Annotated in this window: 36 protein-coding genes and 4 pseudogenes; 25 read left to right on the top strand and 15 right to left on the bottom strand. The window is 58.6% G+C overall.

Annotated elements, in window-relative coordinates; genetic code table 11:
• Positions 1-136: 136 nt before the first annotated feature.
• From hpnI to BBA01S_RS44500, 7 genes are all read right to left on the bottom strand, one after another.
• Positions 137-1,282 carry a bacteriohopanetetrol glucosamine biosynthesis glycosyltransferase HpnI gene (gene hpnI, locus BBA01S_RS36850; protein WP_027820783.1) on the bottom strand — a complete coding sequence of 382 codons (1,146 nt, stop codon included), beginning with the start codon at positions 1,280-1,282 and terminating at the stop codon, positions 137-139.
• A 264-nt stretch (positions 1,283-1,546) separates the two neighbouring features.
• Positions 1,547-1,894: a hypothetical protein gene (locus BBA01S_RS47380; RefSeq protein WP_156966235.1), complete on the bottom strand. Its 348-nt coding sequence runs from the start codon at positions 1,892-1,894 to the stop codon at positions 1,547-1,549.
• Between the two features lie 440 nt (positions 1,895-2,334).
• Positions 2,335-2,580 (bottom strand): hypothetical protein, encoded by a 246-nt coding sequence (locus tag BBA01S_RS47375; protein ID WP_156966234.1) that lies wholly within the window; start codon positions 2,578-2,580, stop codon positions 2,335-2,337.
• A gap of 222 nt (positions 2,581-2,802) precedes the next feature.
• Entirely contained in the window at positions 2,803-3,468 is a 666-nt protein-coding gene (locus BBA01S_RS36835; protein ID WP_281177034.1) for a class I SAM-dependent methyltransferase, read from the bottom strand.
• 1,244 nt (positions 3,469-4,712) lie between these two features.
• The gene (locus BBA01S_RS47365) at positions 4,713-5,249 is read right to left on the bottom strand and encodes a hypothetical protein (protein ID WP_156966232.1); all 537 of its coding nucleotides are present in this window, start codon (positions 5,247-5,249) and stop codon (positions 4,713-4,715) included.
• 153 nt (positions 5,250-5,402) lie between these two features.
• Complete coding sequence (locus BBA01S_RS44505) at positions 5,403-5,723, bottom strand: hypothetical protein (protein WP_042298497.1); 321 nt, start codon at positions 5,721-5,723, stop codon at positions 5,403-5,405.
• Positions 5,724-5,734: 11 nt separating this feature from the next.
• On the bottom strand, positions 5,735-6,025 hold the full coding sequence (locus BBA01S_RS44500) for a winged helix-turn-helix domain-containing protein (protein ID WP_052392061.1): 291 nt from the start codon (positions 6,023-6,025) through the stop codon (positions 5,735-5,737).
• Between the two features lie 160 nt (positions 6,026-6,185).
• On the opposite strand from BBA01S_RS44500, the gene BBA01S_RS36805 reads away from it, so the two are divergent.
• Positions 6,186-7,321 (top strand): IS3 family transposase gene (locus BBA01S_RS36805; RefSeq protein WP_156966230.1). Its coding sequence is split into 2 segments (ribosomal slippage): positions 6,186-6,450 and positions 6,450-7,321, totalling 1,137 coding nucleotides; the frame shifts between segments, so codons are not numbered across the junction.
• An 18-nt stretch (positions 7,322-7,339) separates the two neighbouring features.
• Here BBA01S_RS36805 and BBA01S_RS44495 read toward each other — a convergent pair.
• Positions 7,340-7,684, bottom strand: coding sequence for a response regulator (locus BBA01S_RS44495; protein ID WP_052392060.1), 345 nt, complete (start codon positions 7,682-7,684; stop codon positions 7,340-7,342).
• A 463-nt stretch (positions 7,685-8,147) separates the two neighbouring features.
• Positions 8,148-9,176, bottom strand: coding sequence for a phosphate ABC transporter substrate-binding protein PstS (gene pstS / locus BBA01S_RS36795; RefSeq protein WP_027820777.1), 1,029 nt, complete (start codon positions 9,174-9,176; stop codon positions 8,148-8,150).
• Between the two features lie 394 nt (positions 9,177-9,570).
• On the opposite strand from pstS, the gene BBA01S_RS36790 reads away from it, so the two are divergent.
• The 4 genes from BBA01S_RS36790 (at position 9,571) to BBA01S_RS44490 (ending at position 12,440) form a co-directional block, all read left to right on the top strand.
• Positions 9,571-9,894 carry a DUF4148 domain-containing protein gene (locus BBA01S_RS36790; RefSeq protein WP_027820776.1) on the top strand — a complete coding sequence of 108 codons (324 nt, stop codon included), beginning with the start codon at positions 9,571-9,573 and terminating at the stop codon, positions 9,892-9,894.
• A 148-nt stretch (positions 9,895-10,042) separates the two neighbouring features.
• Complete coding sequence (locus BBA01S_RS46395) at positions 10,043-10,357, top strand: DUF4148 domain-containing protein (protein ID WP_084162771.1); 315 nt, start codon at positions 10,043-10,045, stop codon at positions 10,355-10,357.
• A gap of 23 nt (positions 10,358-10,380) precedes the next feature.
• Positions 10,381-11,043 (top strand): response regulator, encoded by a 663-nt coding sequence (locus BBA01S_RS36785; RefSeq protein ID WP_027820775.1) that lies wholly within the window; start codon positions 10,381-10,383, stop codon positions 11,041-11,043.
• Positions 11,040-12,440 carry a sensor histidine kinase gene (locus BBA01S_RS44490; RefSeq protein ID WP_084162770.1) on the top strand — a complete coding sequence of 467 codons (1,401 nt, stop codon included), beginning with the start codon at positions 11,040-11,042 and terminating at the stop codon, positions 12,438-12,440. Before BBA01S_RS36785 ends, BBA01S_RS44490 begins: the two co-directional genes overlap by 4 nt.
• Positions 12,441-12,970: 530 nt before the next feature.
• Here BBA01S_RS44490 and BBA01S_RS47930 read toward each other — a convergent pair.
• A complete protein-coding gene (locus BBA01S_RS47930) occupies positions 12,971-13,216 on the bottom strand; it encodes a Na+/H+ antiporter NhaA (RefSeq protein ID WP_027820774.1) in 246 nt (81 codons plus the stop codon).
• Positions 13,217-13,995: 779 nt separating this feature from the next.
• Between BBA01S_RS47930 and BBA01S_RS36770 the strand changes: the two genes are divergently transcribed.
• Both BBA01S_RS36770 and BBA01S_RS36765 read left to right on the top strand, forming a co-directional pair.
• Positions 13,996-16,191, top strand: a complete 2,196-nt coding sequence (locus tag BBA01S_RS36770; RefSeq protein WP_084162769.1) for an ATP-binding protein — start codon at positions 13,996-13,998, stop codon at positions 16,189-16,191.
• A 211-nt stretch (positions 16,192-16,402) separates the two neighbouring features.
• Positions 16,403-17,977, top strand: a complete 1,575-nt coding sequence (locus BBA01S_RS36765; protein ID WP_027820772.1) for a methyl-accepting chemotaxis protein — start codon at positions 16,403-16,405, stop codon at positions 17,975-17,977.
• Positions 17,978-18,099: 122 nt separating this feature from the next.
• Here BBA01S_RS36765 and BBA01S_RS46390 read toward each other — a convergent pair whose 3' ends face one another.
• Positions 18,100-18,423, bottom strand: a complete 324-nt coding sequence (locus BBA01S_RS46390) for an H-NS histone family protein (protein WP_084162768.1) — start codon at positions 18,421-18,423, stop codon at positions 18,100-18,102.
• A 348-nt stretch (positions 18,424-18,771) separates the two neighbouring features.
• Between BBA01S_RS46390 and BBA01S_RS44480 the strand changes: the two are divergent.
• From BBA01S_RS44480 to BBA01S_RS44470, 5 genes and pseudogenes are all read left to right on the top strand, one after another.
• Positions 18,772-19,490, top strand: a pseudogene (locus BBA01S_RS44480) (IS6 family transposase).
• A gap of 670 nt (positions 19,491-20,160) precedes the next feature.
• Complete coding sequence (locus BBA01S_RS36755; protein WP_084162767.1) at positions 20,161-20,580, top strand: MarR family winged helix-turn-helix transcriptional regulator; 420 nt, start codon at positions 20,161-20,163, stop codon at positions 20,578-20,580.
• Between the two features lie 71 nt (positions 20,581-20,651).
• Positions 20,652-22,253, top strand: a complete 1,602-nt coding sequence (locus BBA01S_RS36750) for an APC family permease (protein WP_027820770.1) — start codon at positions 20,652-20,654, stop codon at positions 22,251-22,253.
• A 43-nt stretch (positions 22,254-22,296) separates the two neighbouring features.
• Complete coding sequence (locus BBA01S_RS44475) at positions 22,297-24,270, top strand: chloride channel protein (RefSeq protein WP_084162766.1); 1,974 nt, start codon at positions 22,297-22,299, stop codon at positions 24,268-24,270.
• A complete protein-coding gene (locus BBA01S_RS44470) occupies positions 24,254-24,502 on the top strand; it encodes a hypothetical protein (RefSeq protein ID WP_042298495.1) in 249 nt (82 codons plus the stop codon). The genes BBA01S_RS44475 and BBA01S_RS44470 overlap by 17 nt, the downstream gene beginning before the upstream one ends.
• A 47-nt stretch (positions 24,503-24,549) precedes the next feature.
• On the opposite strand, the gene pal is transcribed toward BBA01S_RS44470, so the two are convergent.
• Positions 24,550-25,056 carry a peptidoglycan-associated lipoprotein Pal gene (pal, locus tag BBA01S_RS36735; protein ID WP_027820769.1) on the bottom strand — a complete coding sequence of 169 codons (507 nt, stop codon included), beginning with the start codon at positions 25,054-25,056 and terminating at the stop codon, positions 24,550-24,552.
• Between the two features lie 397 nt (positions 25,057-25,453).
• On the opposite strand from pal, the pseudogene BBA01S_RS46385 reads away from it, so the two are divergent.
• The 8 genes and pseudogenes from BBA01S_RS46385 to BBA01S_RS36680 form a co-directional block, all read left to right on the top strand.
• A pseudogene (locus tag BBA01S_RS46385) lies at positions 25,454-25,972 on the top strand (MFS transporter); the annotation flags it as partial.
• A 50-nt stretch (positions 25,973-26,022) separates the two neighbouring features.
• The gene (locus BBA01S_RS36720) at positions 26,023-27,327 is read left to right on the top strand and encodes a chloride channel protein (RefSeq protein ID WP_407668370.1); all 1,305 of its coding nucleotides are present in this window, start codon (positions 26,023-26,025) and stop codon (positions 27,325-27,327) included.
• Between the two features lie 46 nt (positions 27,328-27,373).
• The gene (locus BBA01S_RS36715) at positions 27,374-28,036 is read left to right on the top strand and encodes a hypothetical protein (protein ID WP_027820766.1); all 663 of its coding nucleotides are present in this window, start codon (positions 27,374-27,376) and stop codon (positions 28,034-28,036) included.
• 1,071 nt (positions 28,037-29,107) lie between these two features.
• Positions 29,108-29,527, top strand: coding sequence for a MarR family winged helix-turn-helix transcriptional regulator (locus BBA01S_RS36705; protein WP_027820765.1), 420 nt, complete (start codon positions 29,108-29,110; stop codon positions 29,525-29,527).
• 66 nt (positions 29,528-29,593) lie between these two features.
• Positions 29,594-30,904 (top strand): chloride channel protein, encoded by a 1,311-nt coding sequence (locus BBA01S_RS36700; RefSeq protein ID WP_042298494.1) that lies wholly within the window; start codon positions 29,594-29,596, stop codon positions 30,902-30,904.
• A 938-nt stretch (positions 30,905-31,842) separates the two neighbouring features.
• Positions 31,843-33,039: an MFS transporter gene (locus BBA01S_RS36690; protein ID WP_042298493.1), complete on the top strand. Its 1,197-nt coding sequence runs from the start codon at positions 31,843-31,845 to the stop codon at positions 33,037-33,039.
• A gap of 154 nt (positions 33,040-33,193) precedes the next feature.
• The gene (locus tag BBA01S_RS36685) at positions 33,194-33,523 is read left to right on the top strand and encodes a hypothetical protein (protein WP_027820761.1); all 330 of its coding nucleotides are present in this window, start codon (positions 33,194-33,196) and stop codon (positions 33,521-33,523) included.
• Positions 33,524-33,619: 96 nt separating this feature from the next.
• Complete coding sequence (locus BBA01S_RS36680; RefSeq protein ID WP_027820760.1) at positions 33,620-35,350, top strand: peptidoglycan D,D-transpeptidase FtsI family protein; 1,731 nt, start codon at positions 33,620-33,622, stop codon at positions 35,348-35,350.
• A gap of 444 nt (positions 35,351-35,794) precedes the next feature.
• Here BBA01S_RS36680 and BBA01S_RS47360 read toward each other — a convergent pair whose 3' ends face one another.
• Positions 35,795-35,944 carry a hypothetical protein gene (locus BBA01S_RS47360; protein ID WP_156966229.1) on the bottom strand — a complete coding sequence of 50 codons (150 nt, stop codon included), beginning with the start codon at positions 35,942-35,944 and terminating at the stop codon, positions 35,795-35,797.
• 20 nt (positions 35,945-35,964) lie between these two features.
• Entirely contained in the window at positions 35,965-37,314 is a 1,350-nt protein-coding gene (gene nhaA / locus BBA01S_RS36670) for a Na+/H+ antiporter NhaA (RefSeq protein ID WP_027820759.1), read from the bottom strand.
• A 564-nt stretch (positions 37,315-37,878) separates the two neighbouring features.
• Here nhaA and BBA01S_RS44455 point away from each other — a divergent pair.
• From BBA01S_RS44455 to petA, 5 genes and pseudogenes are all read left to right on the top strand, one after another.
• Positions 37,879-38,529 (top strand): bestrophin-like domain, encoded by a 651-nt coding sequence (locus BBA01S_RS44455; protein ID WP_156966228.1) that lies wholly within the window; start codon positions 37,879-37,881, stop codon positions 38,527-38,529.
• A 1,297-nt stretch (positions 38,530-39,826) separates the two neighbouring features.
• Positions 39,827-41,428: an APC family permease gene (locus BBA01S_RS36660; RefSeq protein ID WP_027820758.1), complete on the top strand. Its 1,602-nt coding sequence runs from the start codon at positions 39,827-39,829 to the stop codon at positions 41,426-41,428.
• Positions 41,429-41,624: 196 nt separating this feature from the next.
• Positions 41,625-42,053, top strand: coding sequence for a PDZ domain-containing protein (locus BBA01S_RS47355; protein ID WP_156966227.1), 429 nt, complete (start codon positions 41,625-41,627; stop codon positions 42,051-42,053).
• On the top strand, positions 42,050-42,241 hold the full coding sequence (locus BBA01S_RS47350) for a hypothetical protein (protein WP_027820756.1): 192 nt from the start codon (positions 42,050-42,052) through the stop codon (positions 42,239-42,241). Before BBA01S_RS47355 ends, BBA01S_RS47350 begins: the two co-directional genes overlap by 4 nt.
• Positions 42,242-42,315: 74 nt before the next feature.
• Positions 42,316-42,850 (top strand): annotated as a pseudogene (petA, locus tag BBA01S_RS48315) (ubiquinol-cytochrome c reductase iron-sulfur subunit); the annotation flags it as partial.
• A gap of 665 nt (positions 42,851-43,515) precedes the next feature.
• On the opposite strand, the pseudogene BBA01S_RS44445 reads toward petA, so the two are convergent.
• Positions 43,516-43,972, bottom strand: a pseudogene (locus tag BBA01S_RS44445) (peptidoglycan-associated lipoprotein).
• Between the last annotated feature and the right edge of the window lie 209 nt (positions 43,973-44,181).

Genomic DNA, 44,181 nt, shown 5'->3' with positions numbered 1-44,181 from the left:
GACCTCGCCGCGAGTCCGGCCTTCTCGATTGAAGTACGGAACTCCCAGCGCGGTGTCGGCAGGGACAGCCAGGGAGCCATGCCAGAACGCCAGCGCGGCTTGCCTGGCTATGCCCAGAGCGTCCGAATGCCCTGACTCATCTTTCCCGATCGGGTGAAAGCATGCCACTACGGTCAACACGGAAACGCGTTCCGCGCCAGACCACAGAGGATGAACAGAAACTCGCAATGTAGATCACAAACTGTAGAACGTCCCATAGAGGAAGCCAGAGTAATCCTTTCGACCTCTGACACGTCACCCGGTCGATTGTGTAGACCAACGCGACACGCGCTCCAAGCGACGCACAGAGCGCGATCCACGATATATCTGCGCCCTGCGAAAATATAGTGGTCAGGATTGCCAGTGGAAGTGGATGCATCAGTATGGCGCCAGCATGCCCCCAGCGATCAGCTGCGCGTATCGTGCGACTCCAACGCAATTCGTGTCGGAACATACCGAGGAAAGTTCCATAGGTACAGGCATGCAGGACAACTTTCGGCAAAACCGTCACACGCTTGCCGGCACGTCGTACAGCTTCTCCAATTGCATGGTCCTCAGCGAGATGGTGGGCAAATTGGACGAGCCCCCCGATCTCCGCGAGCGTCCCCCGCATCATCGCGATAGACTGTCCGAAACAGGGCCGGGCGCGACCAAGAGCCAGTCCCGTGATTACGCCAGGCAGAAAGTGATAATCGGTCAGCGCGCCAGCCACGTGCGCCCAGAAGTCTACGGAGCAACGACCTCGGTAGACCGTCGTAACCAGACCAACTCCCGGCACCTGAAGTTCGCTGACGATTGCACGCAAATAGTCGGGAGTAACAAGAACATCACTGTCAGCGAAACACAAAACATCACTGGTTGCGTGCTCAAGCATATTAACGAGATTCGCTATCTTCCGGTTGGGCCCATATAACCGGGTATCAATCACAACCGATATCTGCTTACCCGGATAGCGATGGCGAAGAAGCTCTAATGTAGCGAGTGCCTTATCCTCCCCGTCATGCACACCGAATATGTACTGCACCTTCCCGGGATAGTCCTGCTCGATAAACGACTCAAGATGCGCCGCGAGCTGCCATTCGTCTCCGTGCAACGGTTTCAAAATCGTGACATCAGGGAAGCAGTTTGCCACCACGGGTGCCTGGGAAAAAAACTGGACAATCCGCGAAGTCGCAAAAATGGTGTAACTGAGTGCACCAACGACGCCGATTCCGGACGCGATTGCAAGAAAATTCAATAACATGCTACTGAAGTCTGGCGTCTCGTTTTTTTTCGCGCACAGCAGGACCAGACCCAGTGCGGTAAGCAGAACAAGGGATAGAACGACACGGCGCCCCGGTGCGACGGTGGACAAGACCCGCCTGCGGCATCTCCAGCCCCAGTTGGAAAGACTTTCTCGAAGAGATCCAGAAGATTTGGCCAATGAGTCCGCCCCGTAGTTTTCATACACGGTTCAAGAACCACGTTCAGAGCATGGCTGGACGCGATCATGCAAACGCGGTCAGGATCAGACAACAGCTCCGTAGCGCCGGCGATTCAGTCGCATATGAAGCAGAACAAGTTGTGCATAAGGGCACACATCTGAAATCGCAATGAGATTGTGCCCCGTCGCATCCAACGACAAATGCCCTCGGCGATGAGCGCCTCGAAAGGCAGCCGCAGCAACATAACGCACTGCCACCACACCAGCAACTACGATACAAATGGAGGCAGCGCGAAAGACCGATGAGGTAAACCAGGCTTCTGGCATTTCGAGAACAAGCATGCCACCTATAACCAGTCCCTGGAGAATCGTTGCAATCAGCGAAGCAACAAGAAGATGCGTGCGAAATTCAACGATAGCAGTGGCGTTCATCACTAGCCCCCTCTATGTCGCGGGTTCTTGATCCCGGTGCGTACCGGGAAAGTGTGGACGAACATACGCAGAGCATGCGCACAAGAAACGCGTTTTATCGGACACATCATACCCTGTGAAGCTGAAGAAAGACTGAGGGTATTTTCGATCGATGCCCGGCGCATAAAAATGCATAACGGCCGCATGAATTGCGGTTACCTCGATAAAACTACCGTCAAGATACGAACGTGAAGCCAGCGCAAAAACTCGGGGAGATTGATCTCCACCGCGCATGTAACGTTCGGCCATTGCTCGCAGGTTGAAGTCAGATCGACCCAATCATCAAATTTGAAAATCCATACCTATAACTTTCAACGCATATACAAAAAAAGTGAAGGTTTCCTTAAGCAATTGTCATTCTTCATGTTATCGGATATTTTTTGTTCTTCATCAAAAATCAATCATGGAAAAAGTAAACTCAAGTAGCTAAAAGAATTGTCGATAACGCGAGTGGGCATAACGTTGTGCTCATCTTCTCGAAGGAAAAAATTATGACGATCTCGTCCATCGGCAACACTAGCGTTGCGCCACAGTACCACCAGACGCAGAATATCTCGAAAGGCGGCGAAGCCGGCGAGGTAGGGCCCGATATGGACGGCGACGCTGATGACGGCGGCTCGAGCGCATCCCCCCAGCTTCGACGCCAACTGTTAACTCCAGCGGCCAGTTAATCGGCCAATTGATCAACATTAGAGCGTAATGTTATACAGCACCTGATTACCATTGACCGTGCCGCGGCTCCTCGAAGCACTGCCGCGAACACGGTCGACGCTGACAGGACTACTCCGACAAGCGCGGTTCAATATAGGGCCATGGCTCGTGGCAAGCCACATACGACGGCGCCCCTCACTCCACAGCAAGTGTTCGAGTCATGGCTTCCGTGCCGTCAAATAGGCGATTCGTGCCGCTCCCATCTGTTTGCCGCTCTCGAAGATCGCGCGCATTCGGATTTCGAGATAATTACGCTCATCGCGGGTGAACTGGTTTTGAAAGATATCCTCCAGCGTCGGTGCAAGTGGATGAGGAGACGTGCGTACAAACGTCTCCCATGGAAGGGACGCTTCGGTTTGCACATCAATGTGCAATTCAAGATGAATATCTGTAAACCCGGCGTCAATCGCGAATCTGACGAGATCGCGCTCGCCGTAGTTTGTAATCGGCGATGACTTCAGCCCGGCCTCTGTGTCCGGGAATTGTGCGGATCGACAGCGAAGAAGAAGTGGAAAGAATGGATCGTCTGTATTGATTGAATGCGAATCGATCAGTTGCCTGAGCATACAGACTTCGAGTGCTTCATCGCGCAGAATGGGCTCTGCCACGGCAAACCGGCCGCCGCATTTGAGTACGCGATAGATTTCCCTCATTGCCTGTGGCTTGTCATCTACATATGCCAATACAGCCCGCATCGTCAATGCGTCGATTGTTTCGTTACCGATACCGTCCAGATGTTCTGCATTGCCGCGCAAAAAAAGAACACTGGCTTTCGACGCCCAAGGTCTTCGCCACTTCTTTTGTGTGCCCGAGCAAAGCTGCAGACAGATCGGTCATGATCACGCGGACCGTTGCACCCGCCCGCTCGATTGCCCTGAATCCTACAAGGCCGCTACCCGTCCCGACATCGGCTAGCGTCATGCCGGGCGATAAGTTTACGAAGTCAAGAATGTGGTCTGCATACTGCGTAATTTCTGAATGAACATTATTCTCATACGTTGGATCACCACCATGACGGCGATCGAGTATCCATGTGGACCATTCATCATGGGCGGAATCGGGATATATTTTCGACGACATGAAGCACCCAGGCCATTGTAAACGACCGTATCCTACGCTCTCAGGCTGAAGGCTTTCTTAGCACCGCGACCAGCTGACTAATTCAGAAGCACGGCCAATCTAATAGGTAACAATTTATGTATATGTAGTATGTGCTGCGGACGCCAGCGTTGCAAAGTTTCGGACAACGCAATTTGACGCTTACGCAGTGCCGATTCTTTTCATTACGCATACTTGTGGCACAACACAAACCTGGAACGATGAGAAAGTGTGCATTGGCGCGCGGCCAGCTCCATAACCCTCAATCTAGAGCGTGGCTGCCAGCAATCAATGTTGTCTACGCAGACCTACCGCTTGGCTGAGGCCATCGACCAGATTATTGATCTGGCGTCAGAGCATTTAAGCGCCTGCCGGTGTCACGGCACGACTCGCCATAACGCACTGCCCAAGTAGTCCGCCAAGAGAAGCGCGCCCGTAGCGTTCAATGCGACACCAACTGGTCGCACGAATGCATGTCTGCTTTATCAAAGACTCGCTTAAAAATGCCACTGGTTTGCCCAAAGGCTGACCACGACAGAATGATACGAAGACCACCGGTATCGAGTCCGCAGAGTCCGACTCCATCAGCCATGCTGGCCGACGAATGCGCCTCCCTCCATAAGCGTGATGTGGGAATAGCGATTTGTCGAACGGAATCCCATCCAGTGAAACGCTATGTGCAAATTTCAACGTGGCAAGCGCCCAAACGGTGCGTTGCCGGGCCGCATCACCTGCTTTCATTGGGATCGCAAAACCATAAGGATCCGATACGTTCAGCCGCGTAGAAAGCCCGACTGATCAAAGCGCTCGAGGCTCAACGCAAACTTCACAAGTTCAAACCATGAATCCCATGCAAACGAAGAGTCAACCATGCTCCCATCATCAGCGGATCTCGAGATAACGCCGCGACACAAACTGATAGGCATGCCAGATAAACTGAACACAATTTCACCGGCATCGATTCCTGCTTTTATTTCCTCGAGCTGACGTTAAATGTTGCACGCATTGCATCGCGAAAATGTCCTGGCTCGTTACAGAATGCGACATAGCGGCCTGGCCTGAGTACAAGCCGGGTCGTGACGGTCTCGCGGGGGTTGAGGTCTTCCACCCCTTGCAGTTCGCTCAGGCGATTCTCGTTAACCTGTTGTGTCTTTTGATCGTACGGTAATGCACTGCTATCAGTGGACCAGGGCAAAATCAGGAATTCGTGCTTCAAAGCACGCGACTCGTTCGTGATCGTAAATTCAACTGGCCCTGCTGGTACGGTCGACGGCACCACGGTCAGGGACATCCCGGTACTGCCACCGTCTGAAAGGCGGACCGTTACCGCGGTTGGCTCAACCGGCAGCGCTGACTGCATAAACGAGAAAAGACCAGCAGTCAATAGCACCTGAAACACGTTTCTTCTCAGCATCGAAAGCCTCCCGTTCGATAGCGATTCGTAGCCCCTCCAGGCAGTTTGCCAGCGTTGCCGATCCTGCAGGTCACCGTTGACGCGTTGCGTCATACGTTCCCTCACTGTTGATGCCACGAGGGAACGCCCGTCCCACATTCAATCTGCAACGTTTGATCAACTGACTTCCCCGGTGGGGCGAAAGACAATGTACCGCTACCTGACTTAAGGCTGGCTTATGACTGTGACCGCCTTGCATATACCGCGCTACCTGAAGAAAGCGCCGGCCCACCGCAACGACAACTCGTCAATCGCACTGAATGAGGACCACCTGCCAAGGTCGATCACAGCTCGCGTGGTACTTGCCGCCCAGCCGACTGAAATACCATGAAATTTGTCGTTTTCCTGATTGTTCCCCGCTGGCTCTTTGGCAGCCTGGCTGCTAAAAATCATCGCAAAGTGTGTAATCGATATCGGCGTCTTTGCTGTCATGCGGGCAATTGACCTGCCAGCGTCAGAATCGATGGAGCCGGAAATATTCCTTTTTTCAAACTCGACACGCCGCACCGTGCGATTCAGTTCCCGCATACCGGAAGTTCTCACTGCCACCCAGAATGGCACATCCGGTAGCCGACACCCCTGATTGTCAGGATCGCCTGCACACCAAGCTTGTCGCGCAGACCATGTACGATGAGATCGACTGCGCGCTCCGCCACGGCGCGTCTGCTTCCGTAAAGCTGAGAAGCAAGCTCGGTGCGTGTGAAAATCCGCGTTGGGTCGTTGGCAAGTGCAATCAGTAGCCGGTATTCATTGCGTCTCAGCGTCACAGGCATGCCGTCGTGCGTCACGAGATGCTTGGCCGAGTTGATAACTAGCTTGCCTATCGACATCGCTCCACGATCATGAAGATGGCGCAACATCGACTGGCGCACTGATTTGCGAAGATCATGCGGCGCAATCGGCAGAAGTGGCCCCGCAAATTCGAACAGTCGGATAAGTGGAGCGCTCGGGGCCTGAGCCGGCGATAATGCCGGTAAAGGAACCTTGAAGATGACGAAGAGAACCCGACGGACGCACTCAGCCGCGTTCAAAGCGAAAGTGGCGATTGCTGCTGTCAAGGGTGAGCGGACGCTAGCCGAACTGGCGCAGCAGTTCGATGTGCACCCGAACCAGATCACCGAATGGAAGCGGCAATTGCAGGAACGTGCCGCCGACGTGTTTGGCGCAGGCGGTACGGCAGCGAGCGAGCCGCAGGTCGATTTGAAGGAGCTACATGCGAAGATCGGCCAGCTCACGCTGGAGAACGATTTTTTAAGCGGCGCGCTCAACAAAGCGGGATTGCTGAGCGCAAAGAGATGATCGATCGTACGCACGCATTGCCGGTCTCGCAGCAGGCACGACTCGTTGGTATCGCAAGATCGAGCGTGTACTACCGGGCGCAACCGGTGAGCGAGCCAAACCAGTTGCTGATGCGCCGGATCGATGAACTGCACATGGAGTTTCCGTTTGCGGGAGCGCGGATGCTGGCGCGCCTGCTGCATCGCGAGGGACATGAGATTGGCCGCAGGCGCGTGCGCACGCTGATGAAGCGCATGGGTATCGAGGCGCTGTACTGCAAGCCGAACACGAGCCGACGCAATGCGCAGCACAAGATCTGGCCGTATCTGCTGCGGGGCATGACGATCAATCGGGCAAACCAGGTCTGGGCACTGGATACGAGTTATATCCCGATGGCGCGCGGCTTTGTGTATCTGAGCGCCGTGGTGGACTGGGCCAGCCGGAAGGTACTGGCCCACCGCGTAGCGATCACGATGGAGGCGATGCACGCTGTCGATGCGTTGGAAGAAGCGTTCGCGAAGTACGGGCAACCTGAGATCGTCAATACCGACCAAGGCAGCCAGTTCACCGCGACAGTGTTCACCGAGGCCGTACTCAGCCGGGGCATCAGCTTGTCCATGGACGGCAAAGGTACCTGGCGAGACAACGTGTTCGTCGAGCGCGTGTGGCGAAGCGTGAAATATGAAGAGGTGTATCTGAAGGCCTATGAATCGGTCGGCCACGCCCGGCGCTCAATCGGCGATTACTTCAATCTATATAACCAGAGACGAACTCATTCGAGTCTGGAAGACCGCACGCCGGATGAGGCATACTTCGCGACGCTGCCTGCGATCAAATTGGCAGCATGACCGCCCCGTACGTTCCACTTAAAAATCTCGGAAGACTGTCCGAACGAGTGAGGCCACCTCTGGCTTCATCAGATAGTCGTCGGCACCCTCTTCAAGTACGATTGCAGGCCTATCCAGCAAACCGCGAGGCAAAAGCGCGATGACGACTGCTGCGCCTCCATGCCGACGGTAGGTGCGCAACAGGCTCAATGGATTCAGAGTGACGCTCCCGAAATCGATGAGCACGAGTTCGTGAGCCAGGTACAACAAGCCGAGTTTCGCTTCATGTTCGCCACTCGCCCAGTCGGGCTCGTGACCCGCGCTCATCAGCTCGATGATAGCGAGCGCATCCGTTTCGTCATCGCCAACCAATAGCCACTTCACATTGCCCTCCCGTCTCCGTCCGCGATTCTCACGCTGACAGCCTTAACCGAGCCTTAAGGTTTGGTTAAGGTCAAAGTGACTTTCAACGGTCGGTGAGTGCCAACGAATCAATCAATTGCTCCCGCTCCTGCGTTGCGCCTGGACTTCATGTGGAGAAAAAACGTATTGTCATCCAATAGTTCAGATGAGACGCGAGCCATTCGGAACAGATTGTCGTGGGGCAAAAGCGGGAGTTGTGGCGAGTGGGATGCGATCTATGCATCGCGCAATCGGGGATGACGGACCTGTACGTTTTGCGGATTCCCGACGCGGTGACGGGTCGCCCTGCGGAATCGGGCGTTGAGTGTCTACGGGAAAGGCGATTGCACCCTAAATACTCGCCTGGGGCGCAGACGAAGCTGCCGGGATACGCAAGAATAACGGACGCGAAATCCGGCTGACCCCGCGCCCCCATTTCCGATACTTACTGGGCAATCGCCTTGCCACTCGGGTCCTTGATTCTGGACTTCCATTGCTGCTCGATTTCACTCACGACCGACTGCGGCAGTGAAATGTAATTGAGACTGTCAGCAGCCGGCGTGCCGTTCTTGAAGGCCCAGTCGAAGAACTTGAGCGTTTCCTTGCCCTGCTCCGGCTTGTCTTGTGCGGTATGCAGCAGCACGAACGTGGCGCCAACGACGGGCCATGCTTCCTTGCCGGGCTCGTTCGTCAGAATCTGGTCGAACGACTTATTCCAGTCTGCGCCTGCAGCGGCTGCCTTGAACGTATCCGTGCCCGGCTCAACGACCGCACCCGACTCATTCTTCATGGCGGTGTAGACCATGTGGTTTTGCGTGGCATACGCCCACTCGACGTAGCCGATTGCGCCCGGCAGCCGCTGGATAAAGGCGGCGACACCATCGTTACCCTTGCCGCCTGTACCCGTCGGCCAGCTGACCGTCGTGCCTTCGCCGAGCTTGCTCTTCCACTCGGCGTTGACCTTCGAGAGGTAGTTCGTCCAGATGAAGCTGGTGCCCGAACCGTCAGCGCGGCGAACCACGGCGATGTCCAGATCCGGCAGCTTGACCTTCGGATTCAGGGCGACGATGGCCGGATCGTTCCACTTCTTGATCTTGCCGAGGTAGATGTCGCCGAGCACTTCGCCCGACAGCGTGATTTCACCAGCCTTGATGCCCGGCACGTTGATCGCCGGCACGACGCCGCCCACCACCGTCGGGAACTGGAACAGGCCTTCCTTGGCCAGTTCGTCGTCCTTCAGGGGCGCGTCCGAACCTGCGAAGTCAACCGTCTTGGCGACGATCTGCTTGATACCGCCCGACGAGCCGATGCCCTGGTAGTTCACCTTGCCGCCGCCGGACTTCTGATAGGCGTCGGCCCATTTCGTGTAGATCGGAAGCGCGAACGTGCTGCCCGCTCCAGTAATGTCGGCAGCCTGCGCAGTCGACGCAGATAGCAGCGCAAATAGCACAGCAGGAATGGATTTCAATTTCATCTAACTCTCCTGATTTTAATCCCGAAGTAGGTGGCGTCGGAAAATAGCCACCGACTGTGACAGTTTCGTGAACGTTGAATTGTTCTCAATTTTTACTACGGCGCAAACGTCGTCACGCGTGCTGCAAAACGGTGACGTCACGAGCGAATTCGAGCATTTGGCAACTGCGAGACCGGTCGGCGAAGGATCAAGCAACATCTGCCATGTGTCACGTTGTCCGCCATTGGTATCTCTGGCTCCCATCTATATTCGAGCAGCGTATGGAAATTTATCTTTCACCGTTCATATTCGGATTGCTTATAAATCAAGATCAATCTTCGTTAACTCGCACATAAGTTTCCCTCTCCATACTTAGGGTGCAGATTTGCCAAACACCTAACTTCTGGAGGCTTACATGAAAACGACCATCGTCGGGATCGCCAGCATCGGGCTGCTGCTCGCCCCGCTTCTCGCCATTGCGCAAGCGAGCACCCATCCGACCAGAGCCGAAGTGCGTGCGGAGCTTGTCCAGCTTGAGAAAGCTGGCTACAACCCCGCAAAGGGCAACAGGGCTACTTATCCAGATGACATTCAGGCTGCGGAAGCTCGCGTTGCAGCCGAAAACGCCAAGGGGAGCCTGCCTACATCCGGAATGGGTAGCAGCACTGGCAGTGCTTCACAGTCAGGCGATACAAGCACCTCACACCGAAGCTCAATGCCCCTGTACGAACACCATTAATTGCCTGGCACCTGACCCAGAATGCGGTGAGCGAAGCTTCAAAACGCGCAGCGTTAATCGTCTCTTAAGTATCCTGGCTCACGCTTCTATTGCGGGCGATTGTGATCTCGCCTGCACTGAGGACAGGTCTATCAGGGAGGAACCCATCATGAAAACGCTTGCTGGAGTCATCGCACTTTCTCTCATTATTGGCGTACCGACCGTTGGCTTTGCCCGGACATCGAACGACCCTGTGACCCGCGCGCAGGTCCGCGCAGAGCTTGTCCAGCTTGAACATGCAGGCTACAAGCCAAGCCGAACGCAGTATCCTTCTGACATCCAGGCTGCGGAAGCGCGCGTCGCTGCGCAGAACCCTGCGGCCGGTAACGCTGAGGCAGCTTACGGTGGGACCGCCACTGATACGTCGCAGGCGGGTCATCGCATCTCAAATGCAAGGTGGGACTCGTTATATAGCCATCATTGATTCCGGGAAGAGAGAGCGATTCGATGCGGATACTTCTCGTAGAGGACGACACCCTGATTGGCAGCGGTCTGCAGCGGGGACTGCAACGCGAGGGATTCGCGGTAGACTGGGCCCAGGATGGCGATGCAGCCTCGCTGGCGCTACGGACTACGTCGTATGGGCTCGTGCTTCTTGACCTGGGTCTGCCGGGACAGGATGGGCTTACCCTGCTCGCGCGACTGCGTCAGCGCAAGGATGACGTCCCGGTGATTATCATCACGGCCCGCGACGCGGTCCCGGACCGCGTCGCGGGCCTCGACACTGGTGCAGACGACTACCTTGTCAAACCCTTTGCACTTGATGAGCTGCTTGCGCGCATGCGCGTAGTACGCCGACGCCAGGCCGGACATTCACAAACGACCCTTCGCGTCGGCCCGCTTCGCCTCGATCCCGCGCAGCATCGGGTCTGGCTGCGCGAAGTGGAAATCCCGATGACGGCGCGCGAGTTCGCACTGCTGCTCGAACTGATGCAGCAACCGGGCCTCGTTGTCTCCCGCGAGCAGCTTGAGGAGCGCATGTATGGCTGGAATGAGGAGATCGGGAGCAACACGATCCAGGTTCACATTCATAACCTGCGCCGCAAACTCGGTACTCAGGCAATCCGAAACGTGCGTGGAGTCGGCTACCAGATGGGAGAAATCGATTGAAATCGCTGCGCCGGCGCCTGCTCTGGTGGCTGCTCCCCGCGACCTTGCTTACCGGGTTACTGGCGAGCGCGGCAACCTACCGCGGTGCGCTGACTGAACTGGATGAACTGCTCAATGACCAGTTGAAGGCAGTCGCGCAGCATGTCGTGGTTGAACCTGACGGGCACCTTTCACTGCAAGGCATGCAGGGCGCAAACGAGGACAGGCTTTCGGGAGAGCAATCGCACGCCGTGCTGCTCCAGGTCTGGCGCGGCGAAACACCGGTTTTCAGTACCGATCTTGACTCGGCACTGCCCGCACCTACAGGCACTGGATTCGCAGACGTGATTGTCAGAGGGCAACTCTGGCACACATATGTCACACGCGACGGCGACACCTTTGTGCGAGTGGCTCAGGCGAGACGTGCACGATGGGAAGCGGTGGCCGAGATAGCGATGCACCTGCTCTGGCCAGTGCTGTCGTTGATCCCGTTGCTTGCCCTCTTCCTCTGGTTCGGAATCGGTTACGGGCTGCGGCCGCTTCGGGTTATAGCCGCAAACCTTAAGCGACGAGATGTTGACAACATGCAGACGATCGACACGTCGGAAATTCCTGGAGAAGTCAAACCCCTCGTCGACTCGCTCAACGATCTGCTGCTACGCCTCGATAACGCTATTACGGCCCAGCGCCACTTCATTGCGGACGCCGCTCATGAGCTCCGTACGCCAATCATGGGACTGGCGCTGCAGACTGATCTTCTGCCGAAAGCACCCAGCGTAGAGGAGCGCGACCTGATCACCGCACAGATTCGCACGGGTACAGCGCGGCTCGCGCATCTCGCCGAGCAACTCCTGACACTTGCTCGCCTCGGCCCCGATTCGATGCCGCTGGCGATGTCCGACCTGGATCTCACATCACTCGCGCGTTCGGTTGTTGGCGAGCGGGCGCGTCTGGCACAAGCAAACGGAATTGACCTCGGCCTTGTCGCTGGATCCTCCGTGCACGTTCGAGGCAACGAGGACGCTCTTCGGATCCTGCTCAACAACCTGGTCGACAACGCTATCCGATATGCTGGCCCGCATGCCCGCGTCGATGTCGTTACACGCAGAGAGGATGGTACGCCCGTGCTGATGGTTTGCGACACCGGCCCAGGTATCGCCGCGGAAGATCGTGAGCGGGTATGGGAGCGCTTCTACCGGGGCGCTGGACACACGGCTACTGGTAGTGGTCTTGGCCTCTCGATCGTCAAGCGCATCGCCGAACAACATCAGGCCGCTTTCGCGCTGGACAGCGGCCTGGACGGCCGCGGGTTGACGGTACAATTACGCTTTCCCAAGTTGGCTCTAGAGATCGGTCCAAGCACTTCGAATGCGGATCGTTCGGGAGCGCACACCGTCACAGCGCGTCGGCCCGCCTGAGCAATATTGCCAACCACCAATTCGATGACTGGAGACTCGAGTCAGAATTGAAATCCATCGCCTCAATTTTTTACTAAATTCGGAATTCTAATTTATTAACGTACAAAGCGAATATGCGCGCTGGCTGTCGCGATCAGCCTCAAACTAGCCATGAATTTTCACGCTGGAGATTCGCTGTGCAGCAGGCCTGTCGATTCAGGAGTGCTGCCGGGATCGCCCTTCGAAGGCCCCGACAGTATGATCGGGGCCTCTTTTTTGCGTATGCGCAGCAAGCGCGTGTCCGGCCGACAGCGAATTGTGCGTTCAACATGACCGCGAGTTAAAAGTCGGGATTTTGTAAAAAAAACCGCCGATCCGGGGAGAGACGGCGGCATCAAATGAGCCGCCAACACTCGGATGCGTTGGGGATTGCGAGGACGCAATCGAGCTCATACCTAATCTACAAAGGTCCGTTTCGCCTCTACGTTTGGAGCGACCTCCGTTTAATACAGCATAAATCTGGATCTGATCATACGAGATTGATGACTAAATTAGCTGGAGAATTTGCCGAGAAGTGCGCGCACGCCGACCGCAAAAGCGATATCTGTTGCCTTCGGCACGGCCCAGCCGCCAGGGATGCCTGACGCCCGATTCAACGTGTAATAAATAATGGCAGGAACGATTACGCCGCCCACTGCTGCCACTACTGGCAGGAATGCATGCCGCAATCTGCACAGCGAGCCTTCGTGGATCTCGCGACGGATTTCCATTTCGACGATGAGAAAGAAAACGGTCATGAGGCCGTCATTGGTCCAGGAAGTGCAGCGACTCGCCGAAAACACGCCTTCCCACACCGATTACGATGGGCGGCTCCCATAGCTACTGGTAGGGACGCGCTAGGGGAGAGTTAGCGATAATCAGCGCAGCTGATCATCAATATGACGCCACTCGCTGCATCAATGTGGAGCAAATCTTTGAAGGCGGTGAATGCCTTGCGGGCTATCGGCTCGACCGCTGGTATCTTGCGTGGAGAAACATTCTGTTGCATATGCGAGAGAAATCCTGCGCGGCGGCCCGACCAGCGCAGATTGCCTGTCCCGCTGCATTATACAGCTAACCCCTGTGCACATTGTACCGCCGAGGCTTCACCGCTGACTCCGATCTTTCCGGATCAATAAAAAAGCAACGGCCGAGTGCGTAAGGGTTATCAGGCGTTTGCAGTACTCTAAAGCTGATTGCCTTTCTAACTCGCGCGTAGCGATGTCGCGTCCTGCGTGGAATCCGGCGACCTGGAACAGGAATACATCGTATTACCGGTTTTCCAGCCTAAAAAAATGGGTTCGAAAATTGCTGCATTCGAACAGGAAACGTACCATCTTGATGGAAGTCGCGATGGATGTCCGATGAAACCATGCCCCTTCCCATGGAATTGCTGCATACTAAAATAGCGTGGCTAGGGGTAAGCCCGCAGGGATTAGTGTTGGGAAAACGTCGTGGACGACGGCTCGATGGATAACGAGCACTCCAGCAGATCGGCCCTTCGCTTTACGCCTATAGAAATGCCTTGTGGATAGCCATGGATCAACGGGGAAGCAAGCCTGATCAAAATATCACGGCAACGCACTTTCGCGACGCTCGTCGCGTGATTGGCGCGTCGATCGTTTGCGCAGTAGTATTGCCAGCTATGTATGTAGCACTTACCGCAATATCGGACTGGAGCGATCATCTCGCAGCTGCGACTGATACGACAGTCCGAGCTGCCAGCGTGGCCCAACAGCAGGCAGTGAAGTTGTTCGACATCGATGCAGTCGCCATTCCCGCTTTAATTGCCAGCGTTTCAAGACTTGATGCCCAAAAAATAGCGGCTTCTGCAACTACGATCCGTCAACAACTGATCCGGGCCGGTGCTGGCTACCCCCAGATCTCATCGATCAATGTCATCGGGAAAAACGGAGATCTACTGGTTTCCAGTACGCCCGTCAACCGGCATGTGAGCATTGCCGGGCGGGAAGACTTCGCTACGGTCAGTGCGGCGCCTGAGCAACTGTACATCTCGCGTCCCATGATAGGACGCATTACAGGTGTAAAGACTTTCAACGTCGCTAAAGGGTGGACAGAAAACGGCGCATTTGCGGGAATGGTGTCAGTCTCGATGAGGCTTGATTATTACCGCGACTTTTTCCGTGACCTGCGCAGTCCTGACAGCCCTTTGTATCTCGGTCTTCTGAATTCAAATGCAGTTCCTTTAGTCTGGTATCCGGAAAGTCATCGGTCCGACGTCGAGAAGCTGATATTGAAATGGGTCGCGGCCGAATTCGGCCAACATTCTGTTTCTGGTAGTAATCGACTTTACCCTAGCGATGGAGAGGCAGGCGCAGGCAGTATCGTTGCGTACCACCGTGTCGGCGACTACAACTCTTATATTGTAGCTTTTTACCCCCTGGCCTCGTTATCCACTGCGTGGGGCAAACGTACATTGCGCCTGTCTCTGACGACATTCACTCCATCCGCCGGCATCGTTCTGCTTTTGTGGCTGTACCTTCGCAGGCTCAATCGCGAGGAGCAAGCATGGAGGCAGCTTGAGGCACACCGCGAAGCCCTTTTGAACATGGAAAGAAGCCATGAAGAGAGCCGTCGCCTCGAGACACTTGGCAATATGGTCGCCGTGGTTGCCCACGACTTCAACAACATCCTCATGGCCGTGACTGCGCACGCCGCCCGCGGGATTCAGGATTCGAAGTCGAGGCACCAGGCATTAATGGATATCAGGGTGGCCATTACGAAGGGCGAGGCTCTGACACGTCGCCTGTTAGGCGTGGCACGCAAACAGCCGCTACATGAAAAGCTTCTCGACCTAAGTGTTTGGGAAGGATTTTCACTGTTACAACCCGCCCTGGGCGATTCGATCGTGTTTGAAAAAGCACTGGCTGAGGGTATCTGGTTGATACGCGCGGATGAGAACGAGCTCGAGCTGGCATTACTGAATCTAGCGATGAATGCGAGAGATGCAATGCCCAAAGGCGGGCGAGTGATGCTGAACGTTGCCAACGTCGCACATGGAAACGGGTCTCGCGAGATCCAGGACTACGTGAGCCTCTCCTTCCGGGATGAAGGGCCTGGTATGGACATTGCCACGCGTGAACGTGCTTTTGACCCCTTCTTCACCACCAAGCCGGTCGGGCAAGGAACCGGACTTGGCCTCGCACAGGTTCGCAGTTTCTGCGAACGGGCCGGCGGCTTCGTCAAAATCGACAGTGCGCCCAATGAAGGGACGACCGTTTCGCTCTTTTTGCCACGAGCCAGGGCGACGGCAACCAAAGCCGTCGACAGCCTGACGCCTGGAGTTGTGGCAACTCGCCCAATGCATCTGCTTTTTGTCGAAGACGACCCGCTTGTCGCGGCTGCACAACAGGCAGTGTTCGAATCAATGGGCCACACCGTCGTCTCGGTGGGCGACGCTCAAGCGGCGCTGGACGTGCTGAAACTTGGTTCGTTGAATTTTGATGGGGTGGTTTCGGACATCCAGATGCCGGGTGAAATGACAGGGGTAACACTCGCTGCTGTAATCCGTGGCCTCTACCCCGAGCTCCCGGTTACGCTCCTGTCCGGCTATGCGCGCGAAGCGCTGGAGGGTATCGACTCGATAGGCGTTGGCGTATTCGCGAAACCCTGCGACCCGTTCGAGCTGGAAAAGCATCTTCAAGCGTCGCTGCTTCCATTGGATAATCGTTTGGACGGCCTGCCACCCTATCGCAGCGAGATCAATCAATAACAGGGGGATCACTGCGGGCTGCCGTGCACTGTCTGGCAGTTGAGTTCAACACAGACCTGGCTATTGCCGGATATAAAAGGTAAGCGAAATCATTGCCACGAAGCCGACTCGTGCGGGTTTGCCTCTATGTATTGAAGCACCTTCCGACCCGTTAATACATAAGCGCATGTGGATGCGCATTCATGAACCATGTAGCCCCACCTGGATTCACATGACTTCGTTCAGTTTCCGGCAGAAGCTTTGGCTGCCCTTGGTCATCAGCCTTGTCGCACTGCTGCTCGTTACCATCAGTTCTGCCTGGCTTTCTTACCAGACACGCATCGAGGAACGGCGTAATGATCTGATGAATATAGCGCATGTCGGCCTAAGTATTGTTCAGGAATATGCCGACCTTGAACAAAGCGGTGCGCTGACCTCCGAGCAGGCGCAGAAGGAGGCACTCCAGAGACTGCGGGGCGTCCGTTATGGCAACGACGGCTACTTTATCGTTATCGACTCGACGCCCCGCATGCTCATGCACCCAATCAAGCCCGGCACGGAAGGCAAGGACCTAACAAACGTGGTCGACGATGACGGACGTCATCACTACGTGTCCTTTGCCGCGGCGGCAAGACCGCCCAATGGGGGGTTCGTTGGCTACGTCTTCCCGCATCCTGGCATGAACCCACCCAAAGCTGTCGACAAACTCGGCTACGTCATCCGCTTCGCGCCCTGGGACTGGATTATCTCGACCGGCGCCTACGTTGACGACATCGAGAATGCCTTCATGCAATCGGTCTATCTGGCCATCGTAGTCTTCGCCGTCATCGCTGCGCTGCTCGCAATTATCGTGGTGTACACCAATCGCAGTATCGAACATGCCATCGGAGGCGATCCACGAATCGCCTCCAGCATCGCGGACGCGATCGCCTGTGGCGATCTCGGTACGCCGCTAGTTGTTAGCGAGAAAGATCGCACGAGTCTGATGTTCGCGATGGGGCAGATGCGCAACGCGCTCTCCGACATCGTCGACCGGATCCGCGCGGGCGCAGGCAATGTAGCCGCAGCAGCCAGTCAGATCGCAAACGGTAATATGGATTTGTCCTCGCGAACCGAGAGTCAGGCAGCGGCTCTGCAACAGGCGGCGTCAAGCATGCAACAGTTAACAGGAACCGTGCGAAGCACCGCTGAAAATGCCCATGCAGCAAGTGATCTCGCCGGCGCTGCCGCCCAGATCACTGAACGCGGCGGAGAGATGGTGCTGCGTGCAATCGGCACGATGGGGGACATCCGGACGGAATCGACAAAAATGGTCGATATCATCGGGGTCATTGAGGGCATCGCCTTTCAGACAAACATTCTTGCGCTCAACGCGGCGGTAGAGGCAGCACGGGCCGGGGAGGAAGGTCGGGGCTTCGCTGTGGTTGCGGGGGAAGTCCGTATGCTTGCACAGCGCAGTTCGACGGCTGCCAAGGAGGTCCGCGATCTGATTAATCAGGCAGTCAGCCGCGTTGGTGATGGTGCTGAACTCGTTGAGGCAACCGGGAAGACGATCAGTGACGCCCGGGAGGCGATCAACCGCGTTACCGGGATTGTCCGCGAGATCGCTTCAGCTGCGACCGAACAGAGCAGCGGACTTGAGCAGATCAACCTCGCCATCGCACAGATAGACGATAAGACGCAGCAAAACGCCGCGCTGGTCGAAGAAGCCGCTGCCGCAGCGCAATCGCTCGACGAACAATCGCACAATCTGCAGGATGCCGTGGCTATTTTCAGGACAGCAGACGGGCAGAAATTGCCACGATAACGCGTAACGTTAATTCAGAATCGCCTGTCCAAACAAATATCACCACTATAGCCTTGGCTGTACGCGAGGAACCATTTTTTTCCCGATACGTGAAATGTCAGCAATGACTAGACCGTAAATCTCTACGAGACGTCACGAGAGGATGAATCAATCAAGAATCGGTCACGATTTTTCGCGTTCGCAATCCACGCTGGCGCACGCCCACGCCCTGACCAGGTAGCGCCAGTTTTGGGATCTTTGTACTTAGCCGCGACAGGAGTGCCGCGCCCGACGCCGCCTGGGCGATGTCGACGCCCCTGTCCAAAGATATCTCTTTCGGTAAAACCGAACTCGGCGACTTTTTCTCGCACCTCTGCTAGCACTACAGCATACTCAGATTGCCTGGCAACTGCTGCCTGCTCCTCGAGCTTTGCGATCTGCGCCTTAAGTTCTTTGTACGTTGTCAAAACTTTTACCTCCGCAAACTAGCTTGCAATTGATATCTCGCTCAACCGTTTGACTACTCACCGACTGTCTTAACGCCCCACAGATTACCGAACCTCCGTCAGTGCGACAATAGCGTAAGCGCCCGGGCAATCCATCGTGAGGTTCAGTAACGCCTTTGGGGCAATGTCGTGTCCACCTAACGAGTAGTGGGGACTACTTTGACAACAGAAGCACTGAAGAAATCGGGCCGCAAAGGTACACCGAATCATCCGCTCGAATTCCAGCGCGAGATCGCCAGGCTGGCGAGCTCGGGGTTGGTTTTGTCGCACTCACGCGGTCAAGTAAAATTCGTCGACCACATGACAAGCATGATGGCAAAGACGAAGACGCCGAGCAAGACGCTGCCAGCGGGCGTCGGCAAGGTACAGAAGCGGCTGCACTACTCACTGGACGTGATCTTGCTGTGCGGCCGGCGGCGGTACGTGGCGTACTCACTGAACCTACGCTACCTCGAAGAAATGATGGCCGAGCGAGGTATCGAAGTGGATCATTCGAGTGCGCACCGGTGGGTTATCAAGCCGCGGCAGGTGTTTGAGCAAGCATTCCGCAAACGCAAACGGCCTGTCGGCAAAAGCTGGCGCGTCGATGAGACCTTCGTCAAAGCCAACGGCCAATGGAAATACCTGTACCGCGCGGTCGACAAGGCGGCCAACACCGAGGATTTCCTGCTGCGTGCCAATCGGGAGAAGGCCGCGGCGCGCCGCCATTTCGAGAAGGCGATTGAACAGCGGCGAACCCGAAAAAATTACCGTGGACAGGAGCGGCGCCAAACTGGCTGCGCTTGAAGCGCTCAATGCCGAGCACTTGACGCCGATCAAGATCCGGCAAATACCTGAACAACGTCGTCGAGCAGGATCACCGTGCCATCAAACGCGTCATGAAACCGATGACAGGGTTCAAGGATTTCCGCTGTGCGCGCATCATCCTGTCCGGCATAGAGATCGCACAAATGATCAGCAAGAGGCGGATGTGTGACGATGGCGTCACCTCGACTGCAGCCGAACAAATCTATTCTCTCGTGATGTAAGTAATCCTCCCTCTTCATATCAGGCGCCTGATGTCACATCGCCCTCAACGCGACGCAACCATATTACATCGGGTTGGCGCCCGCTCCCGGTCACATCGCTCGCGCGGCGCCACAATTGCATGGCAGCCGTAACTCGCGTCCGGTGAGCGCACCAGCATCACGTCCAGCTGGAATTCCCTGGAGCGGAGGGGGAAAGTCGCAACTGCAATTACGCACTTGCCTCCAAAGCGTTCACGGTCAGCGCAACTGGAAGCGCTCGCCGCGAAGCTTCGAGGAATAGCTGTCGAATGAGCCAATGCCTCTTGGCAGCAGTGGAAAGTACGGCCCGGCGCGAGCCGTCGCCCCCGCATGCATCGATACCCGCGACGTCGCCGGGCGGACGGTCGGTGAGGTGCCTGGCAACGTGCAACTGCCGAAGCCCGTGTGTGCCGTGTCCAAGCCCTGCGGGACACACTGATCGTCCGCTCGCGCCCGGACCGTGGCGAGACACAGGATCAGTATCGTCAACGCAACTCGTCTCATGTTAACAGGTCTGGCAGCGGCAGACCCGGAGCGTCTGCTGCCATCACTCCTTTAGAATAGCGTTTTGCACTACCGCACAAAACCGCCTATATTTTATGTCACATAGTGACCTTTTTCTATCTGGAACTCGAAAAATTTGGAGAGGCCTATGCCGTCGAAGCCACGCAGGGTGACGGATATGGTGACTCGGGCCGACCTGGAAGAACTGTCCGAATTTCGGTATCGCCTTCGGCGATTTCTGCGGTTTTCAGAGGAGATCGTGCACGCGGAGGGTGTAACCCCGCTTCAGTACATGCTGATGCTGCATACACGCGCGTTTCCCGATCGTGACTGGGCCACTGTTGGCGAGATTGCCGCGCGTCTGCAGGCATCATCCCACGGAACGGTTGCGCTCGTGACGCGCTGTGAGATGGCCGGACTCGTGAGCCGGGTGCAGAGCGCGTACGACCGCCGTCAGATGCAGGTTCATCTGACGCAGGAAGGCGAGCGGCTACTGATGAAGCTCGCAGCATTGCACAAGGAAGAGGTCCAGTCGTTCGGCTGGGCATTCCGGGACGGGAAGGATTAGGCGGTGCGATACCCGCCACGGTACGAGAACAAAGCAAACGGTCAGGGGTGACTGCAAGCAAGGAGGTCGGCATGAGCACAACCTCAAACCTGACCCTCGAAGGCAAGCTTCGGCGCGACGCCGGCATCGTCGGGCTACTCCTCGCCAGCACCACGAGCATGATTGGCTCGGGCTGGCTCTTCGGCGCCTATCACGCCTCCCGCATTGCCGGACCGCTGAGCATCGGCAGCTGGGTACTGGGCGCGGTCATCATCATGCTGATCGCGCTGTGCTTCGCGGAACTTGCCGCGCTCTTCCCGCGAAGCGGCGCTCTTGTGCATATGAGCCATGCAAGCCATGGCGAAGGACTGGGTCGCATATGGTGCTGGCTGCTTTTCCTCGCTTACGTCCCGGTCCCTGCAGTCGAGTCTGAAGCCATTGTCACCTACGCTAACAACTACCTGCCGTGGTTTATCCGGCCCGGCAGTGCGGGGTTGCTCACGCTCGCGGGATTCGTCGCCTGCGCCGCACTGCTCGGCGTCACCGCACTACTGAACCTGATGGTGGTGCGCTGGCTTCTCAACGTGAATTCGACCATCACCTGGTGGAAAGTGCTCGTACCGCTCGTGACCATCGTCGCACTCATGACGGCCAGCACGCACTGGGACGTCATGCATGTGGCACCCGGCACCTATCGGCTCTCTGGCATGTTCACTGCATTGCCTGCGGCCGGCATCGTCTTCAGCTATCTCGGCTTTCGTACGGCCATCGACCTGGGGGGCGAGACCGCCAATCCACACCGTACCATCCCAATCGCCGTGATTGGCGCAGTCGTGCTCGCGGCTGTCATCTACATCCTGCTTCAGGTCGCGTTCGTCATGGCGCTTTCGCCCGCCGACCTTGCCCATGGCTGGGACAAGGTCAGCTTCAAGGGCGAAATGGGGCCGTTCGCTGGTCTGGCTGCCACACTTGGGCTCGGCTGGATGGCGACGCTGCTCTACATTGACGCCTATGTCTCGCCTGGTGGCACGGGCCTGATGTATGTGACGGGTGGATCGCGCATCCTGTTTGCAGCAGGAGAGATGAACGCCGGGCCGCAAGCGCTCACACGTCTGAACCGCTTTCAGATTCCATGGGTCGCTGTGCTGGTGATGTGGGTAGTGGGTGTGCTCTTCCTGATGCCCTTCCCCGCCTGGCAGCAAATGGTGGGCTACATCACGTCGGTCACTGTGCTGACCTACGGCCTCGGCCCAATCGCACTCATGGTGCTGCGGCGGAACCTGCCAGATCTCAAGCGCCCCTTCCGGATGGGGGCCGCCGGTTTCATTGCCCCGCTCGCCTTCATCTGCAGCAACCTGATCATCTACTGGACGGGATTCAGGACCAACAACTTCCTGTTCTCGCTGGTTGCGATTGGCTTCATTGCCTATGCTGTTCACTACCATTTCATTGCACGGCGCGACGTTCACGCCTTCGGCTGGCGTCATATTGCCTGGCTGCTGCCGTGGTTTGGCGGCCTGTGGCTGCTCTCCTGGCTTGGCGGTATCGGTGCCGGCCGTGGCGTGATCGGCTTTGGGTGGGACATCCTGCTGGTCACGCTGTGGAGCATTGTGGTGCTTGCACTGGCGCTGCGTAGTGCACTCAGCGCAAGCGAGACGTCGGACATGATGGCACGCATGGATCACACCAGCTAGGTGAAGCGGCGGCCGGGCCGCCTGCGCAACCCGGGAGCGCGCGATGAACGATAGCGGCGAAAGACGCCAGCATGATGCACAGGAGGCTGGACACCACCGGTCCGTGCGGGTGGCGCCTGGCCTCGCCGCGCCTTCAACCTTGCAGGAAGATGACGGACAGCCCGTGGGCCTCTACCGTCTGTGCTGCTATGCCTTTCTCGTCGGCGTCGTCACCGGACTCGGAGCCGTGGTGTTTCGCGGCCTGATTGGTGCCGTCCACAACGCATTCTTCATCGGCCATCTGTCGTTCTCCTACGACGCGAGCCGGTTCACGCCACCGGCTCCCTGGGGAGCATTCGTGATTCTCGTGCCGGTTGCGGGCGGCGTGGTTGTCACCTGGCTCGTCAGCACGTTTGCGCCAGAGGCAAAGGGACACGGCGTCCCGGAAGTCATGGACGCGATCTATTTCCGGCGGGGGATCATCCGGCCAGTTGTGGCCGTTGTGAAGTCACTGGCATCCGCATTCGCCATAGGCACGGGTGCCGCCGTCGGTCGGGAGGGTCCAATCATCCAGATCGGGTCCGCTCTGGGCTCGACGCTGGGTCAGGCGATTCCGATGGCAACGGGCCAGCGCATTACGCTGGTCGCAGCCGGCGCTGGCGCGGGCATCGCAGCGACCTTCAACACGCCGATCGGCGGCGTGCTGTTCGCGACCGAGTTGATGATGCCTGAGATCAGCGTCAACACGTTTCTGCCCGTCGCACTTGCAACCGGCACCGCCACATTCGTCGGCCGCCTTTTCTTCGGCGTGGAGCCGGCGTTTCTCGTACCCGAGCAACTGGGCGCACTGCCGAACCAGCCGGGGAGCGCCCTCACCATGATGCTTTACGCGGTCCTCGGAGCCGTCACCGGCGCGGCCGCTGCACTGCTCATCCGCGCCCTGCACTGGGCCGAGGATAGTTTTGACGTCATTCACGGGCGCTACTGGCGGCATGCCATCGGGATGCTGCTGGTCGGTTTGCTGATGTACGCGCTGATGCGGCACGCAGGGCACTACTACGTCGAGGGCGTAGGATATGCGACGATCCAGGCGACACTCTACGGACAGCTCCAGGGTGGCCTCTTTCTGCTGGCACTCGTGCTCGCCAAGATGTTCGCCACCTCGGTGAGTCTTGGCTCCGGTTCATCAGGCGGGGTGTTCTCGCCGTCGCTCTTCATTGGCGCAACACTGGGTGCGGCGCTCGCATCGGCGTTTCAGTTCGTGCTGCCGGGCATTCCCGTCAGCGTGCCGGCGTTCGCCATGGTGGGCATGGGTGCGATGGTCGGCGGCGCCACCGGTGCTGCCATGACGGCCGTGGCGATGATCTTCGAAATGACGCGTGACTACGACATCGTGCTGCCCATGATCATCGCCGTCACCTTCAGTCTCGGTGCGCGCCGCCTGCTCTCCCGCGAGAGCATCTATACCCTCAAGCTCGCGAGGCGCGGCCACATTATCCCCGACGCGCTCCACGCGAATATCTTTCTGGTGCAGAGCGCTGCGCAGTTGATGGAAACCGATGTCCTCGTGCTGGACACAGCTACACCTATCCGGGACCTGCTTCGCTCTCCTGACGCCCCGGCATTTCGTCACGTCGTCGTGACGCGGAAAAACAGGATCCACGTCGTGCTGCGCATCAACACCGGCCTGCGACGTGCAGTGAGCCACGACGATCCGGCGATCACGATTGGCCGACTTGCGCAGCGCAACTTCATCGTCGTCTCCGAGTCCGATGCGGCCTTCGACGTGATCAGCCAGTTGCGTTCACACCGGGCCGTCATGGCCGTGGTCGTCAACGGCGATGGGTCCGGGCCGCCGAAGGTAAGCGGCGTCATAGCAAAGGAGCACATCGCGGATGCCGTTGCCAGCAGCATCCGCATTTTCCCCGCGCGCGCCGGGAACCGGGCACGCGGTATCTACGGCGCTGATAGCGCGTCGCAATTCGAGGTGGCGGCACGCGACGCCGGCAAGGAGGTCAGCAATGAAGCTGAAAGTTGAGTGGGACGCGATCCGCACGCGGATCGAAACAGCGTTGCATGCGGTGAACCTGCGTGATGGTGCCGACTACCGCGACCCACTGCCGGATAACCGCGAGTGGGTCGTCATCTACCGTACGGCACATGGCTATTGCGGTATGTACAGGGGAATGCCCGTCACCTTCGAGGACAGACTCGAAGTCGACCTGTGGGCCGATGATATGGATCTGCGGCCCTATTTCATGGGCTTGTAAAGGCAGAACAGGTGACCCATGCCGCGCGAACCGCTGTCCATGGCCGCTTACCGGCGGTAGACCAGATCGGCGCGCCGGTTCTGCGCCCATGACGCTTCATCGTGCCCGAGTGCGAGAGGTTTCTCCTTGCCAAGGCTGACCGCTTCGAGCTGCGAATCCGGTACGCCAAGCGATTCGAGTTCGTGCAATACAGCCTCCGAGCGGCGCTGGCCCAGCGCGAGGTTGTACTCGTCCGTACCACGCTCGTCGGTGTTGCCCTGAATCAGCACGTGCTGCGTCGGATGGCGATGCAGATAGTCCGCGTGTGCCCGCAACAGCGGGAGGTAGTCGTCCTTCACCGTGTAGCTGTCAAAATCGAAGTAAACGCTGCGTTTCGCCAGCGGGCTGTTCGGATTGTTGAGCTCGTCCATCATCGAGGTCACGCCGGTCACCGGCTGCGAGGTGGCTGCGTTCATGTTCGCCATACCGGAAGACTCAGGCGTTTTCGTTGCCGAGTGACAACCGGCTAGCAGTGCAAGCGAGAGGATGGCGACACACGATCGATTCAGGCTCATGACGGCTCCCGATCCAGGTTGAAGAGCGAATCATCAATACTCGGATTTCGCGATCCAGTCTAGACAGAAATTCCCTGAACTGCCACCGTATTTCCCCTCAGCGTCGGCGCGATGCTTCTAATCCATTCAAACCGTCTCAGGGACTACCGGTTTAAGTTTCTCTTAATTTTTCCCGGCTAGATTCTATGAAATATCATGCCGTGATCTAACATTGCGATATACTTTCAGTGAGCGCGGTGCGAGTTCCCCTGACGTTGTCGTTTCCTCAGCTTGCCGGATGGTAGCGTCCGGTTGCCGTCCGTGGCAGGAGCGGCAACTATTTTCACCCAGCGTCCGCTGGGTTTTTTTTACCGTTTATATGCGCGCAACGTCCACATCGCCCACTCCCCGCTCACGCATGAGCGCGCCCGAGTTGCGCGCGACCGTATCGCTCGCGGCGATCTTCGCGTTGCGCATGCTCGGTCTCTTCATGATCATGCCGGTGTTTTCCGTCTGCGCGAAAACCATTCCAGACGGCGACACCCTTCTGCTGGTCGGCATTGCACTCGGCGCATATGGCGTCACACAGTCGCTTCTCTATATGGAAGATCTATCTGCCCGTCATGGACCTTGCGTTCGTCATGAGGGTGCCGGCCATCATCGTCGCCGAGAAGCGGGGCAAGATGAAGGCCGTGCTCGTTTCTGCAATTGGTCTTTTCCTGATCGGCCAGCTTTTGCTCGGCTCGCTTGCGCATACACTTGTCATCGTGTCGGCCGTGCTGTTCGTGCACTTTCGGGCTTCAACATTCTGGAGGCTTCACAGCCTTCGCTCGTCTCGAAGCTGGCGCCGGGCAACCGCACGGACGCAGCCACTGGCGTGTACAACACCACACAGTTGATCGGGCTCGCGCTCGGCGGCGTGGCGGGCGGATGGATGGAGCCTGCCGGCAAGTGAGTGTGGAAAAATAGGGGAGACAGATCGTGCGCATGTTGGGGCTGATTGACCGGCGGACGCTGCAGCGAGCCAAGCGCCTATGGCTCCATTACGGCGTATTCTGGCTCGGAGCGATCTCCGTTGGTCTCATCGCGGTGCTCTACGCGAAGCTGATCGATTTCGGATACGGCCTGTTCCTGCATTACGCCGCCGAGCGCTCCTGGTTGCCGCTACTCGTAGCGCCCGCCACAGGTGCCGTGACGGTCTGGCTCACGCGCCGCTTCTTTGACGGATCGGAAGGCAGTGGCATCCCACAGGTGATCGCCATGCTGCATGGATCGGACGAACTCGGCCCACAACTGCTCACCCTGCGCATTCTCGTCGGCAAGATCTTCATTTCCTTTCTGGCCATTCTCGGTGGCTTCACGATCGGCCGCGAAGGCCCCACCATTCACGTTGGCGCGGCCCTGATGTTCAGCCTGAGGCGCCTCTACCCAGAGCGGTTTCTTGCTATCCGCCCGGGCGTACTGGAGCGCAGGCTTGCGCTCGCGGGCGCAGCCGCGGGCCTGTCGGCAGCGTTCAACGCGCCGCTCGCGGGCGTGGTGTTCGCCATCGAGGAGCTTATGCGCAGCTTCGAGCAGCGCACGAGCGGCGTGCTGATCACGGCCATCATTTTTGCCGGCGTCGTCTCGCTGGGACTTCAGGGCAACTACGTGTACTTCGGTACGATCGATATCGGCTCGGGACTGCCCCAATGGCTCAGCCTCGCCGTCCTGCTGATCGGCGTGGTGGCAGGCGTGCTGGGCGGATGCTTTTGCTGGCTGCTGCTCAACACGAAGCGCTGGATGCCCGGACCGCTGCTCGAACTGCGAGGAAAGCAGCCTGTACTGTTTGGCGCCTTCAGCGGGCTCGTCATCGCGGTCGTTGGCGTGCTGACACACGGCCATACGTTCGGCAGCGGCTATGCCGAAGCACGCAGCATGCTCGAGGGTACTGCGCACGTCAGCGCGGCATACCCGCTCCTGAAGATGGTATCGATGGTGGGATCGTACCTGCCCGGTGCGCCTGGCGGCCTGTTCGCGCCATCGCTTGCGATTGGCTCTGGCATCGGTAATGCGGTGCACATGGTGTTTTCGCAGATGCAGCTTCCGATGCTCATCGCGCTCGGCATGGTCGGCTATCTTGCAGCGGTCACGCAGAGTCCTATCACAGCGTTCGTGATCGTCATCGAGATGATCAACGGGCACGCGCTCGTCATCTCGCTGATGGCAACGGCGCTCATCGCGAGCCGTGTCTCGCGCCTTTTCGCGCCGCCCCTGTATGAAGCGCTCTCGCAGCGTTACCTGCGGGAGCCGTAAGGCAAATGCCGATGCGGGGCCGGATCGTATTTCAAACGGGGATGACATGAAGATTGCGGACAAGCTGGAGCGGCGCCTGCTGGGAATGGCACACGTGCTATGTCTTATCGCCCTCGTAGGGGCCGTGCTGGCGATGATTGCGTTGATGCTCGCACTCGCCGTTCCTGGAAAGGCTGCTGCAACCGCAGATCCGCCGCTCACTGCCAGCGAGGTGCTCTCGTCCATACCTGGATCGGAGGCCGCGAACGACGCGCTGTCGAATGACAGCGAGAATGGCAGCGACCCCGTGGCGAATATTTCTGGCGCCGCGGGATTCCTGATCCCTGCGCCCTTACGTACCGTATTGAGCCAGGACAATGCGAGTCAGCCGCTGCTCGAGGCGTGGCTTGAGAGTGTTCCCCTAGCCGACCGGCAACAATTTCTGGACGAGTTGTCCAACGTCGTCACGCGCGCGATGCAGCGAGCCGCGTCATGGGAATGGGACAATCGCGAGCGGTATGTCGCGGCGGCCATGAACCAGTATGCCCGGGTCAAGATCGAGCGCATTGGCGCGGCCCAAACCGCCATTCAGGCGGCGCGCGGCAGAAGCGAACAGCTTGGATCATCGCTGGGAACGCTCCTCGGACTGGCAGGCTTCCTGGTCTTGCTTTTGCTGCTGACCGCAATCGAGCGCAATACACGCAACAATACGGGCGGACGAAAGGCGTGACCACGGTTGTGGCCGTGACGACACTGAAAGTGTGCAGTCTTTACCGGCGGTAATGGCCTGCACGCATGCCATGCAATCCTGAACTTTGCGAACTTTCTTTGGCCCGCGATGCTGGACCCGCCGCCGCGCCACGGATGGCATCAAGTTGTCCGGTGCATGCCATTTCCGCGCCGCAGCGGGGACCGCCTCACGCAGGCCGATCGAGTGATCAGGTTCGAAGCCGTAAAGGTTCGACGATGCCCAGGCACACATAGGCCTCATCGCAGTAACGCGATTGGATTATCAACGCCCCGGGGCTCCCGGCATTCCTGACAACGATGCGGTATCAACCGGATGAGACTCGACCGACTGTGACCGAGGCTGTGCCACAACTCGAGACGATCCGGATTTCGCGTGCCGCTTTACGATTCCTTATGCCGCGATGCCAGTTTGTACTGCGGCATCGCCCTGTCACGCAGCAATTCGAATCGTCCCACTTTCGCAAAATGCGGGATGTGTAAAGCGTTCGTGTGACTGTACCAGCACTGCAACAATAGCGGCCGCCATTTCCATCAACGGCGCCCCGCTTATGATAGCCGCCTGCAGTCAGGAGCCGGCGAGCGTGCTGACTTGGCGTAGCAAGTTGAAGACGGCCGTCGCGGCCAGCAGCGATTTCGTCGCTGCGCCATCTGCAAACACGCAAACAGCCAAGCCTGCAAAACGGCTGGTTCGATCTGCCGAGTTACGATCCGGTCCGCCATCATTTCATCTCGGATGTGAAACGCTCTTGCATGTGGTGGTCATCATCGTTAGCAGCGGTCAATACAACGGCATAGACGCTGGGGATCAGCCCAATGAAACACGTACATCTGCTCCTGCTTTGAGGCTCCCACCGCCCGGGAGAATGGAAAGTTTCTCGTGAGCGTCATCCGAACCGCTACCCAATTTCAAAAAGGAGCCGCATGGTAATCTCCCGACGCCCGGCCGCCCATCGACTTCGCTGCGCCTCTACATACATGCGTTGACTCAGACGCCTTGCCAGTTGCCAGCAAATATCCTTTGTGCGAAACCGGCAGTCACCATGGACAGCACATGAATTCACCCAAAACACCCAAAAACAGGCTCCCAGGCAAGCATGAACTGGAAGCAATGTCGGTGTTCCGTTACGACCTGCGCAGATTCCTGCGCGCCTCCGAAGAAATCGCTAATGAAGCCGGCATCACAACGCTTCAATACCAGTTGCTGTTGCATGTGCGCGGTTTCCCAGGACGGCAATGGGCGACGGTCGGCGAACTTGCCCAGCGGCTGCAGGCCGCTCCGAACGGTACGGCAGCCCTCGTCTCGCGCTGCGAGTCGGCGGGCCTCGTGATACGCAAGACCGATCCCACAGACCGCCGGCAGGTTCAGGTGCATCTCTCGCCGAAAGGCGAGCAGTTTCTGCTAAGCCTGGCCGCGAAGCACAAGGCGATCTACGGCACATTCCGCTGGGTCTTCGACGGCACCGGCGGGTAAGCGCCGTCGAGAGCGACCTCACATTTATGTCACAATGTGCCCCAATTGATACTTTGGCCATTTCTCATGCGCATGCTCGCTCTTTTCGAACGTCCGCGGCTGCTTCGCCGGCAACGCCACTGGTTCTACTTCGGCATGTTCTGGCTCGGCGCCGTCGCAACCGGTCTCGTTGCCGTGCTGTATGCAAGGATGATCGACTTCGGCTACGAGACGTTCCTGCACATGACAGACCGAGCGCCATGGGCACCCCTCATCGTGACCCCCGCCGTTGCGGCGCTGGGCGTCTGGATCACGCGCCGGTGGTTTCCTGGGTCCGAAGGCAGTGGCATTCCTCAAGTCATCGCGTCGCTGCATGACGTGCGCGAACTGGGGCCACGCCTGCTGACACTACGCATCCTGGTCGGCAAGATCGCCCTCTCAATTCTCGCGATCCTGGGCGGCTTCACCATCGGCCGCGAAGGTCCGACCATCCATGTCGGTGCCGCCCTCATGTTCTCGCTGCGACGCTTCTATCCAGCGCGTTTGCGCGGTGTCTACCGCGCGGGACTCGAGCACAAGCTCGCACTTGCGGGCGCAGCGGCCGGGTTGTCGGCGGCGTTCAACGCGCCACTCGCAGGCGTCGTCTTCGCGATCGAGGAACTGACGCGAAGCTTCGAGGCACGCACGAGCGGCGTCATCATCACCGCAATCATTTTCTCCGGCGTGGTATCGCTCGCGCTGCAGGGCAACTACGTCTATTTCGGCACGATCGCGATCAATGGCAATCTGCCCAATCTTCTCGCCATCGCGGTGATGCTGGTCGGTTTGGTGACCGGCATCGCGGGCGGCGTGTTCTGCTGGCTGCTGCTCAACACCAGGAAGTGGATGCCCGTGCAGCTGTTCGCGTTGAGAGCTGAGCGGCCCGTCATATTCGGCGCGATGTGCGGGCTGTTCATCGCCGTGATCGGCGTAGCCAGCGGTGGCCATCTGTTCGGTAGTGGCTACGCCGAAGCGCGCGGCATGCTCGAAGGTCAGTCGCAGCTTGGCGTGGCCTATCCTCTGCTGAAGATGGCATCGATGGTCGGTTCCTACCTGCCAGGTACGCCCGGCGGTCTGTTCGCGCCGTCGCTCGCGATCGGCGCGGGCATCGGCAACGCGCTTCACATGGTGTTCGGTCAGATGCAGTTGCCGATGCTAATCGCGCTCGGCATGGTCGGCTATCTCGCCGCCGTCACACAGAGCCCGATCACGGCGTTCGTGATCGTCATCGAAATGATCAACGGCCACGCGCTGGTGATTTCGCTGATGGCCACGGCGCTTGTGGCGAGTCAGGTCTCGAAGCTCTTCGCGCCGCCGCTTTACGAAGCGCTCGCGCAACGCCATCTGGTGGACAAGTGAACAGCGCTGCTCGCCCATGACAGCGCTCCAGTCAACACGGCACCGCATGTCGGCCTTAACGAAGCGTCGCCGCGTGCGTGCGCAACTCGGGCGATCGTTCGCCAGTCGTGTGCCCGCCCGGCACGAGACAGTGCTGGACGATCTCCAGATAACGCGAAGGCGCAATACGCCCCTCGAAAAATTCGGCGCGTGTGCGATGGCTCCGACGCCGAAGTACTACGCCTAACTCCACGCCCTGAAACCACGAACGGGCGCTGATCTGCCAGGTCGCGCGCGTGGAGGTAAGAGCGAGGTTGTGCGTCGAGAGCTTCCAGTCATGCATCACGCAATCAGCGACAGTCAATGGCGGGGTTGGCGAGGTACCGCTAAAGACCAGAGGCAATGCAGCAATTGTCGAAACGGCCGAATGGTCGCTACAGGCGGCCAGCACGAGGCATGCAACACACGCCACCATCTGGCGCTTCACATTCACAGTCATCTTGCTCCGTCCCGCAACAGTTTCCACGTACCGGGAACGTAGCAGCCATCTCCGCATGGCTTCTTTCTGGCCGACTCGCCCGCGTGGCAACCCTGATTCAGGGCGTCGAAAAGGCCTCAATGTCCCCGGACGTTACCCGGCCGCCCCGGCGTAGAGCGGGTCTTCAGACCGTCAATCTTACGCGTTCGATGACGCGTCTTCCATCGTATTTTCGCTTGACGATCGCAACGGCAATCAGATGATGCACGCCTGAGCGCTAATTTAAGATTCACTTAATTTTTCGTGGCTAGATTACGCGATATGGCACGTTATGCTTTAATTTTCCCGTTGCCCGCAGTGCCGCAGCGAGAGCCGTCAACGTGCTGTTTTCGAACCTGGACGCAACGTCCGGTCGTCGCCGTCGTACCGGTGGCAGCTTTAGCCCAGCCTCTGCGCTGGGTCTTTTTTTGATCGTGCCGACATGCAAACTTCAACCTCTTCGTCAGCTGCAACGCCAGGCTTCACCGCATCCGAAAGGCGCGCGACGATGTCGCTTGCCGCGATCTTCGCGCTGCGCATGCTGGGTCTCTTCATGATCATGCCGGTGTTTTCGGTCTACGCGAAAACCATTCCCGGCGGCGACAACCTGCTGCTCGTCGGCATAGCGCTCGGTGCTTACGGCGTGACGCAGTCGCTTCTGTATATCTTCTACGGCTGGATTTCCGACAAGGTCGGGCGCAAGCCCGTGATTGCCGCCGGCCTCGTGATGTTCGCGATCGGCAGCTTCGTGGCTGCGGGTGCGCACGACATGACGTGGATTATCGTTGGACGGGTGATCCAGGGCATGGGCGCGGTGTCGTCGGCCGTGCTCGCCTTCATTGCCGACCTGACCTCCGAGCAGAACCGCACCAGGGCGATGGCGATGGTGGGCGGCTCGATCGGTATTTCGTTCGCGGTGGCGATCGTCGGCGCGCCCATCGTGGTGCACTGGCTCGGCATGAGCGGCCTGTTCACGCTGGTCGGCGTGTTCTCGATCATCGCGGTGGGCGTGGTGCTCTGGATCGTGCCCGACGCGCCCAGGCCCGTGCACGTGCGCGCGCCGTTTTCCGAAGTCCTGCACAACGTCGAACTGCTGCGCCTGAATTTCGGCGTGCTGGTGCTACACGCGACGCAGACCGCGCTGTTCCTCGTGGTGCCGCGCCTGCTCGTCGATGCGGGTCTGCCGGTCGCCGCGCACTGGAAGATTTACCTGCCTGTCATGGGCCTGTCTTTTGTGCTGATGGTGCCTGCCATCATCGCGGCGGAGAAGAAGGGCAAGATGACGGTGGTGGTGGTATCGGCCATTGGGCTTATCCTAATCGGCCAGCTTCTGCTCGCCTCGCTTGCGCATACCATAGCAATCGTGGCCGCCGTGCTGTTCGTGTACTTCCTCGGCTTCAATATTCTGGAAGCGTCGCAGCCTTCGCTGGTGTCGAAGCTCGCGCCGGGCAACCGCAAGGGCGCGGCCACCGGCGTCTATAACACCACGCAGTCGATCGGCCTCGCGCTAGGCGGCGTGGTGGGCGGCTGGCTGCTCAAACACGACGGCCCAAACACCGTTTTCTATACGTGCTCAGGCCTCGTGTTCTGCTGGCTGATCTGCGCCGCCTTCATGAAGGCGCCTGTCAAGCGCGCCTGACTCCTCCAACCAGCCAAACATTTCAGCGACATCGCACTTTCCACACGCTCCTGCTTTTGTGCCTCGCCCGACCGATCCCGCTTCTTCGCAAACTGGGCCGTGAAAGACAGCTGTGGGTCGTGCCCGCGGGAAATCTCTCTTCGACACTCCGATCATGAAACAGACAGGCCTTTTCCTCCTGCTCGCCGCCAGTGCCGTCACCGCACAGGCACACTCGTGCCCGCATGGCTCTCCGGTCCGTGTAACCGGCGACGTGCCGGCTGCAATCAGCTACGACATATTCACCCACCTCTATCCGCTCAATGCCGACGTGCTCGCGCGCATGGCCGCCGCACAACAGGTCACGATGATTCACGACGGCACGGTCCTCTGCGCGATCGAAGACGACGGCGTACCCAGTCCGGATGCCGTCCTCGTTGCGGGCCCGCAGGGCCGCATGAACTACTGGCTGTCCCGTGCTGCCGTACAACCGCTACGCCAGTAGCCTCGCGGCAGCCTGCGCACGTGCACCGGTTAGCGATACAACTCGTGCGCGACCTCATCTCGACCCACACGCCCGACTGGAGATACGACCCGCCGGATGTCGAAAGCACGCAAATACTTCAGCTTTAGCCGCCACGACCTGAGCCTCCCTCGTTTTCATCGTGGACGATCCAGCTTCGCAGGTCTGCTTTTCACTGGCGCGTTCCTCACCCTGATCTGCCGCGCGGCGTGGGTACAGTGCGTTGAAGACGACTTCTACCAGCACCAGGGAGAAATCCGCCAAGTCAGCGACATCGAACTACCAGCCTCCCGGGGACGCATCGTCGATCGTGACGGCCGCCCTCTCGCGCTCAATCTGCCCACCCGCACACTGTGGCTCGACGCCGAGGCACCTGACGCCCCGCCATCCACTACGCAAATCGACGCGCTCGCGAGCGTGCTCCATATCGATCCCGATCTGATCGCGCACGCGTACGCCTCGCATCGCCGCTTCGTCTATCTGTCCCGCCAGATCACCCCCGATCTCGCCGCGCGTGCGATGCAGCTCGACCTGCCTGGTGTGTATGCGAGCAAGGGTTATCGGCGCTTCTATCCCGAGTCGGCGATCGCATCCAATGTCGTGGGCTTTACGGGCATCGACGGACGCGGACAGGAAGGCATTGAGCGCGCGGCCAATAGCCAGCTCTCGGGCGTGGATGGCTGGCGACGCGCACTGCATAATGCGCGCGGCGACATCATTGCCTCGCTCGCGCATTCCACGCCGCGCGATGGTACGGACGTTCAGCTCGCGCTTGATTCGCCGATTCAGCACGCCGCCTATCATGCGTTGCGGGACACCGTTCAGCACTTCGACGCGCACTCGGGCTCGGCAATCGTGCTCGACGCACACACGGGCGAGATCCTCGCCATGGCGAACTGGCCAAGTTTCGATCCGAACAGCCGCGCTCGCACCAGCGGCTTGCAGATGCGCAACCGCGCCGTCACCGACGTGTTCGAACCCGGCTCGGTGATGAAGCCGCTCACCATCGCGCTCGCCTTGCAGCAAGGTCGCATCACGCCTGATTCGATCGTGACGACGGGCCACGGCCGTATTCGACTGGATGGCGCGACGATTCACGACGACGCCGACTTTGGAACGCTCACGGTGGCTGGCGTGATCGAAAAATCGAGTAACGTGGGCACCACGAAAATCGCGTTGATGATGCCGTCGAAGGACATGTGGCAGAACTTCCATGAACTGGGTCTGGGGAAGGCTCCGCACGCGGGGCTACCCGGTGCGGCGCGCGGTAGCGTGCGCCCCTGGAACCACTGGCGCCGCATCGAGCAGGCGACCATGGGTTACGGTTACGGCCTGTCCGCCTCGTTGCTGCAACTGGCGCAGGCCTACACCGTGTTCGCTAACGACGGGGTCATGGTGCCCGCGACGGTGCATCGCCTCGACGCACCAGCCACCGGCCATCGCCTGTATTCGGCCCGCACCGCGCAGGAAGTGCGTGCGATGATGCAACGGGTGGTGAGCGCCAGCGGCACCGCGCCCGATGCGGTCGTGAACGGCTACTCGGTCGCCGGCAAGACCGGAACCGCGTATCGCTGGACGTCGCACGGCTACGATCGTAGTCAGTATCGCGCGTCGTTCGTCGGCATCATTCCAGCAGTGCATCCGCGCGTGATCATCGCCGTCTCCATCGATAATCCGCGCAAAGGTTCACATTTTGGTGGCGCTGTCGCTGGTCCGGCGTTTGTCGCTATTGCGACCAGGACGATGCAGTTGCTCAATGTTTTGCCTGACAGTCCCCTTGATTCTTCCGGGCACGTGCCTCTTACCTGAGCCCGGAACGACGGCCGGCGGAGGTCGTGCGTCCGGCCACGCGATGTCCTCTGCGCTGCCGGCATTCGGACCAGATATTTCCGGGGGGCGTGAGCAGAGTCCGGGCATGACACTGCAACGATCAATCGCCGACCGGGACGCGATGCCAACGTCTACTTCGAGCTCCTGGTGCCGACCAAAATGTGAAGTACGACGTCGATCGCGAAGTCTGATTTCCGCGGGCTGGTGAGGACCACTTCACGGCCCTGTGCACGACTACTTCCTGGCGTCGATTCCAAGACGCGCTACGCTCAATGCGTGTATTTCCCGGACGACCGGCGATGGGTAATCGAGAAACCAGCCACGGTCCAGATTGAAGAGCCTGGTTAGCCCAGCTTCCTCGCGGGGAAAGGGCAGTTCACGCACGCTTTCTGCAAGCGCGCGGCCTCGACCGCCTTGGCCCGTTCAGTCGCAGCGTGCACCGTTCGAAGACAACCAGATCTGGCACGACTCAATCATATGATCGGTTCGCAGCCATTCCCCACTGCGCGCATATGCGAGCAATTGACCGACCACCAGGAAGGTGAGCAGCTCGGCTTTCGTTTCTTCATCCATTCTTGCCACCCACATCGACGTCAGCTGGACCTCTGCCGGGAAGCATACAGGCCCCAGCCCAGCCCTGCACATCCCGCAACGAACGAGCCAAGTAGCACGCCGAGCTTGGCTGCATCCATCGCGCCCTGCCCAGAGAACGCAAGCGTCGCGATGAAGATCGACATGGTGAAGCCAATGCCCGCGAGCAGTGCCACAAGGCTGACTCCACGCCAGGACATCCCGGTCGGCAAACGGCAAAGCCCGGTTCTCACCAGTATCCAGCTCGTCAGGAACACACCGACGGGCTTGCCGATGATGAGCGCAAGTGCCACGCCCAACATGATCCAGACGGTCTCGTGGCTCGTGAAATCCACGCCGCCAAGCGGCACGCCAGCATTGGCCAACGCGAAGAGCGGCATGATCCCGTATGCAACCCAGGGGTGAAGCGCCCACTGCACCCGCACGACCGGTGGCAGGAGATCGCGTTGTGCCACGCGGAGCGTGTGCATCGGCTTTTCCAGCTGGTCGAATTCCTGCGCATTCTGGACGTCAACTTCGCTCACGTGACGCGTCGCTTCCGACAGTTCGACCAGCACGCGCTCGTGCCCGCGCGACGATACGACTGGCGTCATCAGCCCCAGCACCACCCCGGCAAGCGTCGGATGCACGCCGCTGATGAAGAGCCCCATCCAGACAACTGCGCCCGGAAGCATGTAAGCCGTGGCGCGGTTGATATCGAGCCTCTGCATGATGACGACGGCAACGATACCGGCCGCGGCGAGTGCCAGGCCGCTGGGGTCAAGTCCCGCCGGGTAGAAGACCGCGATGATCAGCACCGCGATAATGTCGTCCACAATCGCGAGCGTCAGCAGAAAGATCCTCACGTTACCGGGAATCGACCGCCCGAGCAGCGCGAGCACGCCAACCGCAAAGGCAATGTCCGTCGCCGTCGGCACGGCCCATCCGTGCGCTGCATTCGTACCGTGGTTCACCGCAAGATAGATGAGCGCCGGCACCGCCACGCCGCCCATAGCAGCACCAAGCGGTAACGCCGCCTGCCTAGAATCGCTCAGCGAGCCTGCGTGGATTTCACGGCGGATTTCCATACCGACAACGAGAAAAAACACGGTCATCAGCCCGTCGTTGATCCAGAAGTGCACGGATTTCGAGAAAAGGAATTCGCCCGCACCAAGTGTCAGCGGCGACTTGAGGAGTTCGTGATAGTTGCCCGCGAATGGAGAATTTGCCCAGATGAGCGCGATAGCGGCAGCGATGAGCAGGATGATGCCGCTCGCGGCTTCGACATGAAGGAAGTGTTCAAGCGCCGTGAAGGCTTGCTTTGCGATGCGCCTGGGGTGAGTGAGCGGGCGTGAGAAGTCGTTCAGTCGCATGGGCGTGTCGAGTCCCGCGTGGCGGCCCGACCAGCGCGAAAAACCTGTCTCGCTGCGGAATGCAGCTAACACCCTGACAGTATTTTACAGCTTCATCCAGCCGCCCATCGCATCCCGGCCATCGCGCGAAGCCCCCCGCTCGTTCAGTGAGCGCCATCTGGGTTGTCCGCCATGCCCGTTACTGCTCGAAGATTCGGGCTTCGCCCCTTCCGGGGCTACTCGCGGCCAGCCAAAACATCTGGCGGCCCCCGGCTTCAGCTTTCCACCGGGGATCACTCCCAGACCAATTGCGAGCCAATTCTGATAGGTTAAAGCTGCGGTACTGAAACCTGCACAGAAGTATGCGAATTTTGAACAAGTGAGATTACTACTGGCGAGGTTTAATGGCCGACTCGGACGTAGTCAAATCGGCGCCTGGATTTCACGGTACTCGGCAGCGCATAACCACTGCCTGATTCAGGCACGGCAGACGACTCGTCCGGAATTGAGCGCCTGCACAAGATCCATCATCGCAAAGGATTCAAGATGACGCAGCTCGTACATCATCCGGCGTACCTCTTCGTCATGCTGATCGTGCTGCTCTCAGTGGCTGCTGCGCTCGGGGCAATTGGTCTGAAACGTGCCATTCCACTTTCGGATGACGCGCGCGACAACTACAACGTTGTGCAGGGCGCGACGTTCACGCTGCTCGCGCTTCTGATTGGATTTACGCTCTCAATGGCGGTGAGCCGATATGATCAGCGCAAGAACTTCGAGGAAGAGGAAGCGAACGCCATCGGCACCCAGTACCTGCGCGTAGAACTGCTTGGAGAATCAAGAGCCACGACGATAAAGGCGCTTCTGCGTGACTATGTGCAACTGCGCATCGAATACTACAAGACGCGCGACCCGCGCGAACTTGAAATCATCAATGCGAAGACCGCTGAACTGCAAGGCCAGTTATGGACTGGCGTACGCGAACCGGCGATCGCGCAACCCACTCCGATCTCGGCGCTCACAGTAAGCGGCATGAATGATGTAATCAACACTCAGGGCTATACGCAAGCGGCGTGGGTGAACCGCATTCCAGTTTCGGCATGGACGCTCATGATTTCGATCGCGTTTTTCAGCAACCTGATGCAGGGGTATGGCGCGCGCGGCGCGAGCGGGCGACGCGTATTGCTGTTCGTATTACCGGTGACGTCATGGTTGGGCGCTCGCGAAAGGCGTGCTTAGCGGTGTCTTCATGATTCTGGTGCATGTATCCGGTCGGTTAGGCCCATCTATACATCTCGCGATTTTGCCTCTTGGCGCTGTATAAATTTCGTTTCGAATCAAACACCCGCTGACTACCCGCCGCGACTTCCCAATCGTGGACATAACTGTATCGGCGCGACCATTTGATCCACGAACCGTGACGAAAGCCCGAAACTGCAAGATATGGTTGGCAGTATCGACCCGATGTTTTGGATCGCTGCGTCAGGCTCGGCGACTGACGCTCGAAGCGTGGGGGCACTCTCTAGGCTTTGAAGGATTCGGTGTGCGTGGCGAGGCACCGGCAAATTGGACGTCCCGCGCAGGTTGATTCCCACTAGGTGGGTCGGCGCGATTCTTCTCAATTGTTCGGGTTCCAGTGGCTTGCCCGTGGCTAGTGATGATTTGCGTCCCGAGCATTCCCGGCCGCGTCGCCAACCCGCGTTGCTTCCAGCGGCGTATTCGAGTGGCGGTCGGTGGATCACGATCGCTACGACTTAAATGTAGGTAGCCTGAATCAAGAGTGACGCAAGGTCATACAGGCCAGACTGCGTGAACAAACGGCCCGATTTTGCTTGCCGCCCCCCTCACACTGTTCTGGAAAGTAAACGGTGGGCTCGTACGCTTGCGGTGACGGCACATGAAACATCGCCACATCGCATGCCGGAACCGCGTCAGGTCTTGTGCATCATCCGTGCAGCGGTGGCATTACGACTCGATGAGCAAGAGCCTTGACCGCGACTATCTTCAGGCATGCCTTTTTCCGAGAGGTTCAATCAGTTCAAATCCTTCCGGCTTTACGCAATAGCCGGTTCCGAGGTAGCCGCGATAGCCGCTGAATGGTCAAGATCGCCGTGAGCGGTAACTCGCTCCGGAGGGGGGCTCAAACAGAGAATGGGAGACGACGAATGCTGGACATCCTGCGATTCGGCTGCAAGACAGCGTTCGAACTGCGGGATCGAGAATAGTAGTTGCGACGAGTCGCTCCGTTGACTGCCTGCGGTGAGCAAACGAGCGCGGCGATCAACGTCAAAATCACGGTGATTCATGCGCGCCAGGCAACCACCGGCTACATCATAGCTGGATCCCGCGCTTCGCATTCGGTGTTTTAAGCATTTTTTAATTTTGGATACCTATCAATAAGGCGTGTGCACAGGCGCAAATGAGATTCGCTGCCAACGCGAGTTACGCAGCAAACAAGCGCCGAGGCAGCTCAAAGCGAGCCTGCGGATTGAACATCGTCCTCCGGACAGGCGAACGTAAGACAAGGAGACCTGAAATGAGCGATATGTCGAGCCTGACACTATCGGGAAAGCTGCGTCGTGAAGCTGGAATCATAGGACTTTTGTTCGCGAGTGCCACCAGCATGATCGGCTCGGGCTGGCTATTCGGCGCCTATCACGCCGCGAGGATCGCGGGCCCTCTCAGCATAGGGAGTTGGATCATCGGCGCGGTCATCATAATGCTGATCGCGCTCTGCTTCGCCGAACTCGCCGTACTGTTTCCGCGCAGTGGCGCGCTCGTGCACATGAGTCACGCGAGCCACGGAGACGGGCTCGGTCGCCTCTGGTGCTGGCTCCTCTTCCTCGCGTACGTGGCCGTGCCGGCCGTCGAAGCCGAAGCGATCGTCACCTACGCGAACAACTATCTGCCCTGGTTCATCCGCCCCGGCAGCGCCGGAGTGCTGAGCGTGACTGGGTTCGTCGCGTGCGCCGCGCTGCTCGGGGTCACCGCCCTACTCAACTTGATGATGGTCAGATGGTTGCTCAACTTCAATTCGGCGATCACTTGGTGGAAGATCCTAGTTCCCGTGCTGACCATCGTCGCATTGATGGCCAGCAGTCCGCACTGGAACGTGACGAGCGCAGCGCCCGGCACGTACAAGCTGGAAGGCATGTTCACCGCGCTGCCCGCCGCGGGCATCGTCTTCAGCTATCTGGGTTTTCGCTCTGCGATCGACCTGGGCGGCGAGAGCGCACATCCCCACCGCAATATTCCGCTTGCCGTGATAGGGGCGGTCGTGCTTGCCGCCGCCATCTACATCATGTTGCAGGTCGCCTTCATCTGGGCACTGTCGCCAGCCGATCTCGCGCACGGGTGGGCGCAGATCAGTTTCAAAGGCGAAGCCGGGCCGTTTGCTGGTCTCGCCGCCACGCTCGGTCTTGGCTGGGTGGCGACGTTGCTATACGTCGACGCGTACATATCGCCGGGCGGCACTGGGCTGATGTATGTCACGAGCGGATCGCGCATTCTGTTTGCTGCTGGTGAAATGGAAGCGGGCCCGCTTGCGCTGACGAGGCTGAACGGGAATGCGGTGCCGTGGGTGGCGGTGGCTGTGATGTGGGTGGCCGGCACGATTTTCCTGCTGCCTTTCCCGGCGTGGCACAAAATGGTTAGCTACATTACGTCAGTGACAGTTCTCACCTACGGGCTTGGCCCGGTTGCGCTGCTCGTGCTGCGTCGCAATCTGCCGGAACTGCGGCGTCCATTTCGGATGTGGGCCGCACCCGTGTTAGCGCCGCTCGCATTCATCTGCAGCAATCTCATCATCTACTGGACCGGCTTCGCGACTATCTCATTCCTGTTCTCGCTGGTGGTAATCGGCTTTGCAATCTACGCCGTGTACTACCACGTCGTCATGCGCAAACCGGCCCGCGAATTTGGATGGAAACACATTGCGTGGCTCCTTCCGTGGTTTGGGGGCCTCTGGCTGCTGTCGTGGCTTGGCGGTATCGGTGGCGGACATGGCACGATCGGATTTGGCTGGGACGTTCTGCTGGTTGCGATCTGGAGCGTGATGGTCATGCTATTTGGCATGCATTGCGCGCTGGATAAAGAAAAGACCAGTGCGATGATGGAGCGTATGAATCGGACCAGTTGATCCCGCTTCGCGGGCCTGATCGGGGCGAAGCTACCATGAGGGATGACGCAAATTTGTGGTGGCGTGGAATGCCCCTCATCATGACTGAAAGACCGCTGCAAGACGACATGCGTGGTACGAACGCGTTGCACCACGTGCCGCTCGCACCGCCTCAAGAAGTTGCTGGACGAGCACCCGGGACATCGATTGCACGCGCGTGCACTTCGATAACGAGGTCGAGAACCCCGTCATCGACGGTGCGGCCGAGGTAACTCTGGATGCCTGTCATCGACTGGAGTCGCTACGGGCGAAACTTTCTACTACCGCTCTGGATGGATTTGCTGTGCGCGGCCTGACGTCCGAAAAGCAACCTGCCCAAGGAGTCCGGGGTGGCGTGCGCGTCGAAAAGAGTGTCGGTTCCGCCGTATTTGCCGGCATCGAACCTGGAGACATCATCCTGATGGTCGACAACACGCCCGTATCGGGTCCGCGGCAGTTCCACGACAAGGTTGAAAGCAGCGGACACGCGCTTGCACTACTGGTAGAGCGTAGCGGGCGAACGGATGTTCGTGACCATCGACATGGGCTAGCCGCAACAGGACGGGCATACATCGCACCACCGCATCGCTCTTGGACGCCGAAATGAAACGTACAGTAACTTCGCAGTCGGGCTTCACGGAAGAAACAGAGCGGGATCGGCCAATCCTTCCGGAAGAGAGCCGCAGACCCCATCTGCCCTTCAGCGTGATCATTCTCACGCTTCCCGTGCTGATCGCTGCACTGGGCATCAGCCTGGGGATTCTCGGCTTAATCATGCAAGTGTTCGGCGCCTGACGTCACCTTACTTTATCGACGGTCGAGTCGCGCGGCGCGAGCGTCCAGCTATCAACAGTCGAAGTGCGGAGCCCATGATGAAAGCAATTCTCGAAGAACCAGTCGACCCACAACGTCGCATCTGGCTGATTGCAACGTCGACGACAGGCGGTATCGCTGGCGTCGCGACGCTCATCGCCTTCATCGACTCTTTGCTCCGCCTGCGAGCGCCAAGGCGGCCGGCGCGCGCCCTTGCATGCTGACCTCACGACCCTCTTGCCTAGTTCGATGATGACCGTCGCGTGGCGCGGCAAGCATGTTTTCATTGTCGATCGCACGCCGGAAATGCTCGCTGCGGTGGTGAAGGCAGCTCTGATGGTTGCCGATCCGCACACCGAGTATCTGTTCTCCATGCCGTTGCCGGCATATCGCCGCAATGAGTATCGCTCGCGCCGGGAGCATCCGAATTTTCTCGTGGTAGTCGGCGTGTCCCTGCATCTGGACTGCACGTCGGTTTCCCGCTTCCAGGCCAGCGTGCAACTGAATCTTCCGGATGACTGGCTAAGCGGTTTTCTCTGCCCTTGCTTCGGCTCCACGTACGATCTCGCTGGACGCGTCTTCAAAGCAAAAGTAAGGATCTATCCGCGCCAGCTAGGTGATGAATAGCATCACGTGATACCGATCTGGTGGAGTGCCTTGAGTTCCGTTGTCGACTAGGCCGTTTCCGACACTGGGCCAGCTCGCGCAGCGCAATTGCATCATCCTCGCTAATTCTATGCCGCTTTCGACGTCATCAGACAGTTGAGGCAGCACCTCGCGACGATGACTATCGTCTTCGGCGGGGATCAAGTGGGGCCGCTGCAAGTCAGCAGCGTCATAGTGAAGGAGAAAATTGCGGATGCCGTCGTCATCAGCATTCACATATCCGGGTCTCGCGTGAATGTCGACACGCGTGGACAGTGTGGCAATGAGAATGCATGGTGCGCAATAGACAAAGAGGACGTCATGAAACTGAGGGATAAATGGGCCGAGGTCCGGCGGCACATCGACGCACTATCGCACCCCGCAAAGCTACACGACGCTTCGGGCTTCTCAGGGGATCTGAGGACAACCGCGAGGGGTCATCGTCTATCAGACTGCAGATGGTTTTTGCTGCATGTACCGAGGCCTTCCCGTCGACTTCGAGGAAATGCTGGACGTACAGATGTGGTCGGAGGAAATAGACGTCCTGTATTTCATGGGGATGTAAGCGTGTGAACACTCGATGGAATCCACCCAAAGTCACGCTAGGGCCACTAGCTATGAACGAGATCAGCGCGTCGGCTCTGGGCCATGATGCCTCGTCGTGGCCAACGGCAACGGGTTTCTCATTGCCTAGGCTGACGGCTTAGAACTGTGAGCCGGATACGCCGAGCGCGTGATTGCATTCATCCGTGCCGCGCTCGTCCGTATTGCCCTGAATCAGCACATGCTGGGCCGGATGGTTGCGCGGATAACTGGCGTGGGTGCGCAACAAAGGAAGATAAATGTCCTTCACGTCAAAGCTGTCTAAATCGAAATAGACGCTGCGTCTGGCCAGTTGGCTGTTGGGATAGTTCAGCTCGTTAAGTGATGTTGTCACCCCGGTGACGGGCTGGGTGATGGCGGCGCTCGTGTTCGCCCCCCACCCGCTTGCGGTGCCGCCGTTGCCGAATGGCATCCGGCAAGTATCGCGGCCAGCATGATACCAGTGCAGGATCGCCTCAAGTTCATCGTGGCACATTGATGCCGGCTCGCGGCTTCCGCCGCAGCCACCGGACGGGGAAGTCCCTTTCATTCTCTAGAGTTCGTCCGAAGTCGGTGAGCGATGCATCAGGACAGAAAACGCATTCCGCCTTCATGCAGGCGATCGATTGAGCCAGAGCGCCACCGGTTTTGGGCTACGACTGACATCACCTTTCAGTAGCTCCGGTCTCCCGGCC

It is taken from the genome of Paraburkholderia bannensis NBRC 103871, assembly GCF_000685015.1.
Lineage (GTDB): Bacteria > Pseudomonadota > Gammaproteobacteria > Burkholderiales > Burkholderiaceae > Paraburkholderia > Paraburkholderia bannensis.
Note: the sequence above shows the minus strand (reverse complement) of the source record. Positions and strands in the feature narration are given on the sequence as shown.

Coding starts and splice junctions, on each gene's coding strand:
- BBA01S_RS44500 (WP_052392061.1), bottom strand. CDS start 6,025: ATGTCGATAGGCAAGCTAGTTATCAACTCGGCCAAGCATCTCGTGACG.
- BBA01S_RS44475 (WP_084162766.1), top strand. CDS start 22,297: ATGAACGATAGCGGCGAAAGACGCCAGCATGATGCACAGGAGGCTGGA.
- BBA01S_RS36705 (WP_027820765.1), top strand. CDS start 29,108: ATGAATTCACCCAAAACACCCAAAAACAGGCTCCCAGGCAAGCATGAA.
- BBA01S_RS47930 (WP_027820774.1), bottom strand. CDS start 13,216: ATGACCGTTTTCTTTCTCATCGTCGAAATGGAAATCCGTCGCGAGATC.
- BBA01S_RS36690 (WP_042298493.1), top strand. CDS start 31,843: ATGCAAACTTCAACCTCTTCGTCAGCTGCAACGCCAGGCTTCACCGCA.
- BBA01S_RS36765 (WP_027820772.1), top strand. CDS start 16,403: ATGACTTCGTTCAGTTTCCGGCAGAAGCTTTGGCTGCCCTTGGTCATC.
- pal (WP_027820769.1), bottom strand. CDS start 25,056: ATGAGCCTGAATCGATCGTGTGTCGCCATCCTCTCGCTTGCACTGCTA.
- BBA01S_RS47380 (WP_156966235.1), bottom strand. CDS start 1,894: ATGAACGCCACTGCTATCGTTGAATTTCGCACGCATCTTCTTGTTGCT.
- hpnI (WP_027820783.1), bottom strand. CDS start 1,282: ATGTTATTGAATTTTCTTGCAATCGCGTCCGGAATCGGCGTCGTTGGT.
- BBA01S_RS47365 (WP_156966232.1), bottom strand. CDS start 5,249: ATGACGCAACGCGTCAACGGTGACCTGCAGGATCGGCAACGCTGGCAA.
- BBA01S_RS36660 (WP_027820758.1), top strand. CDS start 39,827: ATGAGCGATATGTCGAGCCTGACACTATCGGGAAAGCTGCGTCGTGAA.
- BBA01S_RS36790 (WP_027820776.1), top strand. CDS start 9,571: ATGAAAACGACCATCGTCGGGATCGCCAGCATCGGGCTGCTGCTCGCC.
- BBA01S_RS36755 (WP_084162767.1), top strand. CDS start 20,161: ATGCCGTCGAAGCCACGCAGGGTGACGGATATGGTGACTCGGGCCGAC.
- BBA01S_RS47350 (WP_027820756.1), top strand. CDS start 42,050: ATGAAACGTACAGTAACTTCGCAGTCGGGCTTCACGGAAGAAACAGAG.
- nhaA (WP_027820759.1), bottom strand. CDS start 37,314: ATGCGACTGAACGACTTCTCACGCCCGCTCACTCACCCCAGGCGCATC.
- pstS (WP_027820777.1), bottom strand. CDS start 9,176: ATGAAATTGAAATCCATTCCTGCTGTGCTATTTGCGCTGCTATCTGCG.
- BBA01S_RS36700 (WP_042298494.1), top strand. CDS start 29,594: ATGCGCATGCTCGCTCTTTTCGAACGTCCGCGGCTGCTTCGCCGGCAA.
- BBA01S_RS44470 (WP_042298495.1), top strand. CDS start 24,254: ATGAAGCTGAAAGTTGAGTGGGACGCGATCCGCACGCGGATCGAAACA.
- BBA01S_RS46395 (WP_084162771.1), top strand. CDS start 10,043: ATGAAAACGCTTGCTGGAGTCATCGCACTTTCTCTCATTATTGGCGTA.
- BBA01S_RS36715 (WP_027820766.1), top strand. CDS start 27,374: ATGAAGATTGCGGACAAGCTGGAGCGGCGCCTGCTGGGAATGGCACAC.
- BBA01S_RS44505 (WP_042298497.1), bottom strand. CDS start 5,723: ATGCGGGAACTGAATCGCACGGTGCGGCGTGTCGAGTTTGAAAAAAGG.
- BBA01S_RS36770 (WP_084162769.1), top strand. CDS start 13,996: ATGGATCAACGGGGAAGCAAGCCTGATCAAAATATCACGGCAACGCAC.
- BBA01S_RS36785 (WP_027820775.1), top strand. CDS start 10,381: ATGCGGATACTTCTCGTAGAGGACGACACCCTGATTGGCAGCGGTCTG.
- BBA01S_RS36680 (WP_027820760.1), top strand. CDS start 33,620: ATGTCGAAAGCACGCAAATACTTCAGCTTTAGCCGCCACGACCTGAGC.
- BBA01S_RS47360 (WP_156966229.1), bottom strand. CDS start 35,944: ATGGATGAAGAAACGAAAGCCGAGCTGCTCACCTTCCTGGTGGTCGGT.
- BBA01S_RS36720 (WP_407668370.1), top strand. CDS start 26,023: ATGTTGGGGCTGATTGACCGGCGGACGCTGCAGCGAGCCAAGCGCCTA.
- BBA01S_RS36750 (WP_027820770.1), top strand. CDS start 20,652: ATGAGCACAACCTCAAACCTGACCCTCGAAGGCAAGCTTCGGCGCGAC.
- BBA01S_RS44455 (WP_156966228.1), top strand. CDS start 37,879: ATGCTGATCGTGCTGCTCTCAGTGGCTGCTGCGCTCGGGGCAATTGGT.
- BBA01S_RS36685 (WP_027820761.1), top strand. CDS start 33,194: ATGAAACAGACAGGCCTTTTCCTCCTGCTCGCCGCCAGTGCCGTCACC.